The organism is Longimicrobium sp., assembly GCF_036399935.1.
Classification (GTDB): Bacteria; Gemmatimonadota; Gemmatimonadetes; order Longimicrobiales; family Longimicrobiaceae; genus Longimicrobium.
In genome coordinates this window covers 1-41,692 of the sequence record NZ_DASWMD010000048.1, presented here as the reverse complement: position 1 = coordinate 41,692, position 41,692 = coordinate 1, and the positions used below count along the sequence as shown (strand labels likewise).

The 41,692-nt window shown below is 70.1% G+C and carries 36 protein-coding genes and 2 pseudogenes; 16 read left to right on the top strand and 22 right to left on the bottom strand.

Features of this window, described 5'->3' with window-relative positions:
- Positions 1-497: 497 nt before the first annotated feature.
- Together VGB24_RS15580 and VGB24_RS15575 are read left to right on the top strand one after the other, a co-directional pair.
- Positions 498-1,493 (top strand): D-alanine--D-alanine ligase, encoded by a 996-nt coding sequence (locus VGB24_RS15580; RefSeq protein WP_331073873.1) that lies wholly within the window; start codon positions 498-500, stop codon positions 1,491-1,493.
- A 103-nt stretch (positions 1,494-1,596) separates the two neighbouring features.
- A complete protein-coding gene (locus VGB24_RS15575; RefSeq protein ID WP_331073872.1) occupies positions 1,597-2,505 on the top strand; it encodes a rhomboid family intramembrane serine protease in 909 nt (302 codons plus the stop codon).
- A 561-nt stretch (positions 2,506-3,066) separates the two neighbouring features.
- On the opposite strand, the gene VGB24_RS15570 is transcribed toward VGB24_RS15575, so the two are convergent.
- Positions 3,067-3,645, bottom strand: a complete 579-nt coding sequence (locus VGB24_RS15570; RefSeq protein WP_331073871.1) for a TetR/AcrR family transcriptional regulator — start codon at positions 3,643-3,645, stop codon at positions 3,067-3,069.
- A gap of 285 nt (positions 3,646-3,930) precedes the next feature.
- On the opposite strand from VGB24_RS15570, the gene VGB24_RS15565 reads away from it, so the two are divergent.
- Positions 3,931-4,950, top strand: coding sequence for a GGDEF domain-containing protein (locus VGB24_RS15565; RefSeq protein WP_331073870.1), 1,020 nt, complete (start codon positions 3,931-3,933; stop codon positions 4,948-4,950).
- Positions 4,951-4,969: 19 nt separating this feature from the next.
- On the opposite strand, the gene VGB24_RS15560 is transcribed toward VGB24_RS15565, so the two are convergent.
- The 5 genes from VGB24_RS15560 to VGB24_RS15540 all read right to left on the bottom strand — a co-directional run bounded on the left by VGB24_RS15560 (position 4,970) and on the right by VGB24_RS15540 (position 10,571).
- Positions 4,970-5,629 (bottom strand): hypothetical protein, encoded by a 660-nt coding sequence (locus tag VGB24_RS15560; RefSeq protein ID WP_331073869.1) that lies wholly within the window; start codon positions 5,627-5,629, stop codon positions 4,970-4,972.
- Positions 5,630-5,815: 186 nt separating this feature from the next.
- Positions 5,816-7,618, bottom strand: coding sequence for a tail fiber domain-containing protein (locus VGB24_RS15555; RefSeq protein WP_331073868.1), 1,803 nt, complete (start codon positions 7,616-7,618; stop codon positions 5,816-5,818).
- A gap of 44 nt (positions 7,619-7,662) precedes the next feature.
- Entirely contained in the window at positions 7,663-8,076 is a 414-nt protein-coding gene (locus tag VGB24_RS15550; RefSeq protein ID WP_331073867.1) for a hypothetical protein, read from the bottom strand.
- 292 nt (positions 8,077-8,368) lie between these two features.
- A complete protein-coding gene (locus VGB24_RS15545) occupies positions 8,369-9,478 on the bottom strand; it encodes a tail fiber domain-containing protein (RefSeq protein ID WP_331073866.1) in 1,110 nt (369 codons plus the stop codon).
- 37 nt (positions 9,479-9,515) lie between these two features.
- Complete coding sequence (locus tag VGB24_RS15540; protein ID WP_331073865.1) at positions 9,516-10,571, bottom strand: hypothetical protein; 1,056 nt, start codon at positions 10,569-10,571, stop codon at positions 9,516-9,518.
- 418 nt (positions 10,572-10,989) lie between these two features.
- Here VGB24_RS15540 and VGB24_RS15535 point away from each other — a divergent pair, with 418 nt between their 5' ends.
- Genes VGB24_RS15535 through VGB24_RS15525 form a run of 3 tightly spaced genes read left to right on the top strand, consistent with a single transcriptional unit; the run spans position 10,990 to position 12,440 of the window.
- A complete protein-coding gene (locus VGB24_RS15535) occupies positions 10,990-11,580 on the top strand; it encodes an RNA polymerase sigma factor (protein WP_331073864.1) in 591 nt (196 codons plus the stop codon).
- A complete protein-coding gene (locus VGB24_RS15530) occupies positions 11,570-11,989 on the top strand; it encodes a hypothetical protein (RefSeq protein ID WP_331073863.1) in 420 nt (139 codons plus the stop codon). Before VGB24_RS15535 ends, VGB24_RS15530 begins: the two co-directional genes overlap by 11 nt.
- Before the next feature lie 10 nt (positions 11,990-11,999).
- Positions 12,000-12,440, top strand: coding sequence for a hypothetical protein (locus tag VGB24_RS15525; RefSeq protein ID WP_331073862.1), 441 nt, complete (start codon positions 12,000-12,002; stop codon positions 12,438-12,440).
- 68 nt (positions 12,441-12,508) lie between these two features.
- Here the strand turns inward: VGB24_RS15525 and ligD are convergent, their stop codons facing one another.
- From ligD to VGB24_RS15505, 4 genes are all read right to left on the bottom strand, one after another.
- Positions 12,509-15,247, bottom strand: a complete 2,739-nt coding sequence (gene ligD, locus VGB24_RS15520; RefSeq protein WP_331073861.1) for a DNA ligase D — start codon at positions 15,245-15,247, stop codon at positions 12,509-12,511.
- Positions 15,248-15,261: 14 nt separating this feature from the next.
- The gene (locus VGB24_RS15515) at positions 15,262-16,269 is read right to left on the bottom strand and encodes a Ku protein (protein ID WP_331073860.1); all 1,008 of its coding nucleotides are present in this window, start codon (positions 16,267-16,269) and stop codon (positions 15,262-15,264) included.
- Positions 16,270-16,885: 616 nt separating this feature from the next.
- Entirely contained in the window at positions 16,886-18,616 is a 1,731-nt protein-coding gene (locus VGB24_RS15510; protein WP_331073859.1) for a HEAT repeat domain-containing protein, read from the bottom strand.
- 32 nt (positions 18,617-18,648) lie between these two features.
- The gene (locus tag VGB24_RS15505; protein ID WP_331022077.1) at positions 18,649-19,392 is read right to left on the bottom strand and encodes a polyprenol monophosphomannose synthase; all 744 of its coding nucleotides are present in this window, start codon (positions 19,390-19,392) and stop codon (positions 18,649-18,651) included.
- Positions 19,393-19,486: 94 nt separating this feature from the next.
- Between VGB24_RS15505 and VGB24_RS15500 the strand changes: the two genes are divergently transcribed.
- From VGB24_RS15500 to VGB24_RS15465, 8 genes are all read left to right on the top strand, one after another.
- Positions 19,487-20,686, top strand: a complete 1,200-nt coding sequence (locus VGB24_RS15500; RefSeq protein WP_331073858.1) for a glycosyltransferase family 4 protein — start codon at positions 19,487-19,489, stop codon at positions 20,684-20,686.
- A gap of 366 nt (positions 20,687-21,052) precedes the next feature.
- Positions 21,053-23,263: a hypothetical protein gene (locus VGB24_RS15495; RefSeq protein ID WP_331073857.1), complete on the top strand. Its 2,211-nt coding sequence runs from the start codon at positions 21,053-21,055 to the stop codon at positions 23,261-23,263.
- A gap of 236 nt (positions 23,264-23,499) precedes the next feature.
- Positions 23,500-24,132, top strand: a complete 633-nt coding sequence (locus VGB24_RS15490) for a class I SAM-dependent methyltransferase (RefSeq protein ID WP_331073856.1) — start codon at positions 23,500-23,502, stop codon at positions 24,130-24,132.
- 68 nt (positions 24,133-24,200) lie between these two features.
- Positions 24,201-24,812: an Ig-like domain-containing protein gene (locus tag VGB24_RS15485; protein ID WP_331073855.1), complete on the top strand. Its 612-nt coding sequence runs from the start codon at positions 24,201-24,203 to the stop codon at positions 24,810-24,812.
- A 260-nt stretch (positions 24,813-25,072) separates the two neighbouring features.
- Entirely contained in the window at positions 25,073-26,200 is a 1,128-nt protein-coding gene (locus VGB24_RS15480) for a glycosyltransferase family 4 protein (protein WP_331073854.1), read from the top strand.
- Positions 26,197-28,683 carry a YfhO family protein gene (locus tag VGB24_RS15475; protein WP_331073853.1) on the top strand — a complete coding sequence of 829 codons (2,487 nt, stop codon included), beginning with the start codon at positions 26,197-26,199 and terminating at the stop codon, positions 28,681-28,683. Before VGB24_RS15480 ends, VGB24_RS15475 begins: the two co-directional genes overlap by 4 nt.
- Positions 28,680-29,597, top strand: a complete 918-nt coding sequence (locus VGB24_RS15470; RefSeq protein WP_331073852.1) for a lysylphosphatidylglycerol synthase domain-containing protein — start codon at positions 28,680-28,682, stop codon at positions 29,595-29,597. Before VGB24_RS15475 ends, VGB24_RS15470 begins: the two co-directional genes overlap by 4 nt.
- A gap of 72 nt (positions 29,598-29,669) precedes the next feature.
- Entirely contained in the window at positions 29,670-30,167 is a 498-nt protein-coding gene (locus tag VGB24_RS15465) for a GreA/GreB family elongation factor (protein ID WP_331073851.1), read from the top strand.
- Positions 30,168-30,241: 74 nt separating this feature from the next.
- Here the strand turns inward: VGB24_RS15465 and VGB24_RS15460 are convergent, their stop codons facing one another.
- The gene (locus VGB24_RS15460; RefSeq protein WP_331073850.1) at positions 30,242-30,682 is read right to left on the bottom strand and encodes a DUF6174 domain-containing protein; all 441 of its coding nucleotides are present in this window, start codon (positions 30,680-30,682) and stop codon (positions 30,242-30,244) included.
- Positions 30,683-30,761: 79 nt separating this feature from the next.
- The gene (locus tag VGB24_RS15455; protein ID WP_331073849.1) at positions 30,762-31,268 is read right to left on the bottom strand and encodes a secretin N-terminal domain-containing protein; all 507 of its coding nucleotides are present in this window, start codon (positions 31,266-31,268) and stop codon (positions 30,762-30,764) included.
- Between the two features lie 226 nt (positions 31,269-31,494).
- Here VGB24_RS15455 and VGB24_RS15450 point away from each other — a divergent pair, with 226 nt between their 5' ends.
- Together VGB24_RS15450 and VGB24_RS15445 are read left to right on the top strand one after the other, a co-directional pair.
- Entirely contained in the window at positions 31,495-32,163 is a 669-nt protein-coding gene (locus VGB24_RS15450) for a DUF4189 domain-containing protein (RefSeq protein WP_331073848.1), read from the top strand.
- Between the two features lie 196 nt (positions 32,164-32,359).
- Positions 32,360-32,785, top strand: coding sequence for a hypothetical protein (locus VGB24_RS15445; protein ID WP_331073847.1), 426 nt, complete (start codon positions 32,360-32,362; stop codon positions 32,783-32,785).
- Positions 32,786-32,862: 77 nt separating this feature from the next.
- Here VGB24_RS15445 and VGB24_RS15440 read toward each other — a convergent pair whose 3' ends face one another.
- From VGB24_RS15440 to VGB24_RS15395, 10 genes and pseudogenes are all read right to left on the bottom strand, one after another.
- Positions 32,863-33,132: a hypothetical protein gene (locus VGB24_RS15440; RefSeq protein ID WP_331073846.1), complete on the bottom strand. Its 270-nt coding sequence runs from the start codon at positions 33,130-33,132 to the stop codon at positions 32,863-32,865.
- A 105-nt stretch (positions 33,133-33,237) separates the two neighbouring features.
- Positions 33,238-33,465, bottom strand: a complete 228-nt coding sequence (locus VGB24_RS15435) for a hypothetical protein (RefSeq protein ID WP_331073845.1) — start codon at positions 33,463-33,465, stop codon at positions 33,238-33,240.
- Positions 33,462-34,481: a glycosyltransferase family 2 protein gene (locus VGB24_RS15430; RefSeq protein WP_331073844.1), complete on the bottom strand. Its 1,020-nt coding sequence runs from the start codon at positions 34,479-34,481 to the stop codon at positions 33,462-33,464. The genes VGB24_RS15435 and VGB24_RS15430 overlap by 4 nt, the downstream gene beginning before the upstream one ends.
- A complete protein-coding gene (rpoN, locus tag VGB24_RS15425; protein ID WP_331022061.1) occupies positions 34,478-35,965 on the bottom strand; it encodes an RNA polymerase factor sigma-54 in 1,488 nt (495 codons plus the stop codon). The genes VGB24_RS15430 and rpoN overlap by 4 nt, the downstream gene beginning before the upstream one ends.
- Before the next feature lie 425 nt (positions 35,966-36,390).
- Positions 36,391-37,104, bottom strand: a pseudogene (gene lptB, locus VGB24_RS25370) (LPS export ABC transporter ATP-binding protein); the annotation flags it as partial.
- Positions 37,105-37,625: 521 nt separating this feature from the next.
- The gene (locus tag VGB24_RS15415) at positions 37,626-39,128 is read right to left on the bottom strand and encodes an LptA/OstA family protein (RefSeq protein ID WP_331073842.1); all 1,503 of its coding nucleotides are present in this window, start codon (positions 39,126-39,128) and stop codon (positions 37,626-37,628) included.
- Positions 39,128-39,691 carry an LPS export ABC transporter periplasmic protein LptC gene (lptC, locus tag VGB24_RS15410; protein WP_331073841.1) on the bottom strand — a complete coding sequence of 188 codons (564 nt, stop codon included), beginning with the start codon at positions 39,689-39,691 and terminating at the stop codon, positions 39,128-39,130. Before lptC ends, VGB24_RS15415 begins: the two co-directional genes overlap by 1 nt.
- A gap of 5 nt (positions 39,692-39,696) precedes the next feature.
- Positions 39,697-40,611: a KpsF/GutQ family sugar-phosphate isomerase gene (locus tag VGB24_RS15405; RefSeq protein ID WP_349263926.1), complete on the bottom strand. Its 915-nt coding sequence runs from the start codon at positions 40,609-40,611 to the stop codon at positions 39,697-39,699.
- Positions 40,612-40,691: 80 nt separating this feature from the next.
- Positions 40,692-41,255 (bottom strand): KdsC family phosphatase, encoded by a 564-nt coding sequence (locus VGB24_RS15400; RefSeq protein ID WP_331073839.1) that lies wholly within the window; start codon positions 41,253-41,255, stop codon positions 40,692-40,694.
- Positions 41,248-41,692: pseudogene (locus tag VGB24_RS15395) on the bottom strand (3-deoxy-8-phosphooctulonate synthase); the annotation flags it as partial. The pseudogene VGB24_RS15395 and the gene VGB24_RS15400, both read right to left, overlap by 8 nt.

Genomic DNA, 41,692 nt, shown 5'->3' with positions numbered 1-41,692 from the left:
GAGGGGGTACACACCCTAATCGAGTGCGTCAGGCTGGGCCGGTGCTCGGGCCGGCGCCCCCCATCCCCAACCCTTCCCCCGCAAACTGCCGCGGGGGAAGGGAGCCAGCCCGGCGCGCGCCGGAAAGTGTGGAGCGCGTGCAGGTGAAGCCCCGAGCGGGACGCGACAGCGGCCCGAGTCGGGGCTTTCCGCTGTTCCAGCCGCGGGTTCACCCGCCCCGGGTGCGGTACCTTTGGACCCTGTGATCGCGCCCCACCACGGCCGAGGCCTCGGCGCGGGTGCCCGCTGCCGCGCCCTGGCTGGTACACGTCCGCGGCTGGATCCTTCGCCCCGCGACGTCCGGTTTGCGGGCTGGTTCGGTGCGCCTGGGGCTCAGGATGACAAGCCTCGCGCTTTCGGCTGGAACCGCGGGAGGGTCGCCCTCGTACGGTTCGTGCGTAGCGGCGGAGCCGATTCGAACGCTTCGACAATCCAACAAGACCGACCGAGAGGGCTGGATGAAGATCGCCGTGCTGATGGGGGGGACGAGTGCCGAACGCGAAGTGTCGCTGGCGTCGGGAACCGGGATCGTAAAAGCGCTGCGCGAGCGCGGGCACGAGGTCTATACCGTCGACACCGCGCGCGGCTTCATTCCGCCCGAGCAGGAGGGCGACCTACTTCCCGGGGGCGTGAAGTCGGCCCCGCCGGCCGAGATGGAGAACGCCCTGCCGCTGCTGCAGCTGGGCCAGGTGGAGCAGCTTCGCGCGGCCGAGATCGCCTTCCTGGCCCTGCACGGCGGCGAGGGCGAAGACGGCACCATCCAGGCGTACCTGCAGCTGCTCGGCATCAGGTACACGGGATCCGGGCCGCTGGGCTCGGGCATCGCCATGGACAAGGACGTCACCAAGCGCCTGCTTCGCGACGCCCAGGTGCCCACGCTCCCCTGGCGCGTGGCGCGCGCGCCCGGCTTCGTGTACGACCCCGACACCATCGAAGACCTGGTGGGCATCCCTTGCGTGGTGAAGCCTTCGCGCGAAGGCTCCAGCGTGGGCCTGCACGTGGTGAAGGACCGGGAGGAGCTGGACGCGGCGGTCAAGGACGCCTCGCAGTACGACACCGAGGTGATGATCGAGCGCTACGCCAAGGGCCGCGAGCTCACCGTCGGCATCCTGGGCGACCAGGCGCTCCCGCCTGTGGAAATCCGCCCCAAGAAGGGCATCTACGACTACGAGAGCAAGTACACGCCGGGGATGACGGAGTACCTGTGCCCGGCGCCGCTGGACGAAGAGGTGGTGGCGCAGATGCAGGCGTACGCGCTGCGCGCCTTCAAGGTGCTCAAGCTGCGGGGATACGCGCGCATCGACTTCATCCTGGCGCAGGAACAGCTGTGGTGCCTGGAGGCCAACACCCTCCCCGGGATGACGGGCACCAGCCTGTTTCCCAAGGCGGCCGCGGCGGTGGGGATCACCTATCCCGAGCTCTGCGAGCGCATCGCCCAGTCGGCCCTCGGCTGACGGAAAACGACAGCGGACCGGAGACGCGCGACGGGGGTAGAGAGGGGAAAGCGCCCGACCTCCTCGGGCGCGTCTCTTCTCCCGTTCCACTTCTGCAACGGAAATGGCTTACCGGGATTCGTACGCGGGCGGCGGCTTCGGCGGCGGAGCCGTAACCCCCTGGGTCAAGCGCTTGCTGATCGCCAACGCGGCGGTTTTCGTGGTGGCGTTCATCCTGGCCAACGTGCTGGGCTACGGCCGCGAGGTGCTGGACCTCGTGGCGTTCGGGCCTACGCGATTCGTCACGCGGCCGTGGACGCTGGTCACGTACGCCTTCGTGCACCTGGGGATCGGCCACATCCTCGGCAACCTGCTGGTGCTGTTCTTCTTCGGCCCGCCGCTGGAGGAGCGCTGGGGAAGCCGGGCGTTCATCAGGTTCTACCTGGTTTCGGCAGCCGGCGCGGCGCTGTTCTCGGCGCTGTTCTACTTCTGGGACCCGGCCAACTGGATCATCGGCGCCTCGGGTGCCACGTTCGGCCTGATGCTGGCGTTCGCGATGATCTGGCCGGAGATGGAGATCCACGTCTGGGGCATCTTTCCCATCAAGGCCAAGTGGCTCGTGGGCATCATGGCCTTCGTGGAGCTGCTGATCGCGGCCAGCGGATCCAGCGGCGGCGTGGCCACGCTGGCGCACCTGGGCGGCATGGTCACGGCGTTCCTGTACCTGAAGAGCCCGTGGGCGCCGCCGGCGTGGGGCGAGGTGCCGGCGTTCGCGCGCAAGAACAAGCCGAAGCGCGGCGGCGTGGCCCTGGTGCCCTGGTCGGGGAAGAAGCCCGAGCCCGCGCGCACCCAGGCGGCCACGGCCACGCAGGTGCGCCCGGCCAACAAGAAGGCCGTCGCCGCGGCCGAGCGCGAGCTGCTGGACGACGTCGACCGCATTCTCGACAAGATCTCGTCCAAGGGCCTGGGCTCGCTCACCGAAGAGGAGCGCCGGCGCCTGGACGAGGTAAGCCGCCGCTACCGCACCAACTGAAGCCGCGGCGGCTCCGTAGAGATCGCGAGGCCCGCTCCCCATCCGGAGAGCGGGCCTCGATTCGTTTGGGCGCAGGGCAGGGTCGGCGTCCTCCGCATGGCCTGTCATCCAGAGGCCCAAGCGCACCGCACCCACCCGCACACGCCACCATGCGGGCCGAAGGATCTTGCATGGGGCGCTACCCAATCCGGGCGCGGCAGCGACACGAAAGCCGAACTCACGCCTTCGACTTCCCTCGATCCGCCCTCCTGGCGTGGAAAAGGCGACCTTCCAGAATCGCGCAGGACGCACGATCCCGCGCATGCGAGGGTTCCGGGTCGTCCTCGGGAGCAAAAGCGGATTATAGGGCTACCACGCGCGTTCTCTACTTGAACGGTCGGGTCGAGGACAGCGATGGGGCGGGAAGATGCGGCGAGGCGGGGAATCTGAGGTTGAATCTGGAGATTTCGCCCGATTCGGCGGAAATCCGAGGCGGATCGTGCCTGATAACGCTGTTGTTAACCATCAGCCCAGGTCGCGTGCATGACGATGACTACCTTGCGACACTCAGGTTAACGCACGTTACGGCACTGCGGATGCGCTGCCAGACGCGGCGATGCCTTCGATCAGGTTGGTTAACGCGCGTTGACTCAGACCCTCGGCCCGGGTGATCCCTGCGAAATGGAAGGAAGCAAGGCCGTGGAGCATGGCCCAGAGGCTCAGCGCCATGCCGTCTGGATCGCCTTCCGCCAGCACTCCCGCATCCATCCCCTCGCGCACACGATCGCGCAGGAAACGCCGCACGGCTGCACGCTGGCGGTGCAGGGGAGACTCTTCCGCGCCTTCGGCCCCGGGTTCGAACAGGGCGCGGTAGGCTTGGGGCTGCGCGAGGGCGAACTCCAGGTACGCATCCGCCGTCGCCCGCAGGCGCTCCATGGCCGTGGGTGCCTCCAGCGCGCGGAAGAGGTGGCTTCCGAGCAGGCGTGAGCCCTCACCCGTGACTTCGCGCAGGATGGCGTCCTTGTCGGCGAAGTGGCGATACAGGGCTGTGGCGGTGACGCCTACCCGCTCGGCGACCGCACGCATGGTGACCGCATCGGGACCGCGCTCGAAGTGAAGCGCCCGTGCCGCGGCGATGATCCTGCTCTTGATATCCTCCATGTTAACATATGTAAACGCAAGCGGAACGTGTGTCAACCATTCAGGGCGGGCACCATTCGCCCTGAACACACCTGGTTAACAGATGTAAACGCCGACCCACCTGCCGTCCGCTGCCTGGCGCAAAGGGGTTGCAGGGGCTCGCTTGAGAACGTTAGTATCTCCGACGGCCCGCTCGTCCCACCTGATCCACTCTTTTGCACACCTGCATCGCCGATCTGCGCGGTCCTGCGACGGACCGGTTTCCGGCTTCGGCGACTGCCTCCCGCGACCCGCGGTTCCCAGCCTGTGAAAACACCGGTCAGCCCGACAGACCTCGAGTCGCTGGATCCAGGCGGGGGTGGAATTCCCTCGCGGTACCGCGACCGCATCATCTACGCGCTCGCCATCGCGGGAGCGGTGTTCCTGCTGCCCTTCGGCCTCAACAACGTCGTACGCGGGCGGATGGGGCTGGGCATCGCCAACCTGGTCATCGTGGGCATGCTGGCCCTGAACGCGCTGGCGCTCAAGCGCGGGCGCACGCCCCCCATCCCGGTCGCGCTCGTCTTCATTCCGGTGGCGGCCGGCCTGCCGCTGGGCATTCGGGCGCTGGGGTTCATGGCCGTGCTGTGGTGCTATCCGGCCACCATGCTCTTCTTCTGCATGCTCCCGCGCCGGCTGGCCAACCTCCTGGCCGCCGGGATCCTGCTGTCCGTGGTGCCGATGGTGTACCTGGACACGGGAACCGGTGCCGCCGTGCGGTTCGCCGTGACGCTCACGCTGCTGGTGGTGTTCACCAACCTCTTCCTGGGGGTGATCGATTCGCTCCGCGACCAGCTGGTGCAGCAGGCCGTGCGCGACCCGCTGACGGGCGCCTTCAACCGCCGGCGCATGGACCGCGTGCTGCGGGCGGCGGCGGCACGGGGAGAAGCCGCGTCGCTGCTGGTGATGGACATCGACCACTTCAAGCAGGTGAACGACCGATTCGGCCACGCGGGCGGGGACGAGGTGCTGGTGGCCGTGGCATCGGTCCTGGCCCGCGAGGCTGGCGGCGACCTGTTCCGCTTCGGCGGCGAGGAGTTCGCGGTGCTGCTGCCCGGCGCCGCCGCGCAGAATGCCCTGCGCGAGGCCGAACGGCTGCGCCGCGCCGTCGCCGAGGGGGAGGCGGGGAGGGGAGGACGGGTTACGATGAGCATCGGGGTGGCGGCGCTGCGCCGGGGCGACACCTGCGACACGTGGCTGAACCGCGCCGACGCCGCGCTGTACGAGGCCAAGCGGCTGGGGCGCGACCGCGTCGCGCAGGCGGCGGAAACGCCCGAGCTCGTCTAGCCCGGCGCAGCCGTCCGCCTCAGCAGGGGCCCGGGGGAAGAATGGCCAGGAGCCGCCCCTGGTACACCTCGTGAACCTCGGCGATGGGCCGGTGATCCTGCGCGTGCACCACGGCGCGGTGCGCGAAGAGCTCGTCGGGGATGGAGAGCGCCCCGGCGCTGGCGCAGGGCGGCGCGGCCCGCGGGGCACGTTCCCACCCTTCGGGCAGCGGTGACCAGAGCAGCGTTGCGGCGAAGGTGCGGCGGTACGGCTGCAGGGGCGCCACCACCCGGCCGAAGGGCGCGTCGCTGCCCTCCAGCGCCCGGTTCATCTCCGGCGTCAGCCGCCCGGGAACGTACCAGTTCTCCGCCTGGGAAAGCACGTGTTCGCCGCAGCGAAGGCGCACGCGCCGGTACCGCACCACCTCGCCGGAATCTACCTGCAGCCTCGCGCGCTGCTCCGGGCTGGGCGCGCGCGCGCCGCCCGAAAGCACCTCCGCCACGATCCGGGGCTCCGGGGCCATGTCGTGGTCGCGGCACCACTTCTCCAGCGTGAACGTCGCGCTGCGGCTGGCCAGGATCTCGGCGTTCAGGCCCTGGATCAACGCCAGCGCCTGCGTGCGGGTGAGCAGCGCGTCCGGCCACGCGGGTGCGCGCTGCCCGTCGGCGGGGGACGCCAGGAGCAGCGCGGCCGCGACCATCGGCAGCCAGGCTCGAGAGAAGGGTTTCCACACGTCGGCAGCAACCGGTTGGGAGGGTCCAGGCGCCCCTGGGAAGCGGAAGCAATTGAGCCGGGACGGCGCGGGGGAGCAAGACAAGGCCGCCGCCCCGGAATGCCGGGGCGGCGGCTTGGTGTCCGTTCCGTGTGTCGCGCGAGGCGTGCCCGGCTACGGCCGCGGGGCGAGGGCCTGCTCCAGCCGCACCATCCGGCTTTCCAGCTCGTCGGCCCGGCGGCGGGCCTCGGCGTTCTCCGTGCGGAGCGCCTGGTTCTGCGCCTCGAGCGCCTGCACCTGCTGGCGCAGCGCGGCGAGCTCTGCCTGCTGCCGCTCCGTGCGCGTGTCCAGCGCCTGGATGCCGGCCAGGTTCACGCCGTCGAAGTCGCCCTGGTTGATGGTCAGCGAGTCACCGCTGAACCCGAACGCGCGGTGCCAGTCCTGCGCCATGGGGCCGATGTGGCGCACCGTGCGGTCTTCTTCGGTGATGTAGCGCCAGGTGGTCACCGGCAGCGAACGGATGCGGGCCAGCACGTCCTCGCCGTCCACCGCCAGGAACAGGTCCTTGCGGCTGCGGTCCGACACCGTGTTCCAGGTGGCGGCGCCGGCGTTCATCGTTACGCCGGACGTCCGGGTGGCGTTGGTGTACAGGCGGATGCCGCCCGACGCCCGCAGGTTGAACTGGTTGTCGGCGCTCGCCTGCAGGCTGTCCGCGCTGCTGCCGTCGGAGATGACGATGGCGCCCGTGTACCCCCGCGTCGAAGCCGCGCGGCCCAGCGCGATGGCGTAGTTGCCGGACGCCGTGGCGCGGTAGCCCAGGGCGATGGCGGCCTGCCCGTTCGCATGGGTGGCGAAGCCCATCGAAACGCTGTAGGGCTGGTCCGTGTAGGCGCTGTGGCCGGCGGCGATGGACCAGTTGCCCTCGGCCTGCGTGTTCTGCCCGAACGCCGCGCTGAAGAAGCCGATGTTCGCGTCGTTCCACTGGTCGCTGTTGACGCCGCCGGCGCGGAACGCCGCGCGGTACGGGTGCCACATCATCCGGTAGCCCTCGCCTTGCTGGGGGATGAGGCCGATTCCCAGCGAGCCCATGGCCACGAAGCCGCCGGCGCTGTCCACGCGCACCCGGTCTTCCTTGCCGTAGACGGAACGCAGGCGCAGGATGAGGCCGGAATCGCCCGTCGCGATCCCGCAGTCCGCCACGTCGACCTTGTTGTCGCCGTTGGTGTCTTCGGAGCTGATGTCGGCCGTGCCGTTGCCGTTCAGGTCCCAGCAGTTCTGGCCATCCTTGCCGTTGGCTCCGGCCGCGCCCGCGGCCCCGGCGGGACCCTCAGGCCCCGCAGCGCCGGCGGGGCCCTCCGGACCCGCCGGGCCGGCGGGACCTTCAGCGCCGGCAGGACCGGCAGCGCCCTCAGGACCCGCGGCGCCCGTGGCACCGGCGGGACCTTCCGGGCCCTGGGCCCCGGCGGGACCCTGCGGCCCCGGCGCGCCCGTGGCGCCCGCGGGACCCTGGGGACCCTGCGCGCCCGCCGCTCCGGCTGGACCAGCCGGGCCCTGCGGACCGGCCGGGCCAGCGGCTCCATCCGCACCCGCGGGGCCGGCGGGGCCTTGCGGCCCGGCGGCGCCCGGCGATCCGGCGGGGCCGGTGGCACCCTGCGGTCCCGTCGCGCCCTGCGGACCGGTGGTGCCCTGGGGCCCGGCGGGGCCCTGCGGACCGGCGGGGCCCTGAGGACCGGCGGGCCCGACGCCCCCGTCTTCGTTCCAGCTGAACTCGATGTGGTTGGGCGCCGAGCAGCTGGTGCGCAGGCCCGGCTGCTTGATGCGGTACACGGTGCCCGAGCCCGGCACGTAGCAGGCGTAGAGCACCGACGAGGACGACTGGCTCTGCTGCTGCGCCAGGGCAGGCGCGGGCGCGAATGCCAGGAGGGCGGCGCCGGCGGCAGCCGCCAGCGTCGAAGCGGAGGGGAGTGTAACCTTCATTCAGCCTCGGGAAGCGGTGAGGTTTGGAAAGGGGAATGCGCTGGCTACTGCGCCGGCGCGGGAGCGGGATGGGCGGCCAGGGTCACGTCGGCCAGCGCCAGGCGGATCAGGTCCAGCTCGGCGGAAGGCTCTGCCCCCGACGCGAGCTCGTCCACCGAGGCCAGCGCGGCCGCGACCGCCGCGTCCAGCTCGGAGGGGTCGCTCCCGGCCAGCGCCGCACCGACGCGAGCGAGCACCGGATCCAGTGCCTCGTGTCCCAGCCCCGGCAGTACGCGCACGCGCGCATCGTCGATGATGGCGGCAAGGCCGCCCGTCTGCTCGGCGCTGAGCACCTGCAGCGAAACCGGGAGGGTGGCTACCCGTGCTTCCGCTGGGGGCGCGGTGGGGGGTGTTACGGGCGATTCTCCGCACGCCACGGCGAGTGGCAGTGCCAGCGCGGCTAAAGCCTGCTTTCTCATCAGGAAATGTCCTCCGCAAGGAACCTGGTGGGGAGTGCAGCCCGGCGTGCGTGGCGCGCCGGGGGGGAACGGGGGAAAATGCCGATCTGTGCGTACGGTGGCCGATAACATGCGTATTACCCGCGTAGATCCGCCGGGCAGCGTGAAAGCCGGGTGTCAGGACGCCGACGGTGTTGGGTCCAGCGGATAGGACCGGCGGAAAGCGAACCGGCGGCCGCCAGGCGAACGGGAAGAACGAACGAAGCGCCGCCGTTGGGTCCCTGGCGGGGACGGCGCTTTCGTCCCGGTGCGCCTATCGTTTCGCCGGCGCGGCGCTCCCTTGCGTCACCAGGGCCTCCAGCCGGTCCAGCCGCGCCCGCATCTCCGCGTTCTCGCGTTCCAGCACCTGGATGCGTTCCGCCTGGGCACGGGTGCGCGCCTCGAGCGCCTGGGCCGCAGCCAATGCTACGCCGTCCGCGTCGACGGTGGTGATGTGGGTCCTGTCGTCACCCCCCAGCCCGAACGCAGCATGGAAGTCCTGGGCGGTTGGGCCCAGGTGCCGCACGCCGTGGGACTCCGCGTTGTACGTCCACGTGGTTATGGATAGGCCGCGGAGCCGCGTGAGCACGTCCTCGCCGAGCACGGCGGCGAACCCGTGCTTGCGATTGACGTCCGACACGTTCGTCCAGGCGCCGCCATTCGAAAGGTATGCGCAGTTGCTGGCGCTGATCACCCACTGCACGTTGGAGCAGCCGGTCCACGGGGTGCTGGCGAAGCCGGGGTAGGCCTGGAAGAGCACCCCCGCGGTCTTGGCGCTGTTGGTGTACAGCCGGATGCCGCCGGAGGCCCGCAGGCTGAACTGGTTGTTGGCGGTGGCCTGCAGGCTGTCGGTGGTGCTGCCGTCTCCGATGACGATCGCACCCTCATGCCCGTCGGCCGACACCGCGCGCCCGATGGCCACCGCGTAGTTGGCGTCGGCCGTGGCCTTGTAGCCCAGGGCGATGGCGGCCTGCCCGTTCGCGTGGGTGCCAAAGCCCATCGAGACGCTGTAGGGCTGGTCCGTATAGGCGCTGTGGCCGGCGGCGATGGACCAGTTGCCCTCGGCCTGCACGTTCTGCCCGAACGCCGCGCTGAAGAAGCCGATGTTGGCGTCGTTCCATTGCTCGCCGCTGACGCCGCCCGCGCGGAACGATGCGCGGTACGGGTGCCACATCATCCGGTAGCCTTCCCCTTGCTGGGGGATGATCCCGATCCCCAGCGATCCCATGGCCACGAACCCTCCGGCGCTGTCCACGCGCAGGCGGTCTCCTGACGGGTTGCCCGACTGGATGCGCAGCAGGATGTCTGACTGCGCAACCGCGGGAGCGGCCATGGCGAACGAAAGGCCGACGGCCAGCGCCGCCCTGCCAAGCAGGTGTTTCATCGCGATCTCTCCGGAATGCTGGACGGGGGGGCCGCCGTCACGGGGTGCGGTTGACGATGGTGAATGGGGTGTAGTTGTTCAGCGTCAGGGAGGCACCCCTGACCGGACCGTTGGTGATGGTCACCGGACCGTACGCCACGGTGGTGTCCTGCACCGCGATCGTGCCGTTGACCAGCAGGGTGGCCAGGGTGCCGTTGAGCACCCCCGCGGAGCCGGTCATCTGCACGGTGCCGGCGGTGATGGTGCCCTCGACGTTCGCGTTGCCGCGGATGCGCATGTGCCCGGTGCCCGTGATGGTGCCGCCGGAGAACACGCGCAGGTTCTCGATGTCGCCCGACGCCGGGAACGCGGGCATGGAGCCCGAGATGGACGCCGCGCCGGGAATGCGTACGCTGCTGGTGGAGTCCGGCACCGAGTTGTTCTGCCAGTTGCCGGCGGTGTTCCAGGCCGAGCTGACGCTGCCCGTCCACACGTGGCCCAGGTCCGTGGCCACGCTCTCGTCGACGGCTTCGGCCGAAACGTACACCGTGAACGCGAAGGCGGTCACGGTGCCCGTCAGCCCGAACTGCCACCGCATGGGGTCGGAAATTTCGTAGGGCTTCAGGATCTGGTTCCACCGGTAATACGTCTGGCCGGGGCCGGTGAACTCGCCGTTCGTGCCGGTGGGGTTCACCATGTACACGGTGCCGTCTCCGGCGGTGGCGGTGGGCCCCGAAAAGAAGAACACGTCCACCCCGGTGATGGTGGAGCCGTCCGGCGTGCCGAGGGCCTGCTCGAGCAGGTTCTCGACGACCACGTAGGTCGAAAGGACCCGCGCGCCCGCGTCGTACTCGGTGCCGAAGTTGGAAAGCTTGACGTAGTGGTTCTGCCCCCCGACGATCACGTTCAGGTTCACCGGTGCGCCGGGGAAGGGGGCCTCGCGGCACTGCATGGTGCCCGCCTTCACGTCAACCGAGCACGCCACCGCCGACAGCGTCTTCGGCGTGGGGGGCACGGGGCCGGGCTTTACGCCCAACGGGTTGTCGGTGCATGCGGCCAGCAGCAGCACGGCGCCAAGGGCCGGCTTTCGCCAGAGGGCGATCTTATAGGTCATGGGAAGGCCGGGGCGCGCGGAAGGCGCCCCCAGAGTTGATGGAGGGGTCGGACGTTTCGGCGGTGCTCCAAGATAGTATCGCGCGCGCCCGCCCACAACGATCGTGGCCACACGCGGATTCGGCGTTCGTACGAGAGATCGTCTGTCGCCGCGTTGTTCTCACTCGAGGGTGCCGCTACGTTTGCCGCTGGGGGAACGGGCCGGCGAACCGCTGCGTGTGCCGCGTGTCGTCCGCCCGCGTTTCCCGCTACACCCGGAGGCGCGCGATCCACCCGTGCAATTAGACAACCCGTCTGCTTCCTTCATTCCATCTCCCGCGGGCGGGGCCCGAATGGAATGGAACCCGGGGCACGATTGTCCATTGGACGAACGGGACCACGCACGGCCGTCGTGGACCTGCGCCCCCGCACGCCGGCAGATGGACGCCACCCCTTCCGATACCGACCTGCTGGCCGCCGCCCGCGGGGGCGACGAGCGCGCCTTCCGGCTGCTGGTGGAGCGGTACGAGGGTGCCGTCGCGTCTACCGTTCTCGGCATGCTGGGCCGCGGCGACGAGGCGGAAGACGTGGGGCAGGAAGTGTTCATCCAGCTCTTCCGCTCGCTCGGCCGCTTTCGGGGCGAGGCCGCGCTGGGCACGTACCTGCGGCGGATCGCCATGAACCTGTCGCTGAACGCGCTGAAGCGGCGCAGGCGGATGACGTGGCGCTTTCTGAGCCGCGACCGCTCGCCCGAGCCGCTGCCGGAGCCCGCCACCGATCCCGCCGACGCCGACGGCTGGCAGGCCCGCGAGCACGTGCGGGCCGCGATCGCCCGCCTGGCGCCGCAGCACCGCTCGGTGGTGGTGCTGCGGATGATGGACGGGTGCTCCACGCGCGAGGCCGCGCAGATCCTGCAGGTGCCCGAGGGCACGGTGATGTCGCGCCTGAGCCGCGCGATGAAGGAGCTGGAACAGCACCTGGGGGCGTACCGGCGCGACGATATTCCTGGTCGGGAGGCGCATGATGGGTGAATCGGACGACGAGATCCTGTGGCGGGCCGTGGCCGGAGAGCCGACCCCGGCGGAGGCTTCGGCGGTGCAGTCGCGGCTCGCGGCCGAGCCCGCGCTGCACGGGCGCATGGAGGAACTGCGAACGATCGCGGCTGCACTCCGGGGCGCGCGCCACGACGCGTTCGCCGCCGGATTCGCGTCGCGCGCCGCGCGCCGCGCAGCCGCCGAGCTCTCGCAAGGCCCGCTTTCCGCCGCGCTGCTGCAGCGGTACTTCCTGCGCCTGGTGCCCGCGACGGTGGCGGCCATGCTGCTGCTGGCCGGCTACACCCTTCGCGGCGTCGGCCCGGGGCAGGGCGGGGTAGAGGCGCTGCTGGGCCTGATGCCCGTCACGGCCGAGGCGCTGCTGCCGCCGGCCCCGCCCGGGCTGTAGGGCACCGGCCATGCTGAAGGTGGAAACCAGGAGCGCGCTGATCCTGCTGTGCACCCTGCTGCTGGGCGCCGCGCTGGGCGGCGTGGGCACGGGCGCGCTGGTGCAGTACCGCGCATCGCGGGTGGAGAAGATGCGGCGTCCCGGTGGCTTTTCGGCGCACATGCACGAGATCATCCAGCCGCACAGCGCCGCACAGTGGGATTCGCTGCTTCCCATCGTGCAGGTGACCGCCGGCCGAAACGAGCGCATCCAGGCCCGCACCCGCGTGCAGATGAAGGCGGCGCTGGATTCCATGCGAAGGGAGCTGGCACCGCTGCTGGACGAGGCGCAGCGGCGGCGGCTGGAGGCGTTCGCCCGCACCGCACGGCCCCCCAAGGGACACGGACACGGGGGTCGGCCGCCTCCGCCCGAGGGCGCGCCCTGGCCTCCGCCCGGCGAGGGGCCGCCATGAAGCCGAGCAGAAGCCGCCGCCCCGGAACCCGGTGCGGCGGCTTCGTTTGTGGGCGCTTTCTTCACACGCTACCTGAGGCCCACCGCGGCCCGCATCTGCTTCGTGATGGACTGGCGCGTGGTCCAGTACTCCGCCCACGGGTCCGCCTGGAGCGACTGGATGCGCTCGACGACGGCCTGCGGCGTGAAGTCGTCCGTGCGGAGCTCCGCCGTGAGCTCGTCCCAGCCGATGGGGACGGAAACGGCGCCGGTGGGCCGCGCGCGGACGCAGTAGGCGCAGATGGCAGTGGCGCCGCGACCGTTGCGCAGGTAATCGAGGAAGATCTTTCCCTTCCGCGCCGCCTTGGTGGCCTTGATCAGGTACTTGCCCGGGTTCCTGGCGCTCAGGTCGGCGGAGAGGGCCCTGGTGAAGTCCTTGACCTCGTCCCACGACGAGCGCCGGGCGATGGGAACCACTACGTGCAGCCCCTTGCCGCCCGTGGTCTTCACCCAGCTGCGCAGCCCCAGCTCGTCCAGCCGGTCGCGCACCTGGAACGCCGCCGCCACCACGCGCGCCCAGGGCACGTCCGGCGCGGGATCCAGGTCCATCACGAACTGGTCGGGCTTTTCGAAGCTGTCGCGGCGCGCGTTGGATACGTGAAGCTCCAGCGCGCTCATCTGCACCATGGCGACGAGCCCCGCGACGGAATCCACGTAGGTGTAGACGCGGGGGTCGCCGTCGTTCTCCAGGATGGTCGTGCGCCCCACCTGCGCGGGAAAGTGCTCGTCGCCGTGCTTCTGGTAGAAGCACTGGCCGCCCACCCCCTCCGGACAGCGGACGAGCGTCAGCGGGCGGTCGACGATGTGGGGGAGCATCCACTTGCCGATGGCCTCGTAGTAGCGCGCCAGGTCCAGCTTGGTGGTGCCCAGGGCGGGGAAGAGCACCTTATCGGGGTTCGACAGGCGGATCCCCTCCACCTCCGCGTCCGGCGCCTTTCCGCGCCGGGGTGACGCGGACTTCGTCGACGGCGGCACGGGGCGGGTGGACGGGGCCGCGGGCGCATCCCTGGACGCACCACGCGCCGGCGCGCGGGTGCGCCCCTTCGCGTTGGCGGCATCGGGCTCGGCGGCCGCGGACTCGCCGGCGGGCAGGGCGCCCGGGTCTTCGCGCACCACCTGCGTGGCCGGCTTGTCCTCGCGCAGCCCCTGGAACACGGGATGGCGCAGGATGCCGTCGCCGGTCCACTCCGTGAACTCCACCTCGCACACCAGCGTCGGCTCCACCCAGGTGACTCCCGCAGGCTGGCGCCCCCGGCGGCCGAAGTCGGAGAAAGGCGAGTCGGCTCGCTTCAGCTTCTTCAGCCGGGCGTGCACCTGGCGCAGCACCTCTTCGTTGAAGCCCGTTCCCACCTTGCCGGCGTGCACCAGCTCGCCGTCCCGGTACACGCCCACGTGAAGCGCGCCGAAGTGCGAGCGCGACCCGCGCGGCTCCGTGAATCCCCCGATGACGAACTCCTGGCGCAACAGGCACTTCACCTTCAGCCAGTCCTTCGTGCGCTTCTGCGCGTAGGGCGCATCCGCCCGCTTGCAGATGATGCCCTCCAGCCCCATCGCGCACGCCTGCTGATGGAACACGCCCCCGCTGCCCACGATGTGGTCGCTGAACCGCACCCCGCCGGCGGGATCGCCCGCCAGCAGCCCGCGCAGCGCCTCCTTGCGGGCCAGCAGGGGAGACCCGCGCAGGTCCATCCCGTCCAGGTGCATCAGGTCGAAGGCGTAGAACACCAGGTCCGCCGTGCGGCCGCTGCTGAGCACGTTCTGCAGCGCCTGAAAGCTCGACGTGCCGCCGGACGTCAGCATCACCAGTTCGCCGTCCAGGATCGCGTCGCGGGCGGGCAGGGCAGCAAGCGCCGCGGCCATCTCGGGGAACTTGTCCGTCCAGTCGTTGCCGTTGCGGGTGACCAGCCGCGCCTTGCCGCCGCGCAGCATCACGACGAGACGATATCCATCGTACTTGATCTCGTGGATCCAGCCGTCCCCGGCCGGCACCTCGTCGACCAGGGTGGCTAGGGCAGGAGTGAACTCGGCGGGAAACGCCGCCTTGCGGGCGCCGGGAACGCCGGGAGCGGGGGAGGCCACGGGCTTGCTGGACCGGGTGGATCTGGGCTTGGCGGCGGGCTTCTTCGCGGCCTTCGAGGGCTTCCCGTCGCGGATCAGCGCCTCGGCCGTGGGGGCCTTCGAGTCCCAGCGGGCGTCTGCGTCGGCGGCGATCTCGTCCATCGTGCGCCCCGTGGCCACGCTGGTGACGATCTCCTCCGTGATGACACCGGCGGACTCGGGGCGCGCCACGTCGTCGTCGTCCTTGAAGAGCAGCCACTGCTCCTTCTGGCCCTCCTCCCGCGGCCGGCGCGAGCGCACCAGGTGCCAGCCGCCGGAGAGCCGCTCGCCGTGGAGGTGGAAACGGATGTGTCCCTTGCGATAGCCCTTGTGCGGGTCCTCGTCTGGCGTCCAGTGGCCGCGGTCCCACAGCATCACGGTGCCGCCGCCGTACTCCTTCTTGGGGATGATCCCCTCGAAGACGCCGTACTCGATGGGGTGGTCCTCCACGTGGACGGCCAGGCGCTTGACGGACGGATCCAGGCTGGGCCCCTTGGGGACGGCCCAGCTCTTCAGGACGCCGTCCAGCTCCAGGCGAAAGTCGTAGTGAAGGTGGCTGGCCGCGTGCTTCTGGATGCAGAAGGAGAGCACGTCCCCCGCCGGGTGGACGTGCCCTTCTGGTTCTGCGGTGACGCGAAAGTCGCGCTTTCGCTTGTACTCGTCGAGGCCCATTCAGGCGCGCGGGTTCAGGCGGCCTTGCGCTTCTTGCTGCTGCTGGCGCGCGGCTTGGCCGGGGCGGCGGAGCGGGGCGACGGCTTGCTGGCCGAGGCCGCCTTGCGCGGCTTGGCGGCCGACTTCGCCACCGCCTTGGGCGCGGCTGCGGGTTTGGCCGCAGGCTTCGACGCCTTCGCCGCGGGGCGCTCGGCCTCGTCCGCGGCCTCGTTGCCGGCGCCGCCGGTGGTGGCCTCGACGCTGCGCTTGAGCAGCGACATGATGTCGATCACGTCCCCGCGCCCCTCGGCCACCTCGGGCACCGGCGACTCGTCGGGCTCGTTGGTCTGGCCGCTGTCGATGCGCCCCTGGATCAGGCCCATCAGGTCTTCGCGGTACGTGTCGTGGTACTTCTCGGGCGACCACTCGGCGGTCATGCCCTCGACCAGGCGCTCGGCCATCTCGATCTCGCGGTCGTTGACCCCCATGGCCTGCAGGTCTTCGCCGGGCACCTCCAGGTCGTCGGTGGCGCGGATCTCGTCGGCGAAGCGAAGGATCTCCAGCACCAGCACGTTGCCTTGGGGCACCACGGCCGACAGGTACTCGCGCGAGCGGATGACCACCTTGGCGATGCCCACCTTGCGGGTGCGCTTGAGCGCCTCGCGGAGCAGCGCGTAGCCCTTGGCGTTCTTGCCGGTGGGCGCCAGGTAGTACGGCTTGTCGTAGAACACCGGCTCGATGTCCTCGAGGTCCACGAAGTCGGTGATCTCGACGGTCTGCGTCTTTTCGGGGTTGGCCCGGAGCAGGTCTTCGTCGCTGAGCACGACGTAGTGGCCGCTCTCGTACTCGTAGCCCTTTACGATGACGTCGCTCTCGACCTCTTCGCCGGTGGCCTTGTTGTACTTGCGGTAGCCGACGGGCGAGAGGTTGCGGCGGTCGAGCTGACGGAAGCTCAGGTCGTTGGTCTTCTCGGCGGAGAAGAGGCCCACCGGAATGTGGACCAGGCCGAAGCTGATGCTTCCTTTCCAGATTGCGCGTGCCATCTCGTTGGCTCCTGGGTCAGATGGGACCAGGCCTAAGCGCAAGCGCCAAGCCAATGCGTATAATATACATTATGTAAACTAGATCGGGTGGAGAAGTGTGGATAACGGCGGAGGCGCTGTGGATTGCGGAATTTCGCCACTGTTCGGGAGTTTAGGGACGGAGATGCGCCCCATCGGACGCGTCCGATCGAGCGTGGGATTGCCGGGACCGCGACAATGCCCCGCTGCCACGATTCGGCCTCAGGAGGCGACGTCCGGGCCGGCCGAGGCGGAGATCGCGCGTCCTGCGCGATTTTCGAAGGCCGGGTTTTCGGGTCGCGAAGCGGGTTTGCGGGAGCGGGTGAACCCGCCGCTCCAAAAGCGGAAAGCCCCGACACGGACGTTGGCACGTCCGTTCGAGGCTTCACCTGCACGTGGGCCGCACCTACGGGTTCGACCAAGAGGATCGAGGTCGCCCACCGAGGATGCGCGTGGTGAGATCCACGAGGTGGCGTGTGGTTGAAGCCCCGAGCGGGACGCGGCAGCGGCCCGAGTCGGGGCTTACCGCCGTTCCAGCCGCGGGTTCACCCGCCCCTGGTGCACCGAGGCCTGGACCAGAGCCCTCTCATGGTGCCGGTCAGAGCCCGGCCAACAACCTCTTGGCTTCCTCCGCCAACTCGTCGCGGCCAGTGGCCACGGATTGCAGGGCCTCGCGGGCGCCCGGCGTGCGGATGCGGGCAATGGCCTGCAGCGCCGCCATCTTCAGGCGTGTGACCTTGTTGAGCGAGAACAAGGAACGTTTGTTTACGATTCCCAGCAGCCCCGGCAGCGCCTCTGCCGAGCCGATGCGCCCCAGCGACTGGGCGGCGAGCGCCTGAAGCTCCTCGTCGCCGCCGTCGTTCAGCACGCGCGCCAGGAACGGAACGGCCGCGGTTTCGCCCAGGCCGCCCAGCCCCTGCACCGCCTCGCGGCGCACCACGCGCTCGGGATCGCCCAGCAGGTCCACGAGCACCCGCAGCGACCCGCGCCCGCCCAGCGCCGCCGCGGAGCGTGCAGCGTCCGCGCGGATCCCCGCGTCCGCGTGCCGCGCCGCCTCGGCCGCCCAGCGCCGCGCCACCTCGGGGTCCACCCCCGGCCCCCCGGCCAGCTCCAGCAGCGTCCGCACGCGAACCGGGTTGGGGTCCTGCACCGCGTGGGCGATCAGCCGGTCCGCCGTTCCCTCTGCCGCCAGCAGCGTGCGGAACGCGGCCGATCGCGATTCGGCATCCGGCGAGCGATGGATGAAGCCCTCCAGCATCAGCAGCGCGTCGCCGCCCGTGAACGCCAGGAAGCGCAGGATGCGCTCACGCTCGATGCCGCCGTGCCCCAGCAGCTCCACCAGCCGCTGCAGCGTCTCGGCCGAGCCCACCCGGCGGATGGCCTGCAGCGCCGAGTCGCGGAACAGCCGCGTGCGGTCCGGCCGCTGCGCCTCGCGCACCAGGGCGTCGAGCACCTCCACCGCCTCGGCGTGCGCGTCGGAGCGCAGGAGCTGCACCGCGGTGCGCACCGCCGTGTCGGCCAGCTCGTCGAAGCGCGACACGTTGTCCGTTTGCGCCAGCAGCCGCGGAAGCGCTTCCGCCTGCTCGTCGGCCGAGGCCGCGGTGCGGAAGAAGTGGAACATGTCGTTGACGGGCGGCTCGTCGCGCCCATGCTCCCCCGCCCCGGGGCGCGTCGGGGAACCGGCCCCCCCTGGGCTACCCGGAGGCCCCGCCAGCAGGGCGTCCGCATCCAGGATCTCGAACTCCCCCAACTCCGTGCTCTCGAAGTCGCTGTCCGACCACGCGCCTGGCGTCACGGGTTCCACGACGGCCGGGGCCGGCGCGTCCACCGGGACGTACGGCGTCGAGGCGGGTGTCGGCTGTGAAGGAGCGGAGTCGGGGGACGGCGATGCGGCGGACGCGGGCGCGGCGGGGGTGCGCGGGGCGGGCTTGTAGACTTCGGCCGCGGAGGTGCTCAGGTACACCCCGTACGGCCGCGCGCCCGCCATCGCCCCGACGATCCCGCCCTCGCCCAGCTCGCCGGCGCCGCGGGCGAGATGAAAGAAGGTGTCCTGCAGGTCCGCCGCGTGCGCGTCGGGGGTAAAGCCGATGCGGTTGACGCGCAGGGTGATGAGGTGCCCCGCCGCGCGCAGCACCTGCGGATCCACCCCGCCCACGAGCTGGCCCTTGTGGGTGAAGCCCGTGAACTGCACGTCCAGCACCAGGCTCTTCTGCCCGGCCAGCACCTCCGCCAGGGCCGCGTGCGCTTCGGCGGCGCGGGCCGCGGGGTCGCCGTCGCGCAGCACGGCGGCGGCTAGGGCACGGACGAAGGCGGGCGCGGATTCGTGCATTCGGTGTCGGCGGAAGAGAAACGGGGCCCGGCTCAGGCGCGCAGCGCGGGGCGGCTTTCCAGGCGGCCGGTGGCGGCGAGGAAACGCAGCCGCCAGACGCGCCACACGGCCTCGCGGACGATCTTCTTGCTCATCTTGCTCTCGCCCAGGTCGCGGTCCACGAACATGATGGGGATCTCGCCCAGGCGGAACCCCTTCTTCCAGGCGCGAAAGCTCATCTCGATCTGGAAGGCGTAGCCGTTGCTTTCCACCCGGTCCAGCTCGATGGACTCCAGCACCTGCCGCCGGAAGCACTTGAACCCGCCGGTGGCGTCGGCGATGGGGAGCCCCGTCACCCAGCGGGCGTACGAGTTGGCGAAGTAGCTGAGCAAAAGGCGCCCCATCGGCCAGTTGACGACGGTGACCCGGCCGTGGAGGTAGCGCGACCCCAGCACCAGGTCGTAGTCCTGCACCGCTTCCAGGAACTGCGGAAGGTGCGCGGGATCGTGGCTGAAGTCGGCATCCATCTCGAAGAGGATGTCGTACTTGCGCTCGATCCCCCACTTGAAGCCGGCGATGTAGGCCGTGCCCAGCCCCAGCTTTCCGGCGCGGTGGATGACGTGCACGCGCGGCTCGGCCGCGGCGATCTCTTCGGCGAGGCGGCCGGTTCCGTCGGGCGAGTTGTCGTCGACCACCAGGATTTCGAGCCGCTCATCGCGGGAGAGAACCGACGGAACGAGGCGCGGAAGGTTCTCGCTCTCGTTGAAGGTCGGGATGATGACGAGGGCGCGCTGCAAACGTCCGAAACGCGTGGGGAGTGCTTGTATTTGCTGGGAAAAGCCCCTAGTTTGGGCAGATGCACAACCTATCGCGGCGCTCCCCCTCCCACAAGTGAAGGTACTGTACCTGGTCTCGGCCTATCCGCGAGACCCGGACGACGTCATCACGCCCTGGATGGTGGAAACCATCCGCCGGCTGCGGCCGCTGGGCGTGGACGTCGAGGTGCTGGCGCCGGCCTACCGCGGCCTGCGCGCGCAGACGGTGGACGGCGTGACCGTGCACCGCTTTCGCTACGCGCCGCGCCCCTGGGAAACGCTCACCCACGACCAGACGGCGCCGGACCGTATCCGCGAGAAGCCCGCGTTCCTGGGCCTGGTTCCCGGCTACGTGGCCTCCGGATCGCTCGCGGCCGCGCGGCTGGCGCGCACGGGGCGCTTCGGCGTGGTGCACGCCTTCTGGCCCCTGCCCCACGGGGTGATCGGGCTGGCGGCCAAGCGCGCGTCCGGCGTGCCGCTGGTGTCCACGTTCTTCGGCGTGGAACTGACGTGGATGGAAAAGGAGCTGCCGTTCCTTTCGCCCGTGCTGCGCCGCATCGTGCGCGGCTCCGACGCGGTGACGGCCATCTCCACCTACACGGCGGACCGTCTGAAGCGGCAGGTGCCCGGGGCGGACCCGGCCGTCATCCCCTTCGGCGCCACGGTAGAGCCGCCCGCCCGGCTTCCGCCCGCGCGCACGGACCCCGCCGCGCCCTTCGAGCTGCTGTTCGTCGGACGGCTGGTGGAGCGCAAGGGCGTGCACCTGCTGCTGGATGCCCTGGCGACCCTCGCGCCGGAGCGCCCGGTGGTCCTTCGCGTGGTGGGCGACGGCCCCGAGCGGCCGCGGCTTCAGGAGCAGGCGGCGCGGCTGGGGCTGGGCGAGCGAGCGGTCTTCCACGGCTTCGTCACCCAGGACGAGCTCAAGGCGCGCATCGCCGCCTGCGACTGCTTCGTCCTTCCCGCCGTGGTCGACGCCAAAGGCGACACCGAGGGGCTGGGCGTCGTGCTGCTGGAGGCCATGAGCTACGGCAAGCCCACCATCGCCAGCGCGGCGGGCGGCATCGTCGACATCGTCCGCGACGGGCGCAACGGCTTTCTCGTCCCCCCAGGCGACGCGAGGCTGCTGGCGAACGCGATCACGCGGATGATGGACGACCCCGCGGCGGCCCGCGAGATGGGGCTGCACGGGCGGCAGGACGTGGAGGCCGGCTTCTCGTGGGCCGTGATCGTGGGGCGCCTCGCGGACGTGTACCGCCGGGTAGCGGGGCGCGCGTAGCCACGCATGTCCGGGGGGTGTCTGCGGAGACCCTGGGTTTCGAACAAGGAATGCTCGAGAAGCCGCTGACGGCGTCCTCCGTCGGCGGCTTCTTTGTGCATCCACCCATGCGAGGAAAGTAGTCGCTGTTTCCCTTGCCAGTTTCGAAACTGTCGGATACTGTTGGAGGCGCCTACCGTACATACGCCGAAGATACGGGACGCCGCTCAATCGTTCGGGATAGTTTCTAGCGCTTCGTGGCCTCTTCCAACGCTGCGAAGAGAACCCCCGTGCGTGGCGCTCGCGGCATCCCTTGGCGGGTGGGCGGAACCCCGCCGGAGCCCGGAACCCGTCCGGGCCCGCATACCTCTATCTGGAGAGTAGCCGATGTCGGAAACCCGTCCCACGGATTCACGCAGTCGCTGGAAGCCGCTCGCCATTGCGTGCGGTGCACTCGCCGTGCTCGCGAGCGCATGTGACGGCGGCCGCCAGCCCGCTCTCACGGACGTTCGGAACCTGGCGCCGGCGCTGTCGCACGCCGAGGCACAGGCGGCCGGAGAGGCGTTCGCCCGCGCCTTGGCTCGTGCCATGGACCAGCCTGGCCTGCGTGCGACGCTGCATCGGGCAATGCGCGAGTCGCGGTTCAACGAACACAAGCTGGTGCTGCAGGCCTTCGCCGAAACCCCCGGCGGGGGCAGGATGGTGAAAGCGATGGCGGCGGCGAACGGAGTGGAAGAGGAGACGGTACGCGGGTGGATCGCCCAACTGCCCCGCATGGACTTCTACGTGCCGTTCTCCGAGCACCGCCGGGCGTGGGCCGGCTCCGGTGACGTGGTGGTCGGCTCGAACATGAGGATCGACGAGACGCGCTTCACCGGGTACGCCCCCGACGGGTCTGCGCTCCAGTTCGACACCCGGGCCGGTACGCCGTCGCAGACGGTGATCTTCCTGCATCCTGCCGAGCCCAAGGCGGTGCGGCGGCCCACCCGCTCGGCCACCACCGCCTATGCAGGGATCGAGGATCCCAGCGCTCAGGAATCCACCATCACCATGGTCGACGCCGGTGACGCCGAGCCGAACCTCAACACCAACCCCGTCGCGACCTTCCTGGGCGTTCTTTACTCGTTCAAGAACTACCGTGGCGATGGCATCGGCGGCATCGAACTGATGGTGAAGCACTACGCGGGCATGGGGGGCACAAAGATCGACGAACAGATCATGGATGAAGACGGGCATTTCGGCTGGGATGGCTTCACCTATGACGAAGTGACCACACCGTACCGGGGCATCAACTTCGCGACGTACGGCGTAACGTGGATCAAGGTGTACGAGCGCGACTCGGGTATCGAAAGCCCCTGGAACAACGACGATTTCTGGGGAGAAGGGGCCTTCGGAGGGTTCAACGTCAAGCACCGGTTCTACACCGCGGGCGTCGTGTACCTGGACCCGGCTGACCCGTGCTATACCTCGCCCGCGGCTGGCGGCTGCCCTTCCCCCCCTAACGTCGACATTGTGTACCAACCCGATCCGAACCAGCCGGGTCAGGGCACCGGCGGCTTCACCTCCGGAGATCTGTCCAACTTTGCGACGTACGGCACCTTCGATGGATGGAGAATCACCAATGGTTATATGACCGCCACCGGCAGCACCGGAAGCAGTGTCCAGCTTCGCCAAGGTGTCACCATCGCCGACGGCTGGGTGGAAACCGAGACGGACCAGGCAGTGGACGGCGGGCTGGTGGTGCGAGCGCAGAGCAACGGGAGCAGCCACTATCTACTCGCCATTCGCGACGATTCGCGCTACGGCCATGCGAACATCCAGATCTACAAGGCCGTGAACGGGTCCTACACCTCACTTTCCCCGCAGGTAGACCTGAGCTTTCCGCGCGGAATCACCAAGAAGATCCGGTTCGAGGCGGTGGGAACGACGCTGAAGGCGTACTTCGACGGGACGCTCGTAGCGCAGGCGACCGACGCCACGTTCACGTCGGGTTTGCTCGGCTTCCGAGTCAACCACGTCTATTCCGCCGACCAGACGCGTTACGCCGTGCTGCGCTGGAGCGTGGTGAGCCCGACGGACAACTTCAACGATGCCGCGAGCCTGAACAACTACACGTTGATCAACACGCCCGAGGCGTGGTCGGTTTCCGGCGGGCACCTGGTCGCCGGGACCGGCGCCCGTCAGGCGATCGCGCTCCGCAACGGCGTGAACATGGTGAACGGCTGGGTGGAGACGAAGACGGACCAGGCGGCGGACGCCGGGCTGGTGCTTCGCGCGCAGAGTGCCAGCAGCTATTACCTCCTGGCGATCCGTGATGATTCGCGGTTCGGGCACTCGAACATCGAGATCTACAAGGCGCTGAACGGCACCTTCACTCCCCTGACGCAGCAGGTGGACCTCTCATTTCCCGTGGGCACGCAGAAAACGATTCGCTTCGAAGCGTCGGGCACTACGCTGAAGGCATACGTGAACGGCTCGCTGGTGGCACAGGCCAGCGATGCCAGCTTCACGTCCGGGCAGGTGGGCCTGCGGGCCAACGGCCGAGATGGTGAGTCGCTGGTGTCCCGCTTCGACCTGTTCAGCTTCAGCCAGCAGTAGGCTGGGAGTGAGGCCGCCCCTTCACGCCCGCGGCCGTGAAGGGGCGGAGCTGGGGAGATCCGGCTCCGCCCCTTCGGACGTCCACGAAATCGTCGATCTTGCCCCCGCGGTTGCCCGCGGTCTCCGGCTCGTGTTATCGTAAACGCGCGGGTTTGAACGTCTCTCCGCGGCTGCCGCGGCGGCCCTCCCCCATAGGCAGGCCGGCGCCCCCGGCCCGGAACGAACCCGAACGCCTCGTGATCCAACCCGCAGATTGGAAGAACTTCCGGGTCGAGACCATCTCGCTCCCCACGTTCGTCAAGCGCAACCTCATCCACTGGGACCTCCTGCGCGAAACCCTGCGGCGGGCGAACGGCTCGGTGCTGGAGGTGGGCGTGGGGAGCGGCGCGCAGTCGGCGCTGCTGTCGCGGTGGGTGCCGCATACGCTGACCATCGACAACGACGCGCGGATCATGCAGGCCGCCCTGCCCAACCTTCACCGGTTCGGCCCGCGCGCCCGCGTGATGGGTGCCGACGCCTTCCAGCTGCCGTTTCGCGAAGCCGCCTTCGGCGCCGCCCTCTCGCAGGGGCTGATGGAGCACTTTTCCGACGAGCAGATCGGCGCGCTGGTCCGCGAGCAGCTGAGGGTGGCGCGCTCGGTGGTGTTCAGCGTGCCATCGGACCGCTATCCGCGCCAGGACGTGGGAAACGAGCGGCTGATGACGCCCGCCCAGTGGCGGCAGATCGTCCTGGACCAGGTGGACGCGTCACGATATGCCGTCGCGGCGCGTTACTACCGCCGCGATCTGGAGGCGCTCAAGTATTCCGTGCTGGCCCGGCGCAACCTGGGCTCCTTCAGCGTGCTGGTTACCATCGACCCCCGGGGTTGAGCGACGAGCTGGCGCGATGTATGTTTCCGGGGACCTCTCCCCCATCTGTTTCCTACTCAGAGCTAACGATGCGTTTTCAATTCGTGTGCGCACCCCTGCTGGCCGCAGCGCTCCTGGCGGGCTGCTCGGATCCCGTCGCTCCCCCGGCCACGCTGGTGCTTCCGCAGACGGTCACCATGGGCAACTCCGCGTCGCGAACGCTCTCGCCGGTGGGCTACGATGACGAGGGCGACGTCATGAAGCCGCGGGGCGTGACGTGGACGTCCAGCAACACCAACGTGGCCACGGTCAATGCGAACGGCGTGATTTCGTCCAACTCCCTCGGCTCCACCACGATCACGGCGCGGGCGGGCGACGCCGCCGCGACGACCCGGGTGTGGGTGGTGCCGGCGATCATCCAGTCGTGCGAGACCAACACGGCCACACTCTGCGCGAATTGGACGTTGGCCGATTCCGTGTACAACGCGGTGTGGCAGCAGGGATCCAAGGCCGTCATCAGCGTGGAGCGGTTCGACGCCGACAGCGTTCGCTTCTCGCGTGTCGATCCCTCCGGCACCTCCCAGGGCATGAAGGCGGTGTACCGGGGCCTGGCGGCGAACCGGGCGGTACAGAGCGGCCTGGTGACCTGGACCCACGTGGAAGGGTACTCGTTCAGCGGAATGTGGAACGCCACCTGGTAGCCGGCGCCGGACGGCGCTGGCCACGGCGGGGGAGCGGCCTTCCGGCCCGCTCCCCCGCTTGCGTTCGGGCCCGCTCCCCGGGTTGCACGCGGCCGGTCCGGACGGCTATCTTGCCGCCGTTTCGCTCCCCTTCCGCCCATGGGCCCATGCACCTTCGCCGCTTCCGGATGATTCCCCGCGTGGTGGCGGCCGCGGTCGCGCCGGGCGTGGGACGTCCCGCCGTGGCGCTCGTCCAGCCGCGCTGACCGCCCCGCCCGCCCGTGCTCCGCGTCCTTCACGTCATCTACGACGATCCGTTCAACCCCTGGGTGGCCGGGGGCGGCGCCGTCCGCGCCTTCGAGCTGTACCGGCACCTGGCGGGAGAGGTGGACGCCACCGTCGCTACGGGCAACCATCCCGGGGCGAGGAACCAGGCGATCGACGGCGTGCGCTACCTGCGCCTGGGCGCGGCGGGCCCGTACGCGTGGAGCCGCCTGACGTACGCCCGCGCGGCCAACGCGCTGCTGAGGTCGGCGCGGTACGACGCGGCGGTGTTCGACTTTTCCACCTACACGCCCGTCTTCGTCCCCATGGACCGGCCCGTCGGCATCACGGTGCACCACGTGAGCGGGCCGACGGCGCGGGAGCGCTGGGGCCCGGTGCTGGCGCCCGCCATCGGCCGGCTGGAAACGGCGATGATCCGCCGCGCCGCGCGACTGAGCGCCACGTCGCTGGCCACGCGCGACCTGCTGCGCCAGATCGCGCCGGACGTGCCCATCGACATGGTGTACGCTGGGGTGCCCGACGAGCTGTTCGACCTGCCTCGTCGCCCCGAGGACTTCCTGCTGTACTTCGGCCGCCTGGACGTCTTCCAGAAGGGGCTGGATACGCTGCTGGAGGCGTTCGCCCTGCTGGTGCGAGACCGGCCCGCGCTGGAGCTGCGGATCGCCGGGCGCGGCAAGGACGCCGGCCGGGTGGCCGCGATGGCCCGCGAGCTGGGGATCGACCGGAACATCATCATGATGGGCGCCGTCAGCGAGGCCGAGCGCCAGGCGCTGTTCGCCGGGGCCGCCGTGCAGCTGATGCCGTCGCGCTTCGAAGGCTTCGGGATGGTGGCCGCCGAGGCGATGGCCGCGGGCGTTCCGCTGGTGGCCGCCGCGGCCGGCTCGCTCCCCGAAGTCGTCGACGCTCCCCGCGGGGGCCTGACCGTTCCCCCGGGCGACGCGCGCGCCCTGGCCCGCGCCAGCGCGCTGCTGCTGGACGCGCCCGCGGAACGCGAGGCCCTGTCCGTCTCTGCGCGTGCGTCGGCCGAGCGCTTCCGCTGGGGCGCCGTCGCCGCCGATCACCTTCGCTTTCTCCACCGACTCGCCGAGGGGCGCACCGCGTCCCGTTCCCCATCGCCATCATGAAGAAGACCGCTCCCCCGCCCCGCCGTCCCTCCGCGCTGGCCGCGCCGATCGACACCGAGCTGCCCATGCGCTTCGGCGTGGCCGCGGCGGTGTTCTTCGCGCTGTCGCTGCTGTATTTCTTCCCGTCGTTCCTGCCCGGGCGGCAGATGTTCGGTACCGACTACCTGGCGGGGAGCTACTTCTTCTACGACTTCTTCGCCGACCGCTTCAGTGCCGGGTCGCTGCCGAAGTGGGTGCCGTACGTGTACGGCGGCATGCCCGTGTACGCCAACCCCGGCAGCGCCTATCACCCCGTGCACCTGCTGGCGGAGGCGGTGCTGCCCACGGGCAAGGTGCTGGGCGCCATCTTCGTCGTGCAGTTCTGGCTGGCCGGGCTGGGCATGTACCTGCTGGCGCGGGAGCTGGGCTGCCGCCCCTGGGTGGGGTTCGTGGCCGGCATCGCCTTCCAGTTCACCGGCGTCACCATGTCGTGGGTGTACGCAGGCCACGACGGGCGCGTCATGGTGGCTACCATGGCCCCGCTCTTCTTCTTCTGCCTGCACCGCGGCGTGCGGACGGGTGCCGTGGCCCCGTTCGCCGGCGCGGCGGCCACGCTGGCGTTCGCGCTGCTCAGCTTTCAGATCCAGAACTCGTACTACCTGATCCTGGCGGGGCTGATCTGGGCGGTGTACCTGCTCTTCCACTTTGGCCTGCACCGCCGGCCCGCCGCGCTGGGGAAGACGGTGGCGCTGGGGCTGGGATCCGTCGCGTTCGCGTTCCTGCTGGCCTCCGTCAACTTCCTCCCCTTCCGCGGCTACGTCGATGATTCCCCGCGCGGGATGGAGGGCGGGCGCGGCTACGAGTACTCGGTGTCGTACTCCATGCCCCCCGTGGGGCTGGTGGGAATGGCGGTGCCAGAGCACGTGGGCGCCTCGCTGCAGGACCCGGAAACGGGGCGCGCGCTCTTTCCGCCGTATCGGGTGCAAGGCGGGTTCCGGCTCCACACGGAATACGTGGGCGCCTTCGTGATCGTACTGCTGGCGCTGGGGGCGGCGCTGCCGCGCCGCGGCCGGTACTGGTGGTTCTTCGCCGGCCTGACGGTTTTTGCGCTGAGCATGGCGCTGGGGGGCAACACGCCGCTGTACTACCTGTACTATACCCTGCTGCCGGGGCTGAACCGCTTCCGTGCGCCGGACCTGGTGTACTTCGTCGCCGCATTCTCTACCGTGGTGATGGCGGCGCTCACGCTGGAGCGGATCGCGGAGCTGCGCGCGGCTTCCGCGGCGCGGCGCGTGGGCAGCACGGACGAGAGCGGGCTGCAAAGGGTGCTGTGGGTGGGGCTCGCGGTGGTCGCGGTCGCCGTGCTGGGCGCCATGATGGGCGGCACCGGCGCCCCGGGCGAGCCCAGCCGGGCGGCCGGGTGGATGCGGTTCGCGCTCTTCGCGGGTGGCGTGACCGCGGCGCTGTGGGCGTGGACGGCCGGCAAGATGTCGTCCCTGGCCGCGGGGGTGCTGCTGGCGCTGCTGACGGCGGCGGACCTGTGGATCATCGACCGCCGCTTCTTTCACACCACCGCCGGGCCCGAGCAGGCGTTCGCGGCGGACGACGTGGTGAGCTTCCTGAACTCGCGGCCGGGTCCGCACCGCGTGTGGGCGTTCTCCGTTCCGGGCGCGGGGCTGCAGACCTGGGGGCGCGGGGGCTCGAAGGGCGGAGACTATCCCATGCTGTACGGGGTGGAGCAGGTGGCGGGCGAGCACCCCAACCCGCTGCAGCGGTGGGTGGAGTACATCGGCGCGGGGCAGCAGGAGATCACCGATTTCCACAATTTCCTGGGGCCCCAGGACAGCCTGGGGGTGGTGCAGACTCCGGACGGCAACCAGGCCATCGTCTTCGCCCCGCGCCCGGGGCTGATGGAGGCGGCGAACGTGCGCTACGTGGTGAGCATGGCGCCGCTGGTGCACCCCGCCCTGCGCGAGGTGCACCGCGGCAGCGCCGTCGTCTACGAAAACACGGCCGCCCTGCCGCGGGCCTACCTGGTGCCCGAGGTGCGCAAGCTGCCGGCGGACCGCGTGCTCCCCACCATGCTGGCGGGCGGATGGAACCCCGCGCAGACGGCGTTCGTCGCCGCGGATGCGCAGGTGTCGCTGCCGGCCGGCCCGCTGACCGGCGGCGCGCGGGTGACGGCGCACGAGCCCGACCGCGTCGTGGTGCAGGCCTCCCCCAGCCGGCCCGCGCTGCTGGTGCTGGCGGACAATGACTACGAGGGCTGGCGCGCGACGGTGGACGGCCGCGAAACCCCCATCGTGCGCACCAACCACACCTTCCGTGGCGTGGTGGTGCCGGCCGGGAACCACACGGTGGAATTCACCTTCCGCCCCGCCGCGCTGTACACCGGCTTCTACCTGTACCTGGGCGGGTTCGCGCTACTGGCCGTGTACGCCATGTTCCTGCTGGTGCGCCATCGCCCGCGCGCGGCCCCCGCGACGGAGCCAGCGCCAGCGTGAAGCCCTCGCCGGCCCTGCGCCGGACGGTCGCGTTCCTCCTGGTCGCCGCCACGGTGTGGTACCTGGCGGCGACCATCCGTTCGCACTGGGCCGAGCTTCGCGACTTCGACTGGCGGGCGGATCTGACCCTGCTGGCGGCCAGCGTGGCGGCCCACGTGCTGGTGCTGGCGTGGGGGGTGTGGGTGTGGAGCCGGGTGCTGCGCCACTTCGAGCATCCGCCGGTGCGGCTGGGCGCGCTGCAGCGCATCTGGTTCCTTTCCAACCTGGCGCGCTACGTTCCCGGCAAGGTGTTCCAGTTCATCGCCGTCGCGCAGCTCAGCAAGTCGGCCGGCCTTTCCGGCGCCGTGCTGCTGACCTCCATGCTCGTGCACACGGGGATGTCGCTGCTGTCCGCCGTGGTCGTCGCATCGTGGACGGTCACGGGCGGCATCTTCCGCGGCATCGACCCGCTGTGGCCCGCCCTCGCGCTCTCCGCGGGCGCCGTCCTAGCCGTGCACCCGGCCTTCCTGAACCGCCTGCTCTCCGCCATCCCGCGCCTGCTGAAGCGCGACGTGATCCGCTGGAACGGCGGCTGGGCCGACGGGCTGGTGCTGCTGGCGCTCTCGGTGGTGAGCTGGCTGCTGTACGGCGCTGCCTACCACCTGTTCATCGCGTCGCTGATCGACGTGCCGTGGTCGCTGATGCCGGCGCTGACCGGGGTGAACGCGCTCTCGTTCGTGTTCGGCTACCTGTCGCCGCTGCCGGGGGGCGCGGGGCTGCGCGAGGTGTCGATGAAGATGCTGCTGGAGCCGTACATGGCCTCGGGCGTGGCGGCGGTGCTGGCCATCGCGGCGCGCCTGTGGACGATCGCGGCCGAGCTGCTGGGCGGCGGCGCGGCGGTGATGCTGGCGCGCCGAACGCCCCCGCCACAGTAGCGCGCTCTGGCGGGTTGCGGTTACATTTGCCCCCTTTGCCGCACGTGGACCGTCCATCATCGGAACCGCTACATGCTCGACGAGCTGAAGAACAGACTGGGTGAAGAGATCGAGCGCCTGACGCACGAGCTGCAGGTGGTGCTTCCCGAAGCCATCAAGAAGGCCGTGGAGCACGGCGACCTGCGTGAGAACTCCGAGTACAAGGCGGCGCTCGAGCGGCAGCAGTTCATCCAGGCCCGGCTGAACCACCTGACCATGCGCGCGGGCGAGCTGTCGAAGATCGACCTGTCGCAGATCCCCGCAGACCGCGTGGGCTTCGGCTCGCGGGTGACGGTGACGGACATGCGCACGCGCGAGCAGGAAGTGTTCACGCTGGCGTTCGGCGACTTCATCGACAAGGACAACCTGGACAGCGGCCAGATCTCGATGGCGTCGCCCCTGGGGCAGCAGCTGATGGGCAAGAAGAAGGGCGACAAGGTGAGCATTCAGCTTCCCCGTGGTGAGCGCAAGCTGCACGTGAAGGAAGTGGTCACCCTGCCGCAGATGCTGGACAAGGCCGGGACGGCCTGAGCCACACCGCTGGGCCTGGAACGGCGAAAGCCCCGGCTGGTCGGCCGGGGCTTTCGCGTGGGTACAGGATGCGTTCAGCGAACCCGTTGCACGTTGCCCACGGAGTACCGGGCGCCCGCATCGTTTGCGAGCGTGCCGATTTCCGCCGCGGCCGGGTAGCCCAGCGACGAGTGGTACTCCACCTCCAGGTACGTCCCCTCGTCCGCCGCCCGGGCGATGTAGCCGAACAGCTGCTCGATCGTGGGGATTTGCTGCGCGGTGGTGCCGGTGACCGGGTTGCCGGTCTGCAGTTCCTTGACGGACACCACCTTGTCGTCACGCACCTCCACCACCACCACGCCCAAGGGTGCGCAGAAGCAGTCGCGCGCGAAGGTGAAGCGGTAGTCGTCCAGGTCGTGCGACTCCCAGCGGCGGCGCTGGGCCGCAACTTCGCCTTCTTCGTCGCGCGGAAGCAGGAACGGCCGGGCGCAGCCGGACAGGGCAAGGGCGAGCAGCAGCGGGGTGAGGATCTTCATCGTCGGGCAGCGGAAAAGGGAGCGGGTACCTCGTTTCTCGCCCCTGAGAACGTGCGACGCCGGTTCGTCCTGACAGGTCTCAGGGATGGCCGATCAGCTGCACCACTCGCGCGACCGCCTCTTCCGTGTCGGTGACCACGACGGCGTTGGCGGAGGCCAGGACGGAGATGCTGCCCCGCTCCGTCAGCACGTGCCCGAGCGCGGCGGCGATGCTTTCGGCGGGCACGTAGTTCAGCCGGATCGCACGGCTGACCAGGGGCGCGTCCGGCCGCTGCCCCGAAATGCGCACGGCCGAGTCGATGCGCAGCAGCCCCCCGCCGACTTCCTGCACGCCGAAGCCGTAGGCCTCCACGATGGCGCGCAAGGCCACGTCCCACAGCTGGTTCCTCACCTCCGCCGTCACCACCCCGGCGACGTCCGGCCCCACCACGATGGACGTTCCCGAGAACTCGGCAAAGGCGCGCACCACGTCGCGCATCTCCACGTTCTGGAACGAGGCCGTGATCCGCCGCCCGCCCGTCTGCGCATGCGCGGGAGCCGCCGCCAGGCTGATGGCGAGAACGAGCAGCGTCAAAATGCGGATCATGGCCGGGTGACTTCCGCGGAAGGGTGGCCTCGACTACAGGTGAAGGGAGGGAAGATAACACGATGCGGGGCAAAGACGTATCTATCCGGATCCAGACGCATCCCGGGCGAATGACACACGTGGGAATTCGTGGTAGATTCAGAGCGCGGCGCCGGGAACTCCGCGGAGCCTCGTCGTAGCCGCACGCGGTCCCCACCGTTGCGACTCCATCCGTACAGCCTCCGCCATGCGCCTCCCCCTCGTCGTACTCGCCCTGCTCGTGCTCGCCACCGTCGTGCTGGTTGCGGTCCTTGGGCGGGAATCCAACGAGTCGGCCGCCCTTCCACCGGCATCCAGCGAAACGCCAGCCGACACGCTGGTCGGCACTCTCCCCGCCACCGCCGCCACCGTAGACACTGCGGGAGAGGAGTGTGATGCCGCACGCGATCAGCGCGTGCTGGAGGTGGTCGACAGCGAGATCCGTGGCGCGCTGGCCGGGCGTGCGACGCCAGGCGAGATCGACGCGCGTGTTGTCGCCGCCCACGAGCGCCTGCGGACCAGCGCGGCGCTGAGTTGCTCCGCCGCAATCCAATTGGCCGCTACGACCGAAGGCCAGTTCGGCGCGATCGCCGTGGGACCGGACGGCGCCTGGGGCGTCAGCTGGGACCACCCCTCGCAGGCCGACGCGGACAGCAACGCACTGCAGGAGTGCCTCAACTGCCGCGTCGTGGTGCGCGTCATCGGCCCCACGTGCGGGGCATACGCCAGCAACGGCTTGGGCTCCGGCTGGGCGGTCGGCGCCACCCGCGAAGTGGCCAAAACCAACTCATACGTCGAGTGCAGTGCAAGCGGGCCGGGTTGCAGCGTGGTGGCGTACGCGTGCAACTCGCGGTTGGCGGACAGCGGCGCCCCCTGACGATTGCACGGGCAGGTTCGATCGAAGGGCCCTCTCCCGCCACACGCGAGAGAGGGCCGTTCTGCCTACGAGGGTCCGCGGGAGCAGGCCCGGGCGTCGCCTGGCGGATGCGGCCGCCCCCCACGCGCGCCGGAACGTGGCTTGCAACTCCGCCCCGCCCCATGACTTGCGGAAACACCGGAACCAGGAGATCCCCATGGACCGAAACCAGGACGACAGGACCAACGTGGACGGGCACCCCGAGGCCGCCGCGCAGGACCGGCTGAACATGCAGCCCGGCCGCCTGGAAGACATCGAAAATGCCACGGCCTACGCGAACCGGACCGGCCAGGGCGACGTCACGGGCGAGGGCGAGCGGCTGCACGACCGCGAGAACATGTCAGCGACGGAGGGCATGGCCAGCGGGATGGACAACCCGGTGGAGCGCGGCGAGCGCCAAGCCGGCACCGGCGGCGGCGCGAACCGCGTGAACCCGGGCCAGGACGTCGGCAACGGCATCGAGGCGAAGCCCGCGAACGGCCTGCAGGGCGCAGACGGCCGCGTCACCCCCGGCGAGGACATTGGGAACGGCATCCGCGCCCGCCCCGCTGGCGACCAGGACGTAGGCAACCCGCTGGTCTGACCGCGCGCGGGCCCGAGTAGAACACGAAGGGGGGCGGACGTTCTCGTCCGCGCCCCTCCTCATTATCATCCACGCACCTATGCCGCCTGGCGCATTTTCATCGAGAGGACCTGCCCCGTTTCCGCATCCACCTTGAACACCTTGTAGCGCTCATGGTCGGTCCGCCGGGCGATCAGCTCCACGGGCTGAAGCGCAGCCGGAATCCCGAGCGTCACCATCCAGAAGCGCTCGTCGTCCGTGGGCTCGACTTCCTCCAGAGTCAGCCGCTCGGCATCCTGCAGTCCGTACAGCTCCTGGGCGAAGCCGAGTGCGGCCTGCACCGCCTCCTTGATCCCGATCATCCTCATCAGCCCCCTCCGGAAATGGACACGCGGCCCCAAATCTGAGGCCGCGTGGCATTCCCATCAAGACCCAAACTGAACACGCCACCGTGTGGCACCGACAGGCTGGGCTCAGTGTGAGTGTGGCGGGTCGGTCGGCAGTTCCGATTCGATCACGAGGACCCGCTCCATTCTACCTGCCGCCCGCTCGCCATAGTTGATCCGGCGCAGGAGTTCTAGGTGGGCCAAGCGTTCTTCGGGAGTACGCGAACGCCAGTACGCGGCATCTGCCGCGTCGGCCTCCTCGAACGAGTCGAAGACGGAGAATGCAGTGCGGTCCACCCGCGGCTCGTCCATCATCCCCCGATCCCGCCACGCCTGCGCAGCTCGTCTACCTCCGTCCGCAGCGTGGCGATGAGTTCGGCCATGAAGCCGAAGCCGAAGAGGATGAAGCCCACCGTCTCCAGGAGGACGACGAAGGTCAGCAGGGGGCGGTAGCCGAAGGGGGGCATCGTTCCCGCCACGCGGAGGACGATCGTCAGCAGCCCGACCAGAAAGCCCGCCAGGATCAGCAGCAGCCCGCCGCCGCCGAAGAACTGCATGGGCTTTTCGCTGAACTTCAGGTAGAACCACACCACCACCAGGTCGCCCACGCCCACCAGCACCCGGCGCCGCCCCGAGAACTTGGCCACCCCCGCGCGGCGCGGAAACAGCTCGATGTCGATTTCCGACACCGTGTACCCCTGCGCGTGGGCCAGCACCACGAAGAAGCGGTGCCAGTCGTGGCGAAGGGGAATTTCGCGCAGGATCTCGGTGCGGAACGCCTTCATGCTGTTCAGGTCGCGCACCGGCACGTCGAACAGCGTCTGCGACAGGCGGTTGTAGATGGACGACACCCCGCGCTTGTCGTAGTGCCCCACCTTTCGCCCGGTGACGATGTCGACCCCCTTCCCCAGCGCCTCAAGGAAGCGCGGGATCTCTTCCGTCGAGTGCTGAAGGTCGGCGTCGAAGAGCACCAGGTACTCGCTCTCGGCGGCGTACGCGCCGGTGACCATCGCCTCGGTCTTGCCGCGGTTGCGGCGGTGGCGAAGCACGCGGGCGCGCGGAAACGAGGCGGCCTCGCGCAGGGCTGCCTCGTAGGTGCCGTCCTTGGACCCGTCGTCCACCACGATCACCTCGCCCGCCAGGCCGTGCCGGTCGAAGGTGGCGCGCAGCTCGGCGAAGAGCGCGGGCACGTTCTCCAGCTCGTCGAAGGCGGGAACCAGGACGGCGAAGTTGCTGCGCAGGTGGGGCGGCACCACGGGAAGCGGCGAAGCCCCGCCGGGTGCGGCGGGGCTCTGCGCGGGCGGAACCTGGAGCAGGGTGCCGTCGCTCACACGCGCTTGCGCATGCGCGCCGAAAGCACCCCCAGCTGGTCGCGGTACTTGGCCACGGTGCGCCGCGCGATCTGGATGCCGTCGTCCTTGAGGATGTTCACGATGGCCTGGTCCGTCAGCGGGTGCGCGGGATCCTCGTCGCTCACCAGCTTTTCGATCTGCGCCTTGATGCCGCGCGCCGACACGTCCTCGCCGCTCGTCGTCGAAAGGCCCGACGAGAAGAAAAACTTCAGCGGGAACACGCCGCGCGGCGTCTGCACGAACTTCTCGTTGGTCACGCGGCTGACGGTGGACTCGTGCATGTCGATCACCTCGGCCACCTCGCGCAGGGTCAGCGGCTTGAGGTACTGCACGCCCTTGTCGAAGAAGTCGCGCTGCCGGTCGACGATGAAGTTCATCACCTTGAGCATGGTCTGCCGGCGCTGCTCGATGGCCTGGATCATCCAGTTGGCCGAGTTCAGCTTGTTGCTGATGAACTCCTTGTTCTCGCCGACGAACTTCTTCTTGTCCTTCGCGATGTCGCGGTAGGCGCGCGACAGCTTCAGCCGCGGCAGGCTGGTGTCGTTCAGGAACACCAGGTACTCGCCCTCGATCTTTTCGACGATCAGGTCGGGGATGATGTAGTTGTCGCCCCCGGACGAGTACTTGAGGCCGGGCTTGGGATCGAGCTTGGCCACCTCGTCCGCCGCGTCCTGCACGTCGCGCGGGGTGATGCTGAGCTCCTTGCTGATCTCGCTCCAGCGGTGGTTGATCAGCTGCTCGAAGTAGTCGCGGACGATGCGAAAGGCCAGGCTGTCGCTCAGCCGCCGCTCGATCTCGGCGATGGGCGGCTCGCTTTCGCCCGTTTCCTTGATCAGGTCCTGCACCACCGAGTCGCGCAGCTGCAGCAGAATGCACTCGCGCAGGTCGCGCGCGGCGATGCCGGCCGGGTCGAAGCCCTGCACGGTGCGCAGCATCCGCTCGGCTTCTTCCAGCACGTACGGCGGCACGCCCTGGAACTCCTCGGTGCCCCGGACGAAGTCGTTCAGCGTCTGGACGATCTCCTCCAGCGGGCACACCAGGTACCCGTCGTCGGTGATGTTGCCGATGATCTCCTCGCCCAGCAGGAGCTCGCGCTCCGACAGGCGAAGCAGCGTCAGCTGGTCGTGAAGGTGGTCGCCCAGGTCCTTGGTATCCACCGACACCGGCTCGTAGTACTCGCGCTCCTCGTACTCTTCGCGGCGGCCGCCGGTCTCGAAGCCGTTCAGGAGGATCTCCTCCCAATCGATCTCGTCGTCCTTCTTCTCGTCGTCCTTCTCGGCCTTGACCTCTTCCTCGGCGTCTGGCTCCACCAGGTCCAGGAAGGGGTTGTTCAGCAGCTCCTGCTTGAGGTGCTGCTGAAGGTCCAGCAGGGGCATGTAGAGCAGATCCATCGCCTGGTACAGGCGCGGATTGATCTTCATCTCCTGCTTGAGGGTCGTTCCCTGGTAGAGACCGGTCTTCATACCGCTCGTCCTGTTCTGGATTCCGCGCGCCGCCGTTCCCGGGCCAGCGGCCCTGGGCCGCGGGTTCACGCGTCATCGGTTGGGGGCCTTCAGCCGCCTCGCTCCGCCTCGTATCGCGCCGGACTCGACACATCCGGTTCCTCACCGTCCGAGTCCGCCACGCCGAAGCCGGTCTCGTCCCCGTTCCTGTCCATCCCCGCCGTCTCCAGCGCCGCCGGGCCGTCGTGGCCCGCCGCGTCGGCGGGGTGCGCCCACGCCAGCTCCGGCTCGTCGAGCACCTCGTCGTAGCCGTCCGCCGCCATCGGCTCGCCCTGATCGGGCCAGGAGCCGTCCTGGTCCGCCACGCCCGGAGTATCGTCGTTCGCGGCCGGCCGCGACAGGGCGGGATTGGGATACCGCTCGCGCATGCGGGCCGTGAGCGTGGGTCCCAGGTAGATCTCGGCCACCTCGTCGTTCCACACCAGCTCCGACACCGTGCCGGAAACGCGCACGCGGCCGTCGTACATGATGTAGGCGCGGTCGACGATGTCCAGCGTCTGCTCGACGTTGTGATCGCTGATCAGCACGCCGATGCCGCGCTTGCGCAGCCCGCTGACGATCTGCTGGATGTCGTGCACCGCGATGGGGTCCACGCCGGCGAACGGCTCGTCGAGCAGCATGAACTTGGGCTCGCCCACCAGCGCGCGGGTGATCTCCAGCCGCCGCCGCTCGCCGCCCGAGAGGGCGTATGCGCGGCTCTTTCGCACGTGCTTGATGGACAGCTCGTCCAGCAGCGTCTCCAGCCGGCGCTTCCGCTCGGCCCGGGGAATCCGCATCATCTGCAGGATGGCCATCACGTTCTCTTCCACCGTCAGCTTGCGGAAGATGGATGGCTCCTGCGCCAGGTACCCGATCCCCGCGCGGGCCCGGCGGAACATGGGGATGCGCGTGATCTCGCGCCCGCCCACGAACACCTTGCCTTTGTCGGGGCGGATGAGCCCCACCATCATGTAGAAGCTGGTGGTCTTCCCCGCCCCGTTGGGCCCCAGCAGCCCCACGATCTCGCCCTGCGACACGTGAAGGTCCACCTCGTTGACCACGCGCCGCTTGCGGTACGTCTTCACCAGCCCCGTGGCCTTGAGCGTGGACCCGCCCGGCACCAGCGCCGACGCGCGCGCCACGTAGGCGGTCGACGGAGCCTGCACGTCGTCCGGCGCCGGCTCGTCGGCCAGGTCGGCCGGAGCCGAGGACGACGCGCCGTCGCGCAGGATGCCGCCGATGCGCGCGTCGAGCATCTCCACGATCCGCTGGCGGTTCGCGTCCACCTCGCCCGCGGCCCAGGGGGTCAGCCGCACGGCCGCCCACTCCGCCGCGGGGGCCAGCTCGCCGTCGTCGGGCCCGGGGTGCGGCAACGGCTCCAGCAGGCCGTCGTCTTCCAGCGCGCGGACGATGTGCTCGTCCAGGTAGCGCACCGTTTCCGCGGCCGGAAAGTTCTGCGGATGGCCGGCGGCGCCGTCGTGCCGGGCGTACCAGCGGCGGTACTCCTCGCGCACGGCGGTCAGCCAGGTGGCGCGCTCCACCGTGCCGTCGCCGTTGGCGTGGTCCACCAGGGCGCGCAGGGCGATGAGGGTGCTCAGGTCGGCCGGACCCTTGGCCGCGGCCACCCGCTCGAAGCCGCCGCTCATGGCACCCTCCGCCGGTCCGCGGGCGGTGGCGTCGACGACCCCGTCGGCGCGGGCGCGGGCGGCGACGTCGGCTGCCCGCCCGCCGGAGCCGCGGGGGTGCGCTCGGCCACGCGTGCGGCGGCGGAATCGGCGCGCGCGGTGTCGCGCTGGGCCGGGTCCAGGTAGACGCCCCGCTTCAGCCCGCGCACCGTCGCCACGTCCACCTCGCCGTCGGCGAACGCCAGGTCGATGGTGTCGCCGATCAGGTAGTTGATCCCGCGGCGCCCGCCGGCGCGCGCCGCCTGGGCGGAGTCGCTGGACGGCGCCATGCGGTACAGCGCCCGCGCCGAGCCCAGTGCCAGCAGCCGCTCCAGCTGGGCGTTCTGCGACGTGTCGGCCGGGGCGCCCGCGGGCCGCGCCGCCGCACGCGCCGAGTCCGACTGGAAGTAGCCGATGATGGTGTCGCCGAACAGCAGGTCGCGCTGCCCCAGCGCCAGCCCCGCGACGGTGTCGGGCTGCCCGGCGGCGTCCTGAGGCGTGGGCCCGGACACCTGCAGCGTGTCCCACGACTGCCCCTGCGCCGCGCCGATGGCGATCACCTGCCGCACGCGCTGCCCGGGGGTGAGCGCCTCCAGCGAATCGGCCTCCATGCGAAAGCCGCGCGCCAGGGCCACGGAGCGCCCCCTGGACTGCGGCGCGTTGCCGGAGACCAGGCGCTGCAGCGAGTCGCGGGCAAAGAACATCTGCAGCTGGGGCCCGGTGATGCGAAGCCGCTCCTGCACCAGCCGCGAGTTGCCGCGCGCCAGCACGCGGTCGATGGCGCCCTGGGCCAGGATGCTCTCGATGTAGTCCGCCGTCAGCTCGTACTGCTCGCCCTTCGCCCGGGCGTTGCCGCGCAGCTCCATCTTTTCGGCGGTGGCGTCGTAGTAGGCCTCGCTGGCCCAGGCGTCCATCTCCTTGCCGTCGATCACCACGTTCCCCTCGGCCGTCATGAACTGCTCGCCGGCGGTGGTGATGCGGTTGGCGTCGATCTCCATCGGCTGCCGCCCCCGCGACGAGGGCACCACGGTCAGGTGCGGGCGCTCGGTGGCGATGGCCTGCGCCTGCGGACGGCCCATCCCGGCGCGGAAGTACTCCAGGTTGGGCCCGCGCAGGGTGCTGCCCCGGTTCTTGTCGGTGAACACCACGCTGCCGGTGGCCCACAGCCGGCCGGTGTTGCCGTTGTACGTGGCATAGTCCGATGTCAGCGCGCGCGTGGGGTCCTGGTAGTCCACGCGGCCGAACAGGTGCACCTCGTTGATGGCCTCGAACATCACCGCGCTGTCGGCGCGCAGGTCTTCGCCGTTGGCGCAGCGCACGTTCAGCGGCCCGCCGGCGTTGATGATGCGCTGCCCCTCGGGGCCGCTGCTGCTCCACCCGCCCTGCTGGTAGACCAAGTCGCAGACGTTCTGCGCCGTGGCTCCGCCGGGAAGTGCCGCGCCCGCCGCGACGGCGAGGAGGATGGCAAGGAGGCGGCGCATCAGAAGTCCCCCGCCCCGGCGTTCACCTGCACGCCCTCGGCCTTGGCCCGGTTGCCGCGCATGTTGTTGAAGCGCGTGTCTGACTCGAAGCCCTGGGTGACCATCGTACGCCCTTCTTCCACGATGGTCGTCTCGCGGGTGCTCCACACGCGGTCGCCGCGCTGGTCGTAGTGCAGCTCCTCGCTGCGCACGGTGCGCTGGCGCCCCTCGTCGTTCTTGGTGATCAGCACCACGTTGCCGCGCGCCACCATCACCGCCGTGGCCTCGTCGTACTCCCCCGTCTTGGACGTGAGCGTGCCGGGGTTCTTCCCCTGCTTGTCGTAGAAGGTCAGCTGCACGCCCTTGAGGTCGAAGATCTGGGTGTTGGGCCGCTGGAAGGCGGTGTCGCCCTTCAAATCGGCCTTCAGCACGCCGCCGTCGCTCAGCTTCAGGTTCAGCCCGTACGTGCGCTGGCCGTCGTCGGCGTCGACGTTGGCCTTGGGCGCGGCGATGCCCGACTCGCCGTCGCAGCCGGCCAGCAGCGCCAGGGCGCACACGAAAACGCGGAGAATGGTCCTGCTCATATGGCCTAGACGGCTCCCGCCCGCATCAGGTCGTGAAGGTGAACCATCCCCACGAGAAGCCCTTCGCCGTCCACGACGGGAAGCGCCATCACGCCGTTCCGCTCCATCACGCCGACGGCCGCGGCGGCGAGCTGGTCGGGCTCGGCGGTTCGGGGAGTGTTCGTCATCACCTCAGATACGGAAATTCGGAAGAACTGTTCCTCCCGCTCCATCAATCGCGTCAAATCGCCGGAGGTAACCACCCCCAGCAGCCGCCCGTTTTCGTCCACCACGGCGACGGTTCCGCGCCGCTCCGCGAGCAGCACCAGCGCCTCGCGCATGGTCGTGTCGGGCCGCACCGCGGGGGCGTCCGTCATCACGTCCCGCACGCGGAGCAGCAGCCGGCGGCCCAGCGCGCCGCCGGGGTGAAAGCGGGCGAAGTCCTCGCGGCCGAACCCTCGGCGCAGCAGCAGCGCCACCGCCAGCGCGTCACCCATCGCCAGCGTGGCCGTGGTCGACGACGTGGGCGCCAGGTCGTGCGGGCAGGCTTCCTCGGCCACGGAGCAGTCCAGGACGTGGTCGGCGTGGCGGGCCAGCGCCGAGCTCATCCGCCCCGTCATGGCGATCACCCGCACGTCCATCCGCGTCAGGAACTCCAACAGCCCGCGCAATTCCTCGCTCTCGCCGCTCTTGCTGAGCAGGATGGCCACGTCGCCCGACCCCACGATCCCCAGGTCGCCGTGCAGTGCCTCGACGGGATGGAGGAAGGTGGCCGGCGTCCCGGTCGAGGTGAGGGTCGCGGCGATCTTGCGCCCGATGATCCCGCTCTTGCCGATGCCGGCGACCAGCACGCGGCCCGTCGCCGTGAGGATGGCCTCCACCGCGCCCGCGAACTCGTCGCCGATGCGGCCTTCGAGCGCGGCGACGGCCTGCGCCTCCATGCGGATCACCAGGCGCGCGCGGTCCAGCGTGTCGGCGACGCCGAGGGCGCCCTCCACCTCCAGCAGTTCCTGCAGCGCGCTCACCGCCCCGCCTCGCGCTCGGCGACGTACTGGGCGACGGCGTCGGCCCACTGGCCGCGCGCGGTCAGCAGCGCCTCGGCGAACTCGCGGACCGCGCCGTGCCCGCCGTGCTTCCTGGCGGCCCAAACGGCGGCGGCCCGCGCATCGCTCGTCGCGTTGCCAACGACTGCCGGCAGGCCGACGCGGCGCAGCACGGCCAGGTCCGGCAGGTCGTCGCCCAGGAACGCCGTCTCCTCCCAGCCGATGCCGTTGCGCTCCAGGATCTCGGTGAGAGCGTTGAGCTTGTCGGCCTTCGGGTCCTGGTGAAGGTCGTCCACCTTCAGCTCGCCGGCGCGGATGCGCACGGCCTCGGAGACGCGGCCGGTGACGATGCCGACGCGCAGGCCGGCGTTCTTCAGCATCAGCACGCCCAGGCCGTCCTGGATGTCGAACCGCTTGAGCTCCACGGACTCGCCGCTCGCCGTCGCGCCCAGGTAGACGCCGCCGTCCGTCATCACGCCGTCCACGTCGAAGACGACCATGCGGATGCGGCGAGCCAGCGCGGGATCTATGGGCTCAAACACGGGCAGCCTCCATCCGCAGCGCGGCGCGCAGCCCCAGCACCTCTTCGATCAGGGGACGCAGGCGTTCCAGCGGCAGCATGTTCGTGGTGTCCGACAGGCCCCTGGCCGGCTCCGGGTGCGTCTCGATGAAGAGCGCATCGGCCCCGGCGGCGACCGCGGCGCGGACGAGCGGCGGGATGAAGCGCGGCTCGCCGCCGCTGATTCCCCCGCCCTCTCCCGGGCGCTGCACGGAGTGGGTGCCGTCGAAGATGGCCGGCGCGTCGCAGGCCTCGCGCATCAGCGCGAAGGAGCGCATGTCCACCACCAGGTTCCCGTATCCGAAGAACGTCCCGCGCTCCGTCGTGGCGACCGCGGGCGAGCCGGCGCCGCGCACCTTGGCGACGGCGCCCTTCATCTCGTGCGGCGCCATCCACTGCCCCTTCTTTACGTTCACCGGC

Bases quoted from the DNA above. Each gene is read 5' to 3' on its own strand.
- VGB24_RS15580 (WP_331073873.1), top strand. From the start codon at position 498: ATGAAGATCGCCGTGCTGATGGGGGGGACGAGTGCCGAACGCGAAGTG.
- VGB24_RS15575 (WP_331073872.1), top strand. From the start codon at position 1,597: ATGGCTTACCGGGATTCGTACGCGGGCGGCGGCTTCGGCGGCGGAGCC.
- VGB24_RS15570 (WP_331073871.1), bottom strand. From the start codon at position 3,645: ATGGAGGATATCAAGAGCAGGATCATCGCCGCGGCACGGGCGCTTCAC.
- VGB24_RS15560 (WP_331073869.1), bottom strand. From the start codon at position 5,629: ATGGTCGCGGCCGCGCTGCTCCTGGCGTCCCCCGCCGACGGGCAGCGC.
- VGB24_RS15555 (WP_331073868.1), bottom strand. From the start codon at position 7,618: ATGAAGGTTACACTCCCCTCCGCTTCGACGCTGGCGGCTGCCGCCGGC.
- VGB24_RS15550 (WP_331073867.1), bottom strand. From the start codon at position 8,076: ATGAGAAAGCAGGCTTTAGCCGCGCTGGCACTGCCACTCGCCGTGGCG.
- VGB24_RS15545 (WP_331073866.1), bottom strand. From the start codon at position 9,478: ATGAAACACCTGCTTGGCAGGGCGGCGCTGGCCGTCGGCCTTTCGTTC.
- VGB24_RS15540 (WP_331073865.1), bottom strand. From the start codon at position 10,571: ATGACCTATAAGATCGCCCTCTGGCGAAAGCCGGCCCTTGGCGCCGTG.
- VGB24_RS15535 (WP_331073864.1), top strand. From the start codon at position 10,990: ATGGACGCCACCCCTTCCGATACCGACCTGCTGGCCGCCGCCCGCGGG.
- VGB24_RS15530 (WP_331073863.1), top strand. From the start codon at position 11,570: ATGATGGGTGAATCGGACGACGAGATCCTGTGGCGGGCCGTGGCCGGA.
- VGB24_RS15525 (WP_331073862.1), top strand. From the start codon at position 12,000: ATGCTGAAGGTGGAAACCAGGAGCGCGCTGATCCTGCTGTGCACCCTG.
- ligD (WP_331073861.1), bottom strand. From the start codon at position 15,247: ATGGGCCTCGACGAGTACAAGCGAAAGCGCGACTTTCGCGTCACCGCA.
- VGB24_RS15515 (WP_331073860.1), bottom strand. From the start codon at position 16,269: ATGGCACGCGCAATCTGGAAAGGAAGCATCAGCTTCGGCCTGGTCCAC.
- VGB24_RS15510 (WP_331073859.1), bottom strand. From the start codon at position 18,616: ATGCACGAATCCGCGCCCGCCTTCGTCCGTGCCCTAGCCGCCGCCGTG.
- VGB24_RS15495 (WP_331073857.1), top strand. From the start codon at position 21,053: ATGTCGGAAACCCGTCCCACGGATTCACGCAGTCGCTGGAAGCCGCTC.
- VGB24_RS15485 (WP_331073855.1), top strand. From the start codon at position 24,201: ATGCGTTTTCAATTCGTGTGCGCACCCCTGCTGGCCGCAGCGCTCCTG.
- VGB24_RS15475 (WP_331073853.1), top strand. From the start codon at position 26,197: ATGAAGAAGACCGCTCCCCCGCCCCGCCGTCCCTCCGCGCTGGCCGCG.
- VGB24_RS15465 (WP_331073851.1), top strand. From the start codon at position 29,670: ATGCTCGACGAGCTGAAGAACAGACTGGGTGAAGAGATCGAGCGCCTG.
- VGB24_RS15460 (WP_331073850.1), bottom strand. From the start codon at position 30,682: ATGAAGATCCTCACCCCGCTGCTGCTCGCCCTTGCCCTGTCCGGCTGC.
- VGB24_RS15455 (WP_331073849.1), bottom strand. From the start codon at position 31,268: ATGATCCGCATTTTGACGCTGCTCGTTCTCGCCATCAGCCTGGCGGCG.
- VGB24_RS15450 (WP_331073848.1), top strand. From the start codon at position 31,495: ATGCGCCTCCCCCTCGTCGTACTCGCCCTGCTCGTGCTCGCCACCGTC.
- VGB24_RS15445 (WP_331073847.1), top strand. From the start codon at position 32,360: ATGGACCGAAACCAGGACGACAGGACCAACGTGGACGGGCACCCCGAG.
- VGB24_RS15440 (WP_331073846.1), bottom strand. From the start codon at position 33,132: ATGAGGATGATCGGGATCAAGGAGGCGGTGCAGGCCGCACTCGGCTTC.
- VGB24_RS15435 (WP_331073845.1), bottom strand. From the start codon at position 33,465: ATGATGGACGAGCCGCGGGTGGACCGCACTGCATTCTCCGTCTTCGAC.
- rpoN (WP_331022061.1), bottom strand. From the start codon at position 35,965: ATGAAGACCGGTCTCTACCAGGGAACGACCCTCAAGCAGGAGATGAAG.
- VGB24_RS15415 (WP_331073842.1), bottom strand. From the start codon at position 39,128: ATGCGCCGCCTCCTTGCCATCCTCCTCGCCGTCGCGGCGGGCGCGGCA.
- lptC (WP_331073841.1), bottom strand. From the start codon at position 39,691: ATGAGCAGGACCATTCTCCGCGTTTTCGTGTGCGCCCTGGCGCTGCTG.
- VGB24_RS15405 (WP_349263926.1), bottom strand. From the start codon at position 40,611: ATGGAGGCGCAGGCCGTCGCCGCGCTCGAAGGCCGCATCGGCGACGAG.